This is a genomic window from Arthrobacter sp. UYCo732, assembly GCF_040547265.1.
GTDB lineage: Bacteria > Actinomycetota > Actinomycetes > Actinomycetales > Micrococcaceae > Arthrobacter.
Genome location: NZ_JBEPPJ010000001.1, coordinates 567,382 through 619,418, shown reverse-complemented (window position 1 = coordinate 619,418; position 52,037 = coordinate 567,382). Strand labels below are relative to the sequence as shown.

The following is a 52,037-nucleotide window of genomic DNA, read 5'->3' as shown; positions in this document are numbered from 1 at the left end:
ATCAGGAAGCCGATGCTCCACAGCATGGGGGTTTCGAAGGTCAACGACCCCCGCCACATGGTGCCGATCCAGTTGAAGAACTTCACACCGGTGGGAACCGCGATGAGCATGGTCATAAACGCGAAGAACGGCAGCAGCACCGAACCGGTCACGTACATGTGGTGCGCCCACACCGTCACGGACAGGGCGGCAATGGCAATGGTGGCGTAGACCAGACCCTTGTAGCCAAAGATCGGCTTGCGGCTGAAGACCGGGAAGATCTCCGAGACGATGCCGAAGAACGGCAGCGCGATAATGTACACCTCCGGGTGGCCAAAGAACCAGAACAGGTGCTGCCAGAGAACCGCGCCACCATTTTCCGGGTCAAATATATGTGCACCGAACCGGCGATCAGCACCCAGCGCGAACAGAGCTGCCGCCAAGGGTGGGAAAGCCATCAGGACCAGGATGGACGTGATCAGGGCGTTCCACGTGAAGATGGGCATCCGCCACATGGTCATGCCCGGGGCGCGCATGCAGATGATGGTGGTGATGAAGTTGACCGCACCCAGGATGGTTCCGAAACCGGACAGGGCCAGGCCGAAGACCCACAGGTCACCACCGATGCCGGGGCTGAACGTGGTGTTGGACAGCGGCGCATACGCGAACCAGCCGAACGAAGCAGCACCCTGCGGGGTGATGAAGCCCGACACGGCGATGGTGGAGCCGAAGAGGAAGAACCAGAACGCCAGCGCATTCAGCCGCGGAAAGGCGACGTCGGGAGCGCCGATCTGCAGGGGCATGATCACGTTGGTGAAGCCCGCGAACAGCGGGGTGGCGAACATCAGCAGCATGACGGTCCCGTGCATGGTGAACAGCTGGTTGTACTGCTCTTTGGTCTGCAGGATCTGCATGCCCGGTTCGAACAGTTCAGCCCGGATGAGCAGCGCCATCACGCCGCCCAGGCAGAAGAACACAAACGACGCGATCAGGTACATGTACCCGATGGTCTTGTGGTCAGTAGAGGTGATCCAGTTGACGACGACGCGTCCCTTGGACTTCGGAACTACGGGAGCCGCAGAGGTCTCCACAGGTGCGTATTGGGTGTAAGTAGCCACGTCGCTCCCCTTACTTAATTTCGTTCAGGTTCGGGTTGCGATTGTATTCTGTGCCGAGGAGCCCCGTGTTGCCTGCATCCTTGAGCTTGTCCATGTGGGCCTTGAACTCGGCTTCGGAGACAACCTTGACGCGGAAGAGCATTTCGGAGTGGTACTCGCCGCAGAGTTCTGCGCATTTACCGTCATAGGTTCCCTCTTTAGTGGGAGTGAACCGGATGTAGTTGGTCTTGCCCGGGATCATGTCGCGCTTCTGCAGGAAGGCGGGAACCCAGAAGGAGTGGATGACATCGCGGGAGTTGAGCTCTACGTCGACTGACTTGCCCACCGGCAGGTACAGCGTCGGGAGGGCTTCCTTGTTGATGGTGTTACCCGTCAGGTGGGCCTGTACACCGGCTTCGTAGACGTCCTGCTCGACGACTTGGCCGGACTTGTAGTTGAAGTCCCAGGCCCACTGCTTGGCACGGACGTCAACCACGACGTCGGCCGGCTGTGACCGGTCATCAATGGCTTGCTGGTCACGGTCCGTGAAGTAGAAGAACACCAGGACCATGAAAATCGGGATGGTCAGATAGAACACCTCGAGCGGGAGGTTAAAGCTGATCTGCTTCGGGAATCCCACGGTCCCCTTGCGGCGGCGATAGGCAACAAGGCACCAGACGATCAAACCCCACGTAATGACGCCCACTACAAGGGCCGCAATCCATGAGTTGACCCAGAGGTCCATGATCCGGTCAGTGTGATTGGTGGTTCCACGCTCGGTGGGCAGCCACCCCCTCGATACCTCTGGCGAACATCCAGTCAAAACCAACGCGCCGGCAACTGCCAATCCTGAGATCGAAGTGATCGTTTTGCGTCGGCTGCCGGTTCGGTTCTGCGAACTCACAGACGGCCCTTCCTACTTGTTGCTGTTGCCCGGCCGCCTCGATGGCCTTCCGGGCACACTAAAAGTTTTACTACTCGGTGTAGAGCTTACCGCTCCGCCGGGCGTTTCGCCCACATGTCGGCGCCGTGCCTCCGTGCCGTTTTTGGCTGATGAGAAGCAGGCGCCGACATCGGGCGAAAGAACCGGTCAGTGGAACGAATCACCACATGCGCACGAGCCTCCGGCGTTTGGGTTGTCGATGGTGAAGCCCTGCTTTGAGATGGTGTCTTCAAAATCGATGCTGGCTCCGCTGAGGTAAGGCACGCTCATCTTGTCCACCACAACTTCTACGCCGTCGTAGTCGCGGACGGCATCTCCGTCGAGCAGGCGTTCGTCGAAGTAGAGCTGGTAGATGAGGCCCGAGCAGCCGCCGGGCTGGACGGCAACGCGGAGGCGAAGGTCAGTGCGGCCTTCCTGCTCAAGGAGGCTGCGGACCTTGCCTGCAGCGACGTCGGTGAGCTTGACCTCATGCGCGGCCAGTTCATCGCTGGCAGCGGTTTCGGTGGTGTTCTCGTTGGTTGCGGTGCTCATTTGGCCTACCTTTGGACGGTCCTGGCGGCCCCGCTTCAGCGGTGCCTGCCCCTACGGATACGGTACGGGCTATAGCTACATGCTACTTCGGTCAGACGTGTAGCTCTAACTCCAGACGTAACTATCGCCGCCCTGCATTTTGTTCCCGTCCGGCGCTGTCAACGGCATGCAGTGACGGTGCAGTTCAGCCGAGCCGCTCGATGTTGAGCCGGGCCAGAAGCAGCGCCTCGGCGAGAATGGCGTTCCTAAAATCGCCGATGTGCAGTGACTCGTTTGCACTGTGGGCCCGGGAGTCGGGATCCTCGACTCCCGTCACGAGGATCTGGACATCGGGGTAGAGGTCCAACAAGTCAGATATGAACGGAATCGATCCCCCGATGCCCATTTCCACCGCGGGGACGCCCCAGGCCTCTTCCAACGCCCACATGGCAAACTTCGCCGCAGTGGAAGTCGTATCGGCGAGGAACGAATTGCCGCTCTCCCCCGGCGTAAAGACAACCTTGGCGCTAAAGGGTGTGTTGGCCTCGACGTGCCGCCGCACGGCATCCATCGCCTCTGCGGGTATCTGGCCGGGAGCCAGGCGCAGGCTGAACTTGGCGCGTGCCCGCGGCAGGAGGGTATTCGATGCCACGTCAACTGCCGGGGCGTCGAACCCGATGATCGACAGCGCGGGTTTGGTCCACAGGCGTCCGGCGATGCTGCCTGTGCCGGCCAGCCGGACGCCGTCGAGCACGGAGGCATCCGCACGGTACTCCGCTTCGGTGAGGTCCACACCGACGTTGTCATAGGACACCAGGCCTTCGATGGCCACATTGCCTTCGGCATCATGAAGTGTGGCAATCAGCCGGGACAAGAGGGTGGGGGCATCCAGCACCGGGCCGCCGAACATGCCCGAGTGGACAGCATGTTCGAGCACCTGGACTTCAATGGTGCCGTCCACCAGGCCGCGCAGGCTGGTGGTCAGTGCCGGTATCCCCACTTTCCAGTTGCTGGAGTCGGCCACAACAATGACGTCTGCGCTCAGCAGTTCACGGTGCGTTTCGAGGAAGGTGCGGAACGTGGGAGAACCAACTTCCTCCTCACCCTCGAAGAAGAAGGTGACGCCGAGGCCAAATGCGGTACCAAGAACCGCGGCCGCTGCTGTGTAGGCAGCCACGTGGGCCATGATTCCGGCCTTATCATCAGCGGCGCCCCGCCCGTACAGCCGGCCATTGCGTTCGACGGCGGTGAACGGCGCTGATTCCCACAGCGCCGGATCCCCGGGCGGCTGCACGTCGTGGTGGGCGTACAGGAGAATGGTCGGCTTGCCTTGGGCGGCCTGCCGACGTGCCACGACGGCGGGCCCGCCCGGGGTACCGTCCTCCTTCTGGCTGCGCAGTATCTGGACATCCCCGAGTCCTGCCGCCCGCAGGAGTTCAGCCACCGCCGCAGCGCTGGCGTCCAAAGGAGCAGGATCGAAACTCGACCAGGCGATGCCTGGGATGGCCACGAGATGGCTGAGCCGCTCAAGCGTGCCGTCGAAAGACCGGTCCACGGACAGCCGGAGAGCCTCGGCATCAATAGTTCCTGCTGAGCGGGGGGCGCCGGCGTTCTCTGGAGTGGCCGCTGAAGTAGGAGTCATGGCGAACACACTACCCGCGCCGGATCGCCCGGGCCGCAAGGTATTCTGTTCAAGTGTTCGGACGTAAAAAGGAAGCGCCAACGGCGCAGGAATCAATAGACCAGCAGGCCGCTGAAGTGGCAGCCCGGCAGGATGCCGCGTTGGGTAAGGGTGCGCCCACTCCCAAACGCAAAGCCCAGGAAGCGGCCCGCAAACGGCCCCTGGTGCCGGAAGACCGGAAGGCTTCGAAGACCGCTGAGCGGCAGGCGATCCAGGACCAGCGGACCAAGATGCGTCAGGCTTTGGACACTGGTGACGAAAAATTCCTGCCCGTGCGGGACAAGGGGCCGCAGAAACGTTATTCCCGCGACTTTGTTGACGCGCGCTTCAGCCTGGGCGAATACCTGATGTTCGGCGCCCTCGTTTTTGTCATTATTTCCCTCATCGTGCCGGCGTCCGGCGAGCAGATGGTGTACGTGCTGGGTGGCTTCTGGGTGATGTTCCTGGCCGTTTTTGTGGACGTGTTTATTCTGTCCCGGCAGCTCCGCAAGAAACTGACGGCGAAGTTCGGCGAAGTTGAGCGCGGCACGGTCTGGTACGGCTCGATGCGTTCGTTGCAGTTCCGCAAACTGCGGCTCCCCAAGCCGCTTGTGAAGCGCGGCCAGTACCCCTCCTGACGGACAGGTCCCGACATACCCACTCCTGACAGGCCGTCACGGCCCGCCCACGGATCGCTCCAATCTTGAAACAAAAATCCCCGGCGGTAGGACCGCCGGGGATTTTTTGCATCCGTGGTTGTCAGCGCCGGCGATTTTTGACCAGTTCCCGGTTAATACGGGCCGCCCAGAAGGGACCTTCATAGAGGAAAGCGGTGTAACCCTGGACCAGGGTTGCCCCCGCGTCCAGGCGATCCTGGACATCATTCGCCGTCTCGACGCCGCCAACGGCCACGAGGGTAATCGCGCCCCCGGTGGCTTCAGTCAGCCGGCGAAGGACCTCCAGCGACCGCTGCTTGAGCGGTGCCCCGGACAGGCCCCCGGCACCGCATTCCGCCACCTTCGCTGCCGGCGACCTAAGGCCGGAGCGTCCTATGGTGGTATTGGTTGCGATGATTCCGTCCAGCTTCAGGTCCAACGCCAGCCGCGCGACGTCGTCGATATCCTCATCGCTCAAGTCAGGGGCGATCTTTACGAGCAGTGGGATGTGCCGGCCGGCAGCCCTGTCCGCTTCCTCCCCCACCGCGGCCAGCAGCGGACGAAGCGTCTGGACATCCTGCAGAAGGCGAAGCCCGGGCGTGTTGGGTGAGCTGACATTGACTACCAGGTAATCGGCAGCCGGGGCGAGGCTCCGGGCGCTGTTGAGATAGTCCGCCACGGCGTCGGCCAGTTCCACCACTTTGCTCTTCCCGATGTTCACCCCGATCACCGGCCGCACGGCGGGGTGTTTGCGTTGGAGAGCGGCACGGGCAGCCTTAAGGCGGGGCTCGACGGCGGCCGCGCCGTCGTTGTTGAAGCCCATCCTGTTGATCACTGCGCGGTCCTCGATCAACCTGAAGAGGCGTGGTTTTTCGTTTCCGGGCTGCGCCTGGCCGGTAATGGTGCCAACTTCGACGTGGCCGAAACCGAGTTCCGTGAGGGCTTCGATGCCCAGCCCCTCCTTGTCGAACCCGGCGGCAAGGCCGAATGGGGACGGGAACGTCACGCCAAATGCCGTGGTCTGCAGGGACTGTGCCGGGGCTGTGAACCGCTGCAGCAGCCGCCCTGCACCGGAGGTGTGGGCGAGCTTGATCCCCCTGAATCCGATCTTGTGGGCGCGCTCGGCGTCCATCCATGAAAAGGCCAGCTTGAAGAAAGTCGGATATACGCGCATGGCTCTAGTTTTCCGCCTTGTACGGTCCAGACCAAACCGGGCCGACAAAGTTGGTGGCCCGGCTACCATAAACCCATGGAGTGGCAGCCAGACATCCTCGGTGCAGGCTTCGAGGCGTGCACATTCGAGGCCGCGGGTGCCGACGGCGTCCAACGGACAGCGACGCTGGTGCGGTTCCGCCCAGGGGTGCAAGACCGGGACTACCTCGGAAACGTGCCCGGGCCACGACGGACGGTGCTTTTCCTGCATGGCTGGAGCGATTACTTCTTCAATGTGGACCTTGCACAGTTCTGGACCGGCCACGGGTTTGAGTTCTATGCGCTGGACATGCACAACCACGGCCGCAGCCTCCGACCCGATGCCCCCGGCGGGTACGTCGCCAACCTTGGCGATTATGACGCCGAGATCGGCCAGGCCATTGAGATCATCCGCACCGATTCTGGGCTGCCCGAACAAGTACAACAGTCCGTTGCCGAAGAGCCCACGCCAGGCCAGTCTGAGCGCGAAGAACCTGAACCGGCCTGGGATGAGACCATGCTGCTTACCCTCATGGGCCATTCCACCGGAGGCCTGGTGGCGGCACTGTGGGTCAGCAGCCACCCTGGCACGGCCTCTCAACTTGTCCTGAACAGCCCCTGGCTCGAGATGCATGGCAGCTCACTGGTGCGCCGGGCAGCATCCACGATGGTGGGACCGGTGGCGCGCTTCCGGCCCGAGGCCGTACTGCGCCTTCCCGAGCGCGGATTCTATTGGCGGACCATCAGCAGTTCGGCCGATGGCGAATGGGCCGTTGACGACAAATTCCGGCCGCCGATGGCTTTCCCGCTCCGCGCCGGCTGGCTGAGCGCCGTCCTGTCCGGTCATGCCAAAGTGGCACGGGGGCTGGCAATCGATATCCCCATCCTGGTCCTGCTCTCGCGGGGCAGCGCCACTGGGCCTTTCTGGACTGAGGAAATGCGGCGGACCGACGCCGTGCTGGACGTGAACATTATTGCTCTCCGGGCGCTCACGCTGGGGCACACCGTCACAGTTGAACGGATTGAAGGCGCGCTCCACGACGTCTTTCTCTCCCCTGCCGCCGTGCGGACGGACGCCTATGCCCGGCTTTCCCGGTGGCTGTGCGGGTACGGCAATCCCACGCCCGGCCCCGCCGAATCTCTACCCGGCGCATGACCGGACCGAGGGCGGGCACCCAACCGGCTGCCGAGCCGGTTCCGGCCCCGGTGCCTTAGCTGCATGGCTGGGCGGACTACTTTCTTTAGGCGGAACTGGCGGATCAGCTGTCAGCGCGGGGGCTCCACTTTGATGCCCTGGATCTCAGGAAATTCGGGCGGCGCCTGCGGGAGGGGCAGACCCCCCGCTACGCGACGGACCTCCAGATCTACGACGAAGACCTGGCAGCGGCAATGGCGGCAATCAGGGCCGACCTCTCGCATTTGACCATTGACCGGGCCGGACCGGTCCCCACAGTGCACCTTTTAGGACATTCCTTCGGCGGTTTCGTCGCAGCGCTGTGGGCGGACCGCCATCCGGGCGCGCTGGGGACCCTGATCCTCAACGCCCCGTGGCTGGAACTCCAGGGCAGCAGACTGATCCGGAACCTCGCCATGCATTTGGTGGAGCCCGTCGCCAGAGCCGATCCGAGGCGCCCGTTCCGCATACCGGAGATGCACGGTTATTGGCAAGGCGTCAGCAGCGAGGCACATGGCGAGTGGCAGCTCCATCCCTTTTGGCGGCCGGCCGCCCCGTTCCCCATCCGGGCAGGCTGGGCGAAGGCGGTCCTGGCCGGGCACACCGCCGCTTCGAGGGGATTGCACATCACGGCGCCCGTGCTGGTGATGCCTTCAGACCGGACAAGCATCCAGGCTGAATGGACCGAGGAGCTGATACATGCTGCCTCCTGGGCGCAGTCCTACACCTACGGGGTGGCGGCGTCGACGGCGCCGCCGTAGCGCCGGTCCCGCTGGGCGTAGATTTCCACTGCTTCCCAGAGTGTCCGGCGGTCCACATCCGGCCACAGGGTGTCCATAAAAACAAATTCAGCGTAGGCCGACTGCCAGAGCAGGAAGTTGGAAAGCCGCTGCTCCCCCGAGCTCCGCAGGAACAGGTCGACATCCGGCAGGTCCGGTTCGTCCAGGAACTTCTGGATGGTCTTTTCGGTGATTGCCCCGGGCTTCAGGCGGCCCGCGGCTACCTCAGAGGCAATGGCCGATACGGCATCGGTAATTTCGGCACGTCCGCCGTAGTTAACACACATGGTCAACGTGCACGTGCTGTTGCCGGCGGTGAACTCCTCCGCCTCTTCCAGTTCGCGGATCACCGACCCCCACAGCCGGGGACGGCGTCCTGACCACCGGACCCGGACACCCCAGTCGTCCAGCTGGTTCCGCTGCCTGCGCAGCACATCCTTATTAAAACCCATCAGGAAGCGGACTTCCTCCGGTGAGCGGCGCCAGTTCTCAGTGGAGAATGCATAGACGCTTACATACTCAATGCCGAGTTCGATGGCTCCGGCCATCACATCGAGCAGGGCGGGCTCGCCGGCTTTGTGGCCCTCGATCCGCGGAAGTCCGCGCTGGTTCGCCCAGCGCCCGTTACCGTCCATCACAATGGCCACATGGCGGGGGATGAATTCTGCCGGGATCGCCGGTGCAACCGCCCCGGACGGATGCGGATAGGGTGCCACCACCGGAGTGGTCCGCTTCCGCATCGGGGGGTACTTTTTTCCCAAGGCCACTGTCAGGCACGCTCCACATGTTTGAGGGATTTCAGGACACGCTCAAGGTGCCATTGCAGGTATGCCGCCACCAAGCCGGCGGCTTCGCGCCGGTGCGGCACGCCGGACCCGTCCGCCGTCCTCCAATCCCCTGTCAGCAGGGCAGCCAACAGCGTGACGGTTTGCGCTGCAGGCGCAGGCGAGCCAGGCGGCCGGCAGTCAGCGCAGACCATGCCGCCCAGGGGAGCCGAAAACGCAGTATGGGGGCCGGGCCTCCCGCAGCGGGCGCAGTCCGTGAAGCTCGGCGCCCAGCCGCCCGTAGCGAGGGCCCGCAGCAGGTACGAATCCAGGATCAGCCCCGACGCGTGGTCACCCCTGCTGAGCGAGGCCAAGGCCCCCACCAGCAGGTTGTATTGGGCAGTGCCCGCTTCGCCGTCGACGTCGGTCAGCTTTTCGGCCGTTTCCGTCATGGCGGCAGCCACTGTGTAGCGCCCATAGTCTGCAGCTATGCTGCCCCCGTAGGCGCCTTTGGCGACAGCCTGCGTGACGATGTCCAGCGTTTTTCCGGAGACCAATTGCAAGTCCGCGACCATAAATGGCTCCAGTCGGGCCCCGAATTTACTGCTGGTACGCCGCACACCCTTGGCGACGGCCCGGATCTGGCCGTGATGTTTGGTCAGGAGCGTGATGATGCGGTCAGCTTCACCCAGTTTGTGTGTTCGCAGCACGACGGCGTCATCACGGTAAGAACGGGCGGCAAAGGATTGTTGGACCACGGTTAATCTTCGCACTGTGTTCCGGAAAGCCGGCTATGCCGGTGCGTTGCGCGCCGTGGCTTCCGGCGCGCACCGCTGTTCCGGATCAGGCTCGCGAATCCCGGATAGCACGGTTGACCGCGGAAATGACCGCCTTCAGCGAGGACGTGCTGGTGTTGGCATCCATGCCGACGCCCCACAGGACACGCTCCCCCACGGCACACTCGACGTACGCGGCGGCCGTGGCGTTTCCGCCTTCGGAAAGGGCATGCTCGCTGTAGTCCAGCACCCGGACATCCACGCCGTCGTCGTGCAGAATGCTCAGCAAAGCGGCGATGGGTCCGTTTCCGGTGCCGGTGCGGCGCGCCTGGACACCGTCCACGGTGAGGGAAGCGTGCAGGGTCAGCCCGCCGTCGTCATCGGTTTCGGTGCTGAAGGAACCCAATGAGTACCGGCCCCACTGGCCGTCAGACTGGCTGGAGGGAAGGTATTCGTCCTGGAAGATCTGCCAGAGCTGGGATCCGGTGACCTCACCGCCCACAGTGTCGGTGCGCTTCTGGATCACGCCGGAGAACTCGATCTGGGCGCGGCGCGGCAGGTCCAGGCTGTGCTCGTTCTTGAGCAGGTAGGCCACGCCTCCCTTGCCGGACTGCGAGTTCACCCGGATGACGGCTTCGTAGCTGCGGCCCAGATCCTTGGGGTCAATAGGCAGGTACGGGACCGCCCAGGTGAAGTCGGCAACGTCCTTGCCGGCAGCGGCAGCATCCCGTTCCAGGGCCTCAAAGCCCTTCTTGATGGCATCCTGGTGCGAGCCGGAGAAAGCGGTGAAAACGAGGTCGCCGCCGTACGGGGCACGTTCGGCGACCGGCAGCTGATTGCAGTACTCCACGGTGCGCCGGATTTCGTCGATATCGGAGAAATCGATCATGGGATCGATCCCCTGGACGAACATGTTCAGGCCCAGGGTGACAAGGTCCACGTTGCCGGTCCGCTCGCCGTTGCCGAACAGGCAGCCTTCGATCCGGTCAGCGCCGGCCAGGTAACCGAGTTCGGCGGCGGCAACACCGGTGCCGCGGTCGTTGTGCGGGTGCAGGGACAGAATGATGCCTTCGCGCGGGTGCAGGTGACGGTTCATCCACTCAATGGAATCGGCGTAGACGTTGGGGGTGGCCATCTCCACCGTGGCGGGCAGGTTGATGATGACCTGGCTGTCGGCGGAGGCTTCAAACACCTCAGCGATGGCGTTGCAGACCCTGACGGCATATTCCAGCTCTGTGCCGGTGAAGGACTCAGGGGAATATTCGTACGTGACGTGGGTATCGACGAGGGTTTCCTCGTACTTTTTGCACAGCCGGGCGCCCTGGAGCGCGATGTCCAGGATTCCGTCCTCGTCCTGGTTGAACACCACGCGGCGTTGCAGGACGGACGTTGAGTTGTACAGGTGGACGATGGCCTGCTTGGCGCCCACCAGCGACTCGTAGGTCCGCTCGATCAGCTGCTCGCGGGCCTGGGTCAGGACCTGGATGGTGACGTCATCCGGGATGTGGTTGCCCTCGATGAGCTGGCGGACGAAGTCGAAGTCGGTCTGCGACGCCGACGGGAAGCCGACCTCGATCTCCTTATAGCCCATGCGGACCAGCAGATCGAACATCTTCATCTTGCGGGCCGGGCTCATTGGGTCAATCAGTGCCTGGTTGCCGTCACGCAGATCCACGGCACACCAGCGCGGGGCTTTGGTGATGACCTTGTCTGGCCAGGTGCGGTCCGGCAGTTCAACGGTGATCTGATCCTGGAACGGCAGGTAACGGTGGGCGGGCATTCCAGAAGACTTCTGTGCGTTTTGCATGAGTATCGGGGCCTTTTCTGTGGTTCAGATCTGAAAGGTGGCCGGGCAACACAAACTCCGCAGCGAGGGTGGGCCTTGCGCTAGATCGCGTCTGAGGCCTCGCCGCGGCACATAAGAAGGAGCAGTTCTGCGCGCACCATTTGAGAGTAACACGGGTGCGTAAGATGAAAGTGCAACATCTCCCGCAACGTCCACCATGCAGACGCCGCACCGGTGCAGCGCCGGCGCGGCACGTCACACGAAGGAGCTTCTGTGCCCATTTCGGGGATCGATCTATCCAACATTGACCACGCCGTCAGGCCGCAGGATGACCTGTACCAGCACGTGAACGGGTCCTGGCTCAAGGCCACTGAAATTCCGGATGACCGGCCACTCGAGGGAACATTCACCGCGTTGCGCGACGGCGCGGAGATGGCGGTCCGCGACATCATCGAAGAAGCGGCTGCCAAAGGCCAGGCCGCCACGGGGATCGAACGGAAGGTGGGCGATCTATACAACAGCTTCATGGATGAGGCAACCGTTGAGGCCAAGGGCATGGAGCCCATCCGCCAACGGCTGGAGGCTGTCTCCGCCACCACGTCCATCGCCGACGTCGTTGCCCTCGCCGGGAGCCTGTTCAGGGCCGACGTTTCGGGATTGTTCTACATCTACCCCGCACCGGACGCCGGCAACCCGGACCGCGTCCTGCTCTATATAGGTCAGGGCGGCCTGGGCTTGCCCGACGAGTCGTATTACCGGGAGGAGAAGTTCGCTCCCATGGTCGCGGCCTACCGGGAGCATGTCCGGACCATGTTCACCCTGGGCGGGATTCCGGACGCCGGGTCAGCTGCCGGCCGGGTGGTGGCCCTCGAAACCAGCCTGGCGTCCCACCACTGGGACAATGTCACGCTGCGGGACCCACGGAAGACCTACAACCTCAAGTCCGCCGCGGAGGCTACCGCACTTTTCCCGCTCCTGGGCACCTGGTTCGAAGCTGCCGGGGTAGATGCCGGCAAACGGGCGGAAATTGTCGTCAGCACGCCGGACTTTTTCAGTGGAGCCGCGGCGTTGCTGGAATCCGAGCCACTGCAGGCCTGGCAGGAATGGCTGGCGTTGCGGATCATCAACGCCGCCGCGCCGTATCTTTCCGCCGGGTTCGTCGATGCCAGCTTCGCCTTCTACGGCACTACCCTCAGCGGAACGCCGCGCAACAAGGACCGTTGGAAGCGGGCTGTCGCCGTTGTTGAAGCTGGCCTGGGCGAAGCAGTGGGCGAGATTTACGTGTCCAAGCACTTCCCCGAGTCGCACAAGGCAGGTATGCAGACCCTGGTAGCCAACCTGATCGAGGCTTACCGGCGGAGCATCACCGGCCTGGACTGGATGGGCGAGGCGACCAAGGCTGAAGCACTGCGGAAACTGGACGCTTTCCGCGCCAAGATCGGTTACCCGGACAAGTGGATCGACTACTCAGCGGTGGAGATCGACCCCGCCGATCTTCTGGGCAACGTGGAGCGCGCCCATAACGCCGACGTCGAGCGCCACCTCGATGAGGTAGGTAAGCCGGTTGACCTGGACAAATGGCTCATGACTCCGCAGACGGTCAACGCCTATTACCACCCGATGCTCAACGAAATCGTGTTCCCGGCAGCCATCCTGCAGCCGCCTTTCTTCACGGCCGACGCCGACGACGCCGTGAACTACGGCGGAATCGGGGCTGTCATCGGTCACGAAATCGGCCACGGTTTTGATGATCAGGGTTCACAGTTCGACGGCGGCGGTGCGCTGCGGAACTGGTGGACCGAGGACGACCGCAAGGCGTTCGAGGAACTCACCGCCAAGTTGGTTGCCCAGTACGATGCCCTGTCGCCCTATGCCGCGCCGGGGCACAACGTCAACGGCAAACTGACCTTGGGGGAAAACATCGGCGATCTGGGCGGCCTGACCATCGCTTACAAGGCATACCTCCTGAGCCTCAACGGCAGGGAACCCGAGGTGCTGGACGGGCTGACGGGCCAGCAGCGCTTCTTCGCCTCCTGGGCAGCCGGCTGGCGCCAGGTGATCCGGGCCGAAGAAGCCATCCGGAGGCTCGCCACTGATCCCCACTCCCCCAACGAGTTCCGCACCAACGCCATCGCCAGGAACCTGGACGCGTTCCATGAGGCTTTTGGCGTGACTGACCAGGATGGCATGTGGATGCCGCAGGACTCGCGGGTCAGCATCTGGTAGTACCTTCAAACGCAGAGAGGCGGGGCCTGTTGGCCCCGCCTCTCCTGCACCTCGCTGAAGTCAGTTTTGAACGATCAGGAATGGATTCGCCTGCTGGCAAAGACTGTCACCGGCTGTCTGGTTGACGATGTCCGCCGGCAGTGCGACGGCACCGTAGGTGGCACCGGATGTGAAGTCGGTCCCCAGGTAGGCCTGAACGCCTACGACGCCGGGCGCCGGCTGCACCTGCGCGGCCGGGATTCCCAGCAGCGCGGCGACGTCGGCCGCGACGTCCGCGAAGTCCGTCCCGTAGTAAACCGCGCTTTGCGTCACCGGAGTGGCAGCGAACTGACCGGTCTGGGTGAAGCCACCGGTCACGAGTGCCTGCACGATTTCCTGGGCACGCCCCGGCACTCCGCTGCCGTTGGCCACTGTGACGGGCTGGACGGCCTTGTTGTATGGCGGCACGGGCGTTTCCGTGGGCTCCGCTGCGGGTGCGGCCGTTTCCGACGGCGTGGGTGTGGCCCGGGCCCTCGGATCCGTCAGGTCCACGTCATCGCGGAGGGCTGCAAACAGCTGGGATCCTGCCGGTTCGGCAATCTGGAGGCGGTTGGTGTCTGACAGTGCCGGGGTGGTGGGTACCGCCACAAAAGCCACCTTGCTGATGTTAATGTCCTTGAGCCGGTTGCCGATCGTCAGCAGCGACGGCACGGACGCGAGTCCCTCATCCACGGTGAGGTTCTGGGTGACGGTGTCAGCAATGTTCAGCAATTTTGCGGGGCTGGACAGCGTGCCGTCGTCCTTGATCTTCCGTGTGAGGGAGGACAGGAATCCCTGTTGCGCCTTGATTCGGCCCAGATCGCCGCCGTCGGCAAAAGCATGCCGGGTACGGAGGAAGGCGAGTGCCATTTCACCCTGCACCGAAGACGTGCCCTTGGGGAGCCGCAGGCGCGAATCAGGATCGTAGACGGCGTCACTGATGCAGACGTCCACACCACCAACAGTGTTCGAAAGTTCCTTGACTGCATTGAAATCCGCCATCATGAAATGATCGACCGTCAGGCCTGTCAGTTTATTGACGGTGTCCACGGCACAGCCGATGCCCGCCTGCGACATGGCCTCGTTGATCATCACCCCGCGGAGGGCAGGAAACGACTGTTTGGTTTTCTGGTCCTTGCACTGCGGAATATCCACCAGCAAGTCCCGGGGGAAGCTGATGACGCTGACGCGCTTGTTATCAGCCGAGATGTCCATCAGCATCATGACGTCGGACTTGCCGTATCCCAGGGAGTCTTGCACTGAGCCGTACTCGGCGTTTTTGCCCTCCCGGGTGTCCGATCCAAGGATGAGGATCTGCATCCGGCCCGTTGAGTCCGAGTTCGCGGCGCCATCTCCGGCGCTCAGCGGTGCCGTGGTGATGTTCGATTGCAGGCGGAAGTACCAGTAACCAGCGAAGCCGAGGCCTCCGAGCAGCACAACGGTCAGCACGGCCGTGGTCACTTTCAGCCATCCTGGCATCTGCCGCTGCCCCCCGAGGTGCCGGCCAACGCCGACGGCGCTGGCGTCCGCGTGCCGGGAGACCGGACCGGCTCCGGCTGATGCGTCAGCTCCGTACTCGCGATTGTCGCGGCTTCGCCCCATGTGGTGTACCTTCCTCGAAAATTGAATCCGGCCTATTTTAGTAGCCCATGCTGGGAACTTCCCGGTGACCGGCCGGGGCAACGGGTTCCGTTGCGTCAGAAACCGAGCTTGACCAGCTGCTTCGGGTCCCGCTGCCAGTCCTTGGCGACTTTTACGTGCAGGTCAAGGTAGATGCGGGCGCCCAGCAGTGCCTCGATGCCTTTGCGTGCATTGGTGCCGACTTCCCGAAGCCGGGCGCCGCCCTTGCCGATGATGATGGCCTTCTGGGAAGGACGTTCCACATAGAGATTAACCCGCACGTCCAGGAACGGCCGGTCCTCGGGCCGGCCTTCACGCGGAACGATCTCATCGACAACGACGGCCAGGGAGTGCGGCAATTCATCGCGGACGCCTTCGAGGGCAGCCTCCCGGATGAGCTCGGCGATCATCACTGCTTCCGGTTCGTCCGTCAGGTGCCCGTCCGGGTATAGCGGCGGCGACGGCGGCATATGGCTGATGAGGACATCAGCCAGGGTGCCCACCTGGAAGCCATCGGCGGCGGAGACGGGAACGATGTCTTTCCATCCGTCCTCTCCGAAGACTTCCCGGCCCAGGGCGGCGACAGCGAGAAGCTGCTCGGTCAACGCCTGCCGGTCCACCAGATCGGCCTTGGTCACGATGGCGATGACAGGCTTGCTCCCCACCTGGGCGAGCTGGGCGGCGATGAACTTGTCGCCGGGGCCGATCTTCTCGTTGGCAGGCAGGCAGAAGCCGATGGCGTCGACCTCGGCCAGAGTGTCCGCCACCAGATCGTTAAGCCGTTTGCCCAGCAGCGTACGGGGCCGGTGCAGGCCCGGAGTGTCCACCAGGATCAGCTGGGCGTCCTCACGGTGGACGATGCCCCGGATGGTGTGCCGCGTCGTCTGCGGTTTGGCAGAGGTAATGGCCACCTTTTGCCCTACCAAGGCATTGGTCAGGGTTGATTTGCCCGCGTTGGGGCGCCCCACCAGCACCGAAAACCCGGCCCGGTAGCCGCCGTAGTCCGGCGTGTCGGAACCCTGGTTGGCTGGGCGGTTATTTTTCTTGTTCACGTGGAACTCCCTGCTGGGTTGCTTCCGCCTCGTCGAAGAGGTCTTCAAGGTCAGTGTCTACTTTTGGTACGGCGGCCGCAATGATGTGGCTGACCCGGTTGCGCCGGCCCTCAAGCCTTTCAGCGCGCAGCGAGATGCCGTGCACGTCCACGTGGCTGCCAACGATGGGCACACGGCCGAGGGCCTTGGCCAGCAACCCGCCTACGGTGTCCACTTCGTCGTCGTCGAGTTCGATATCGAAAAGCTCACCCAAGTCATCAATGCTCATCCTTGCGCTGACGCGGAAAGAGCCACCGCCCAGGGGAACGGCTTCGGCGGTTTCGGTGTCGTACTCATCCACGATTTCCCCGACGATTTCCTCGATGAGGTCCTCCAGGGTCACGAGGCCCGCGGTACCACCGTATTCGTCGATGACAATGGCCACGTGGGTTGATTCCTTTTGGAGTTCACGCAGCAGGTCGCTGACCGGCTTGGACTCGGGAACATACCGTACTTCGCGGGCGAGGGCCTCGACGGGCGGCTGTTCGTCTTCGGGTCCCAGTTCGTGCAGCGTGGCTGCTACGTCTTTAAGGTAGACGATTCCGAGGATCTGGTCCGTGTTGTCCCGGATCACGGGGATCCGGGAATAGCCCGAGCGCAGGAACAGCGACATGGCCCGCCGGAGGCTTGAGCCGGCGTCGATACTGAGGATGTCCGTCCTGGGAACCATGACGGCCCGCACCAGCGTGTCGCCGAAATCAAAGACGGACTGGATCATTTCCGCTTCGGTGTCTTCAATCATGTCCGATTCGGAGGCGCGGTCCACGAGCTCACGGAATTCCTGTTCACTGAAGAACGCCTCATCGCCTGCCGGTGCGCCCGGTGCGGCGGCGCTGCCGAGCGCCACCAGCCATCGCGGGATGGGGCCCAGGATCCAGGTCAGGAACCGGATGAGGGGCGCCGTGTAGCGGACAACAGAGGCCGAATGGAGCCTGCCGATCTGGCGCGGGGAAACCCCTACTATCACGAACCCCAGCAGAGCCATGATGCCGGTGGCGGCCAGGCCGGCGAGCCATACGTTATCCAGTAGGCTGTGCAGCAGGACGGCCACGGCCACGGCCGAAGCCATCTCGAACCAGACCCGCCAGAAGCGCAAGGCCCGGATGTGCGCCACTGGCTGGGCAAGAATGCGGCTCATGGCGTTGCCCCGGCTTTTCAGGAGCGCGTCTTCGGCGTCGTGCCGGGGCAGGAAGGTAAATGCGGCGTCAGCAGCGGTCAGGAGTGCAGCGGTGCTAATGAATACCAGGGCCATGCCAACAAGGAGCAGGGGCGTCACTGCGTAGTCTCGGCGGGAGCGTCCTTACCGGTGAATCCGGAAAGCAGCTGGCGCTGGAGGCCAAACATTTCTTCCTTTTCTTCAGACTCAGCGTGGTCGTAGCCCAGCAGATGCAGGAGCCCGTGGGTAGTCAGGAGCAGCATCTCATCCTGCAGGGCGTGGCCGGCGTTAGCAGCCTGGACCTGCGCGACCTGAGGGCACACTGCGATGTCCCCCAGCATCCCTTGGGGCGTGGGCCGGTCCGGCGTGCCTGGGGTCAGTTCGTCCATGGGAACCGAGAGTACGTCGGTGGATCCGGGCTCGTCCATCAGTTCAATGTGGAGCTTTTCCATGGCGGGTTCGTCCACCAGCAGGATGGAAAGTTCAGCCTGGGGGTGGATATACAACTGCTCGAAAATGTACCGGGACAGCGCTACGAGGCCAGCTTCATCCACCTGGATGCCTGATTCGTTGTTTACTTCGATGCTCATGCGTGCTCCCCCCGTTTTTCGCGGCTGACCGAGTGTTTGACCTTGTTCCGCTGGACGTCATCCCAAAGGCTGTAGGCCCGGACGATGTCGCCCACCAGACGGTGGCGGACCACGTCCGTGGAATCCAGGACTGTGAAATTGACGTCTTTGATGCCCTGCAGGATCTCCTCCACAATCCGCAGCCCCGAACGGGTGCCGAACGGGAGGTCCACCTGCGTGACGTCTCCGGTGACCACCATCTTCGATCCAAAGCCAAGCCGGGTGAGGAACATCTTCATCTGTTCGGGCGTGGTGTTCTGCGCCTCGTCGAGGATGATAAACGCGTCGTTGAGGGTGCGCCCGCGCATGTAAGCCAGTGGTGCGACCTCGATGGTTCCGGCGGCCATCAGGCGCGGGATTGCTTCCGGATCCATCATGTCGTGGAGCGCGTCGTACAGCGGGCGCAGGTAGGGGTCGATTTTGTCGCTGAGTGTGCCTGGCAGGAACCCCAGCCGCTCGCCTGCCTCGACGGCCGGCCGGGTCAGGATAATCCGGCTGACTTCCTTCTGCTGCAGCGCCTGGACGGCCTTGGCCATGGCCAGATACGTCTTGCCGGTACCGGCCGGGCCAATCCCGAAGATTACGGTGTTGGCGTCGATCGCGTCAACGTAGTTCTTCTGGTTCAGCGTCTTGGGCCGGATGGTTTTCCCCCGGCTGGAGAGGATGTCGTGGGTGAGGACATCCACGGGATTCTGCAGGGACTGGCTGCGGAGCAATGCCACGATTTGCTGAAGGACCGAGGGGCTGATGACGGTGCCGCGGGCCACAAGGCCGCGCACTTCGTGCAGCAGCCGCATGATGCGGGGCACTTCGGTGGCGGGGCCGCTGATGGAAAGTTCGTTTCCGCGGACGTGGAAGTTGACGGCCGGAAACTGTTCTTCGATGTAGCGCAGGGCCTCATCATGGCTGCCGAGGGATTGGACCATCTGATCGGAGTTGTCAAAGAGAACCACCTCCGTCCGGACACCGGGAAGTGAGTGGGGGAATTCTCCGGCGGCGCGGTCGGTGTTCAGCCGGCGCTTTCCGTTGGTTGATTCAGTCATGGTGCTGGCCCGCAGGCCCGTGGTCTCCTCCAGTTCGAACTTAAAGACCGCCGGATGCTGCGTGGACGGTCTGTTGCCGAGTACGCGGGAGCCAGCGGATTACTTCTATCTTACGCCAGGACGCCCCTCGCTGCGGCGTCGGAAGGGGCCAGCCAACAGGCGCCCCCAAGTCGATGCTGTGCGGCTCCCGACGTCTTTAGGTATCAACTTCATATCGGGCTCATCTCGTTCCCGTTGCAGTTGGGCGCAACGGGCGGATTGGGCACTTTTGGTGTGCAGCTCTATGCGATGCTTGAAATCCAGGCCGTCCGGGGACCGGCTCACGGGGCCACGGCCTCATCATTCTCAGCCAGGAAGGGCAGGCCATCAGAGTGCCGGAAACACCCACCCCCCGCACTGCCGGACGCGCCTCACGGCATGTCCGCGCCCGGGGCGTCGTGGGTCTCCTGCCAGTGCTCCTCCTGCTGACCGGCTGCATTGCGGACGCCGGCCCCGAGCCCATCCTGACGGCCAACTCCACCGCTGCCGCCACCGGTTCTCCCGGCGTGCTGTCCACGAGCGCCCCGCTGGAGACTACCCAGTCATCAAACAAGGCGCCCGTGTACTGGATTGGCCGCAGTGACGGCAATGCCTTCCTGTACCGCGAGTTCCGGGATGTCCCGGAACAGGAGAACCCGGTAACACGCGCACTGCGCGCCATGATGTCGGAGAAGCCACTCGACCCTGATTTTTTCACGCCGTGGCAGAGCCCCGCAAAGCTGGCAACCTCGATCTCCGGTAAGAATGTCATCACCGTCGACGTCTCGGCGGATGCATTCAACAGCAACCTCGACGCCGACATGGCCGTCCGTGCCATTCAGCAGTTGGTCTTTACCGCCACCGCGGCGGCGGCAAGTAGCGGCCTGATCGACTCCGGCCAGCAGATCCAGGTCCGGGTCCTGGTGGACAGCCACACGGACTACGTCGCCTTCGACCACGTCCAGTTGGGTGCTCCCATGTCGCGGGCCCCCGGGATGGTGGCGCCCGTGTGGATTATCGATCCGCAGGAGGGTACGGATTTTGCCGGCGGCAGTGTCAAGATCACCGGCCGCAGCACCGTCCCCGGCGACAAGCTCCGCTGGCAGATCCTGCGGACCGCGGGGAACGGGGACAAGACGCCCTACCTGACTGGCGAGACCACAGCCGGCACGGACGCCACCCAGGCCGGCCTGTTCACTCTGGCCCTCAGCCTGTCCTCCGGAAGTTATGAGCTCCGCGTGTCCCAAACGGACGGCGGCGGCAGCAGAGCGGAGCAAAACGTAGATACGAGGAAGTTCAACGTCAGCTAGTTTTCAGGGGTACAGGGCGCTCCAGCGTCCCAACACATCGCTCGCCACCACAACTGCCGCAGGTCCGGCAGTGGACGACCGCAGGACATGGTGACCCAGGAGAGCCGTCACGGCACCTGCATCGCAGAGCCGGGTAACTTCGCGGGGACTGATCCCGCCCTCCGGGCCGACGATGAGCAGGACTTCCCGTGGGCCGGCCTGCGGCTCGCCGGCGTGCCAGGCTTCAAGCACAGACCGGAGCGGCCGTACTGCGTCTTCATGAAGAATCACCGCCAAGTCCGCGGCGGCCACGGCAACAGCCAACCCGGGGGTTTCGACGGCGGCACGTACCTCGGGAATCCAGGCGCGCCGCGCCTGTTTTGCGGCCGCTGTGACCGCTGACTGCCATTTAGCATGGGCCTTCGCGGCGCGCTCACCCTTCCAGCGCACAATAGAGCGTTCCGATTGCCAGGGCACAACGGCGTCGATCCCTAATTCGGTGGCTGTTTCCACGGCGAGTTCGTCGCGGTCGCCTTTGGCCAGGGCCTGGACCAGCACCAGCCGAATGTCTGGCTGGTCCTCCACCGCCATCACGGCGCATTCCACGGTGAGCTCGGCAGGTGACGCGGCAACCACCGTTCCGGTCAGCCGCTTCCCGGCGCCGTCCGCAATGTCCACGGATTCGCCCGGGGTCAGCCGCTTAACCGTTACGGCATGTCGCGCCTCCGGGCCCTGCAGGGAGTACCGGGCACCGGGCACCACGGCGTCCAGCGACCCGGCGCCGCTGAAAAAAACGGGGTTGCTCACCGCTACAGGTTACCGAACCGGTCCCGCAGCTTGGCGAAGACCCCGCCGCTGGCCGCCAGCTTGCCCTCCGTGAACTGCTCACCGCGCAACTTGGCCAGCTGCCGCAGGAGATCCTCCTGTGCGGCGTCCAGCTTTGCCGGTGTCTCCACCTGCAGGTGGACCATGAGGTCCCCTCGGCCGTAGCCGCGCAGATGCGTGACGCCCAGGCCGCGGAGCGTGATGACCTCGCCGGCCTGGGTCCCCGCCTTGACGTCGATCTCCTGAATCCCGTCAAACGTATCCAGGGACACCTCGGTGCCCAGCGCTGCGGCGGTCATCGGAATGTGCAGCGTCGCGTGCAGGTCGTCGCCGTCGCGGACGTACGTGGCGTCGTTGTTGACCCGGATCTCGACGTACAGATCACCGGCCGGACCTCCGGCCGGGCCAGCCTCGCCCTGCCCGGAGAGCTGGATGCGGGTACCCGTTGCCACGCCGGCCGGCACCTTGATGGTGAGCGACCGGCGGCTGCGGATGCGGCCCTGGCCGCTGCACTCGTTGCAGGGATCCTTGATCACAGTCCCGAAGCCTTCACAGCTGCCGCACGGGGCCGCCGTCATGACCTGGCCCAGGATGGAGCGCACCGCACGCTGGACCTGGCCGCTGCCGCCGCAGATATCGCAGCGTTCAGGGTGGCTCCCGTCGCGGCAGCAGGAGCCGTTGCAGGTGGGGCAGGTGACGGCGGTATCCACCTCAAGTTTGCGGTTGACGCCGAACACGGCATCGCGGAGTTCGATCCGGACGCTGATGAGGGCGTCCTGGCCGCGGCGGACCCGTGACGCCGGGCCCGAGGATCCGCCGGCGCCGAAGAACGTATCGAAAATGTCCTGGAACGCGAAGCCCTGGCCGGCGTATCCACCGCCGCCGAAACCATTGTCGGTACCGTTTTCGTTACCGGTGGTGTCATAGACGCGGCGCTTCTGGGGGTCCGAAAGTACCTCGTAGGCGTGGGTCACGGCCTTGAAGCGGTCCGACGCATCGTCCCCGGGATTAACGTCCGGGTGAAGGGTGCGGGCCAGCTTGCGGTAGGCCTTCTTGATCTCTTCTCCGGTGGCTTCCGGCGAGACTCCGAGGACGTCGTAGTGGCTGCTCAAAGTTCGTATCTCTTCCTTGTTGTACTGCCGGCAGCCGGGCTGCCGGCTCCGCTCTTCATGCCTGGACCGCGGCTGTTACGGACCCAGAATTCTTGACAGGTAACGGGCCACTGCCCTGACGGCGGCCATGGTGGTGGGATAGTCCATCCGGGTAGGGCCCAGCACACCGATCTTGGCCGTGCTGTCCGGTCCGTAGGCGGTGGCCACCACGGAGGCTTCGGCCAGGCCGTCATAAGGATTTTCGCGGCCGATGCTGACGGTGACTCCACGCGGGTCCTGGGCCATGTCACTGAGCAGGCGGAGCAAGACAACCTGCTCCTCCAGTGCTTCGAGCACCGGTCCGATGCTGAGGGGAAAATCCACGTTGGACCTGGCCAGGTTCGCCGTCCCGGCCATCACCATGCGGTCCTCGCGGCTGCTGTGCGCGAGCGTTTCCAGCCCCTGTGCCAGCGCCTGGGCAGCAGCACGCTGGCCGGGAGCGACAGAAAACACCACGCCCGGCAACGACTGGGCCAGCCGGCTCAGCGGTGTGCCAGCCAGCGATCCGAGGAAGTGTGTCCGCATGGCGGCGATACCGTCCTCGCCAAGGTCCTGGCCGACGTCGAGCACGCGCTGCTCCACCTTGCCGGTGGTGGCGATGAGCACCAGAAGTACCTGACGGGGCGCCAGCAGAACAAATTCGATGTGACGGATGGTGGCCCGGCTCAGATGGGGGTACTGCACCACGGCCACCTGGTTGGTCAGCTGGGAGAGCAGCCGGACAGTCCGGTCCAGGACGTCATCCAGGTCATCAGATCCCTCCAGCAATGACTGGATGGCCTTCTTTTCCGCCGGCGAGAGCGGCTTCACGGCGGAAATCTGGTCCACAAACAGCCGGTAGCCCTTGTCCGTGGGGATGCGGCCGGCGCTGGTGTGCGGCGCGGTGATCAGGCCCTCGTCTTCCAGGGCCGCCATGTCGTTGCGGATGGTTGCGCTGGACACACCGAGATGATGGCGTTCAACCAGGGCCTTCGAACCCACGGGCTCGCGGGAGTGCACATAGTCCTCCACGATGGCACGCAGTACTTCCAGTTTGCGCGGCTCGCTCACACTCCACCTCCATCCACGGTTGCGCCTCAATGGCCACGGCCTGTTAGCACTCGACGTGCCTAAGTGCTAACAGTCTAATATGACTCACCCCGTTGTTAGCATTGGTACCGCTCCGGGCGAACATTCCGGGGGCACGATCTAGCACAAGGCGGAATCAATCCATGCAATACCAGAACTGGGGTCCGCAGGAGATCAGCGCGCCCGTCCGGAACGAACTGCCCGAGGTTCCCGTCGAACGCGGCATGGTTCTCGAAGACGCCCAGTCCGGTTGGGTGGGAGCGGTGACCCGGGTGGAGAAGTCCGGCGGCATGCATGTGGTGGCCCTCGAGGACCGGCGCGGCAAGTCGCGTTCGTTCCGGCTTGGATTCGGTTTCCTTTTGGAAGGCCGGCCCATCCGGCTGGTGCCGCCCGTGCCCAGGCAGAACACCGCCGCTCCAGCTGGCCGGACAGCGTCCGGTTCGGTGCGCGTGGCCGGCCAGCGTGCCCAGGTGGCCAAAGCGAGCAGGATCTGGGTGGAGGGAAAGCACGACGCCGAACTCGTGGAAAAGGTCTGGGGTGACGATCTGCGCGTGGAGGGCATCGTCGTGGAGCCTTTGCACGGCATCGACGACCTCGCGGGGGCGGTGGCCGCCTTTGGTCCCGGTCCCGGACGGCGGCTTGGGGTCCTGGTGGACCACCTGGTCCCGGACTCAAAGGAGTGGCGCATCGCGGCCGGTGTGATGGCCTCTCCCGGTGCCGCCGGCAACGTTCTGATCGTTGGGCACCCTTACGTTGACGTGTGGCAGGCCATCCGGCCCGCGGTGCTGGGCATTGACCAGTGGCCCGTGGTGCCCCGGGGTCAGGACTGGAAGACCGGCATCCTGGCAGCGTTCGGCTGGCCGCACTCCACCAAGGAGGACATCGGCCTGGGCTGGCAGAAGCTGTTGGGTGCGGTCCGCACCTATGCAGATCTGGAAGCGTCGCTCCTGGGGCGGGTGGAGGAAGTCATCGACTTCCTCACGGCGCAGTAGCCCCGGCGGCGCCGGTCCTGCCCCATGCCCGCTATCGACGGCGGCATTTGGCAGCGGAACCAGTATTCTTGGTACTGCGGAGACTGTTGCTGCGATAGGCCGGCATTCGCGAAACCAGCACCATTGCACTTTCGAAGGAAGAAACCGTGGCACAAAACGCACGCGAGCACCGGGACGACCAAAGCCGTTCCGAGTACCAGGGCGTTCCCGCAAACGCGTTGCCCCTCACGGCCAGCGAAGACCGTCAATGGGCCACGCTGGCACACTTTGGCGGGATCCTCGGCTGCGTACCGTCCCTGCTGATTTACCTGATTTTCCGTGAACGCGGGCCGTTCACTGCGCAGGAGTCTAAGGAAGCACTGAACTTCAGCCTGCCGCCCACCATCGCGGCGCTGGTGGCCAACATCCTGGTGTTCATTCCGGTGGTGGGGAACATTTTCGCCGTCATCGCAACCCTGATCTGGATTGCCCTGACCTGCTTCTCGGTGGCCGCCGGCATCCATGTCAACAAGGGCCAGCCCCACCGTTACCAGTACAACCTGCGCTGGATCAAATAGCCGAAAAGCAACGCGGGGTCAGTCAGGCAGGATCCGTCGGACCACGGCGTCGGCCAGCAGGCGGCCCTTCAGCGTCAGGACCAGCGTGCCGCGGAAGGCGGCCGCCGGCTCCACGAGGCCATCGGCGATCAGCCCGGCAACAGCGTGGCGGCCGTCCTGTCCCAGCGACGGGACGTGGACTCCGGAAACGAGCCTGGCCTCCAGCATCACCCGCTCCATGTCCCGCGTTTCGGCGTCGAGCGTTTCCCGGCCGGCCGCCGGTGAGAGCCCTTGCGCGAGCCGCCCCGCGTAAGCGGTGGGATGCTTGACGTTCCACCAGCGCACACCGCCCACGTGGGAGTGTGCGCCGGGGCCAATGCCCCACCAGTCATCCCCGCGCCAGTAGGCGAGATTGTGCCGGCAGGCCTGCTCGGGCGTGCGGGACCAGTTGCTGACCTCATACCAGCTCAACCCGGCTTCGCCGATCAGCTGGTCCGCGAGCTCATACTTATCGGCGTGGTCATCGTCGTCGATCCCCGCAACTTCACCCCGGCGGATCTGCGCGGCGAGCTTGGTCCCGTCCTCGACGATCAGTGCGTAGGCGCTGATATGGTCCGGCTGATAGGACAGGGCGGTCTCCAGGGAATACCGCCAGTCATCGAGGGACTCGCCCGGTGTCCCGTAGATCAGGTCCAGGCTCACGGCCAGTCCGGCCTCGCGCGCCCACTGCACCACCTGCGGCACCCGGCTGGGTGTGTGCGTGCGGTCCAGGACTTTGAGCACGTGCGGAACTGCTGACTGCATGCCAAAGGAAACCCGGGTGAAGCCGGCATCCTTCAGCATTGCCAAAGATTCGGGAGTGACAGAATCCGGGTTCGCTTCGGTGGTGACTTCGGCGCCATCCTCAAGTCCCCATTCCCCGACGGCTGCGGCCAGGATCCGTGCAAGGTCTTCCGCCGGGAGCAGCGTGGGGGTCCCGCCGCCGAAGAACACGGTGCTCAGTGGCCGGGCGGGCAACCCGGAGTCCATGAGGACCCCTGCGGCCAGCCGGACCTCGGAAATAGCGGTGTCGGCATAGGCGTCCTGGGACGCGCCGCCACCGAGTTCGGTGGCCGTGTACGTGTTGAAATCGCAGTATCCGCACCGGACGGCGCAGAACGGGATGTGCACGTAGAGCCCGAAGGCCCGGCCCGCCGCACCGCCCGTTGCCTGGGCAGGCAGGAGACCGTCCGACGGCGCCGGGTCGCCAAGGGGAAGAACGCTAGGCATTGCGGCGGCCTCCCGTGGTCCGGGCCACTGTCATCACTACTTCTTAGCCTTGTCCTTGGACTCGTCCGTAGTCAGTGCAGCAATGAAGGCTTCCTGGGGAACCTCGACACGGCCCACCATCTTCATCCGCTTCTTGCCTTCCTTCTGCTTTTCCAGAAGTTTACGCTTTCGCGAAATGTCACCGCCGTAGCACTTGGCCAGAACGTCCTTGCGGATGGCCCTGATGCTTTCCCGGGCGATGATGCGCGAGCCGATCGCGGCCTGGATCGGCACTTCGAACTGCTGCCGAGGAATGAGTTCGCGCAGCTTGCTGGTCATCATCACGCCGTAGGCGTAGGCCTTGTCACGGTGGGTGATGGCCGAGAATGCATCCACCTGTTCGCCCTGGAGCATGATGTCCACCTTGACCAGATCGGCTACCTGCTCGCCGTCGGCCTTCCAGTCCAGCGAGCCGTAGCCACGGGTCTTGGACTTGAGGATGTCGAAGAAATCGAAAACGATTTCGGCCAGCGGGAGGCGGTACCTGATCTCCACGCGGTCCTCTGACAGGTAGTCCATGCCGCCCATGACACCTCGCCGGCTCTGGCAGAGTTCCATGATGGCCCCAACAAATTCGTTGGGCGCCAGGATGGTGGCGGACACCATGGGCTCGCGGACCTCGGCGATTTTGCCGGAGGGGTACTCGCTGGGGTTAGTCACATGGACCACCTTCTTGTCCTCCAGCGTTACCTCGTACTCCACGTTGGGGGCGGTGGAGATGAGATCAAGGTTGTATTCGCGTTCCAGTCGTTCGCGGGTGATTTCCAGGTGCAGCAGACCCAGGAAGCCAACGCGGAAGCCGAAGCCCAGCGCCGCCGACGTTTCGGGCTCGTACACCAGTGCGGCGTCGTTGAGCATCAGCTTTTCCAGCGCATCGCGGAGCACGGGGTAGTCCGTGCCGTCCAGCGGATACAGGCCGGAGAAGACCATGGGCTTGGCGTCGGCGTAGCCGGGGAGGGAGTCAGTTGCAGGCTTGGCAAGGTTGGTGACGGTGTCGCCAACCTTGGATAGGCGCACGTCCTTCACGCCGGTGATGAGGTAGCCCACTTCGCCGACGCCCAGGCCCTTGGAGGGGGTGGGTTCCGGGGAGCTCACACCAATTTCCAGGAGTTCGTGGGTGGCCCGGGTGGACATCATCTGGATGCGTTCACGGGGGTGCAGCATACCGTCGACCACACGGACGTAGGTGACCACGCCGCGGTACGTGTCGTAGACAGAGTCGAAAATCATGGCCCGCGCGGGAGCATTCGGGTCACCGACGGGCGCCGGAAGGTCGCGGATGATCTTGTCCAGCAGCACCTCGACGCCCATGCCCGTCTTGCCGGAGACGCGGAGGACGTCGTCGGGGTCGCCGCCGATCAGGCTGGCAAGCTCGGCAGCATACTTTTCGGGCTGCGCTGCGGGGAGGTCAATCTTGTTCAGGACCGGGATGATGGTGAGGTTGTTTTCCATCGCCAGGTAGAGGTTGGCGAGGGTCTGTGCCTCGATGCCCTGGGCCGCATCCACAAGCAGCACTGCGCCTTCGCATGCCGCCAGCGAGCGGGAGACCTCGTAGGTGAAGTCCACGTGGCCGGGGGTGTCGATCATGTTCAGGGCATAGCTGGTGCCATCGAGTTCCCACGGCATACGGACGGCCTGGGATTTGATGGTGATGCCGCGCTCGCGTTCGATGTCCATGCGATCCAGGTACTGGGCCTTCATGTCGCGGGACTGAACCACTCCGGTGAACTGCAGCATACGGTCGGCCAGGGTGGACTTGCCGTGGTCAATGTGCGCGATGATGCAGAAATTCCGAATGATGGCCGGATCTGTCGCGGCGGGCACCGGGGCGGTGCGGGCCATGGGAGACACGCAGGGTCCTTACTGTTGGCATTCACTGATGGCTTCGGGCAGCCGGGCAGGCCGCACTGAAGGCACCCTGCGGACGGGCCGCACATTTCGAACCTCCAGTGTCCCACGTCCGGGCGCAACGCACTGCATCCGGCGGCAATTATGCGCTGCTGATCGGCGATATTGTTTGCCCATGCCTATCAACTTCCGCTCATTGGCCAACGCCGTCCGGACATCAGTCAGGGTCCTGCAAAAATTGCGCGCCAGCACCGTCCGCCCGGCGGAACGGAAAGCCGCGGCAGCGGCACGCCAGGCGCCGCCGGTCCGGCCGGCACCGCTGAGTGGCTATCCCGGCGACTACCGCGGCGTCTCCGCCATCAGGTATGCCCCTCAGCCTGACGGCAGTCCTGATCCCGGTGAGATCGTGTGGACGTGGGTGCCCTATGAAGAGGACTACAGCCGGGGCAAGGACCGTCCGGTCCTGCTGGTCGGCAAAAACGGCCGGTACCTGCTTGCCCTGATGCTGACCAGCAAGGACCACGACCAGGACGATCGCCGTTCCGGCGACTACGTGGACATCGGCACCGGAACCTGGGACCGCCGGCAGCGGCCCAGTGAAGCGAACCTCGGACGGATACTGCGGATCGCCCCGGACAGCATCCGGCGGGAAGGTGCTGTGCTCGAGCGGAAACGCTTTGACCTGGTGGCGGCCGGGCTTCGCCAACGACACGGCTGGAAATAACCAGCCGAAATGGCCAGCCCACACAGGGTCTGCTATTCTTGACAGCTGTGTGTCCGTGCAGGTCGACGGCCACTGATGGTTGGCCGCCATAGGTATCCCCACGCCGCTCAGTCAATGGCCAATCTGAAAGCCCTCTAGACCATTTCCGCATTAAAAAGAGAGTTCACACGTGGCTAATATCAAGTCCCAGAAGAAGCGCATCCTCACCAACGAGAAGGCACGCCTGCGCAACAACGCAGTCAAGTCTGAGCTGAAGACGGCCATCCGCGCCGTCAACACCGCCGTTGAGTCCACCGACAAGGATGCAGCTGCTGTTGCCCTGGTTGCCGCCAGCCGCAAGCTGGACAAGGCTGTCAGCAAGGGTGTTCTGCACAAGAACAACGCAGCGAACCGCAAGTCGGCGATCTCCAAGAAGGTCAACGCACTGTAAGGTTTCCAGTTCACCAGAACTGATGATTGAGGTCGGCACCCTTGGGTGCCGGCCTCAACTCTTTAAGCGTTCCTGCTGGCGGGGCCAGCCACGGCTCTTCAGGCCGCAGGATCTTTCGGTGAGCCTCCAGGACCAGTGTCAGTGCCGCTGCACGGAGGTGGCGATGACGGTCACCACATGTTCTACGGCGTAGACCGGATCACGTGAGAGTCCCTTCACCTGGGCGTCTGCTTCGGCCGTGGCCTGAATGGCGCGCACCAGGCCATCCGGTGTCCAGCGGCGAACATCACGCTGCGCCTGCTCCACCAGCCACGGCTGCATGCCCAGTTCCCTCGCTATTTGCCCGGAGGAGCCCTGGGCGCCGGCCACTTTGGCAACCGTCCGCAGTTTGGCGGCCAGCGCCGCAACCAGGGGAACCGGATCAGCTCCTGTGGCCAAGGCGTGCCGGAGCGTGGACAGCGCCACCGGACCGTTGCCGGCCATGGCCGCATCGGCAACTTTAAAGGCCGTGGCTTCAATCCTGCCGCCGTAATAACGGTCCACCAACTCCGGGGTCACCGCGCCCGTGGCATCGGCGATCAACTGGCTGCAGGCCGCTGCGAGTTCCGAAAGGTTGGCGCCTACAGCGTTGACCAGCGACTGCACCCCGTCCGAAGTGATCTTCCGACCGGCTGCCCTGAACTCAGCCGCCACGAAAGCTGCCTTCTCCGCGTCCTTTTTCAGGGGCTGGCAGTCCACCACCGGCCAACCGCCGGCCTTGACCGCATCGAGGAGTTTCTTACCGCGGACTCCCCCGGCGTGTCGCAGGACCAGGACCGCCTCAGGCTCAGGGTGTGCCAAATATGCGAGGGCGTCGGCGAGGAAGGCGTCGTTCATGGTTTCAACGCCCTCGACTTCGATCAGTTTGCGTTCGCCGAAGAGTGAAGGGCTGACGTTCATGGCCAGGGTGCCCGCCTCGTAGCTGCCGGCCGCCAGGCGGCTCACTTCAACGTCCGGGAACGATGCCCGTACCTGTGAGCGGACCTGGTCCATGGCGCGGATGCCGATGTACTCCTCGGGTCCGCCCACCAGGACGATTGCTGCCGGCGTCACGTCCCGCCAGGGGGCAACATTCGACGACGGCGCCCGGGTTCGGGTGGTTTGGGCAGCAGCCATGGTGGATTCCTCCCGGAAGTTTTGGTGCAGTATCTAAGCCTGCCATGGCGGACACCCCGCTCCAAGCCGCGGACCGCGCCGCCCCGCCCGTGGCGCTTGGGCAAGGCCTGCAGATTCCTGTCCAAGAGGTCCAGCAGGGATACCGTCCGTGCATGCAGCGCGAAGACACGCCGCACCAGGCGGCGGGGACTGGCGGCTGCCCAGACGCCGCCAAGGGTCAGCAGCGACAGCAGCACCATGGTCAGGGAACCAAACGGGCCCTCGGGCCAGGGCAGGGCGGCCCCTGGCAGGCCTGCGGCGGTCCGGGCAGTGCCCGCTACACCGGCACTGAAGGTGCCTGCGACGGCGATCAGGGCAGTTGCCAGCCAGGGCACCCACGAAACCAGCGGCACAGCGGCCGTGCCCAGGAGTGTCACGGGTGCCACGAGCGGCGCCGCCACGATGTTCGCCAGCAGGGAGTAGGTGGAGAACTGCGGCTGCAGCAGCACGATGACTGGGCCGCACAGGAGCTGCGCGGACAATGGTACGGCCCAGGCTGCCGCTGCCCATCGTGGAACGAGCGCGGGCGTCCATTCCATCATCCGGGGACCCAGGACGATGATCCCCAACGTGGCCAGTACCGAGAGCAGAAACCCGAAGCTGGTTGCCAGGCCGGGGTCAATAAGCAGCAGGCCCATCACGGCGAGGCAGAGGAAGCTGAGCCCGCGTCCCGCCCGGCCGCCTGCCAGTGAGGCGATGGCGGTTGAACCCATCAGCGCAGCACGCAGGACACTGGCGTCTGCGCCTACGAGTACCACAAACATCCCCAGCCCGGTCAGGGCCAGCCCGGCAGCAGGGAGCCTGGGGAGCCGGAGGCTGCGCGCCGCAACCAGCAGGGCGCCGAGGACCAGGCTGCAGTTGGCCCCGCTGACCGCAGTGAGATGGGTCAGGCCCACGGTTTTCATGGCCGCATGGAGCCCTTCATCCAGCGCCGACGTGTCGCCGGTGACCATTCCCGGCAGGAGGCCGCGGGGATCGGATGCAAGGAACGAGGCGGCGGCTACGTACCTGCCCCTCAGCTCCCTGGCCATCGCCTGCCCGGCGGGAGCGGCGTCGGCGCCCGCATCCGCACCGGGTGCCGTGGATGCCGAGAGGATGGCTGCTTCCTGTTGTCCCGCATCGGGTGGCTTCAGCTTGCCGGCGGTCCGGACCGTCTGCCCCGGGAGGACGTTGTCCCAGCCCCGGCCGCCCATGACCACGAGCTCGGCCCGGGTGCGGATGACGTTGCCGCTGACGGTGACTTCCACTGTCCGGGCCGCGGCCGACCACCGTTCGGGCATTCCTGCCTGTCCCGGGAGCGTCAGCGCTCGCGGGGATCCGGTAATCTCCAGGACAGCAACCACCGACTTTCCGGCTGCGGCTCCTTCCGCGAGAGGGCCATCGTGGCTCTGCGAGGAGGCGACAGCAGAGTGCGCTGCCGCGGCGGCGGCCAGCATCAAAGCGACTGCCGTGGTGGTCAGGAAGCTCCTGCGCCGGGCCAGCAGGCTACTCGCGCGGGCAGCCCGGCCCAGCAAGAAGACGGCCGAGACCAGCAAGAGGCCGCACAGCACCGCCAGCAATACTGGGGAGAGCCAAACTCCGGCCACGGCGGCACCCCAGACCAGCAGTGCAGGCAGCCCCAGCCGGACGTCGGTGCGCCGCTGAGGCGCATCCGCAGGCGTGGCCGCCTGCTCCTGGCCGCGCATCTTCTTCCTGACATGGTCCGCCAGCCTCAGAGTCTCCCGGCGCACCGCCGGGCGCAGGGTTGCGGTGGCGTGCGGAGCCGGCCGTCTGGCAGCTAAGGGAGCTGCCCTCGGTTCCGGCGATTGCACAGCGGACCGTTGCACCGCGGACCGTTGCACCCCGGATCCGTTCACTGCCGAGTCGACAAAGCGGCTCCACGGACTGCGTCGGGCCATCTCAAATACCCACTAACGGAAGCAGTGTTTCGAGCATCTTGGGTCCTACGCCGTCAACGGCATCGAGTTCCTCAACGGATTTGAAGGGGCCGTGTTCCTTGCGCCAGTCCACGATCCGCTGGGCGAGCACAGGGCCGACCTTCGGCAGGGCGTCGAGTTCTTGGACGCCAGCGGTATTGAGGTTGACCTTTCCTGCAGCTGCCGCCGCACCACCGCCAGGCTCCTCCGCCGCCGCGGCCGGCGGAACGGAGGAATCTGCCGGGAGATATTCACCCGGGAGGGGAACGTAGACCTTCTGTCCGTCCACCAGCACAGCGGCCAGGTTGAGTCGGTTCAGGTCTGCTGCCAGTGTGCCGCCGCCAGCCTGGGCGATGGCCTGATGTACCCGGCTGCCGGCGGGCAGCTGCACAACACCGGGCAACGCAACGGCGCCGGCGACATGGATGATGACTGTACCGGCCTGCGGAACGCCTGATGGCGGGTCAGACGGCGCCGCAGGTTCCGTTCCGTGCCCGGGACCGCCCCTGTCATCGGCGGGCCCGCTGTCCTGGGCCGAAACGTCGTTCAGCGGCAGCACGTGGGGCTGCCCGGCAGCCACCTGCGACCAGAACCAGGCGCCTCCCACCAGCGCGAGGGCAGCAATGAGCAGTGCCACGGGAAGGCCCACCCGCCATCTCAGTGCCGGTCCCGCTCTGCCGCTGCCCGGTGGGTCCTGGCCATCGGATCGGGGACCAGAATCCGGGCCTCCAAGGTTCGCAGCGCCGTCGAATTCGAAGGCTTTCCCATCGTCGCCCGTCAGCAGAAGGCCGTCTTCGTCGCCCAGCATGGACTGCAGCCGCTCCCGGGCATGCCGGGCCCCTCGACCTGCACTAGAGTCCCGGCGTGACATGAACCCAACGTTAGGGATCCAACGCCGACCGAGACAGACCCGACCGCCTCTATGTGGACAGCGCTTCCGGAGTCACGGGAGGCGGGATGTCCTCCCCCACAATCACGGCGAGCACGCCCAGACCGGCGTGTGCGGCCAATACGGCGGGCAGCGAACTGATCTGGGCCGGCGGACAGCCGGGCAACGCGGCGGCCAACCTGGCCGCGAGCCCTTCCGCCTCCGCCGGATTCCCGAAATGGTGGACGGCAAAGCGGGCCAGTCCCGCAGGACGGGATGCGGCGTCCGCGGCGGCGATCTCCTCGAGCCGGGCAATGGCTTTGGCTGCCGACCTGACCTTTTCCAGCGGCACGATCTTGCCGCCGTCGACCGCCAGGATGGGTTTGATGGCGAACATTGTCCCCAGCAGCGACGCGGCGGCCCCGATCCGTCCGCCCCGGCGCAACTGCTCGAGGCTGGGAACATAGAAATAGACCTTGGTGCGCGCCAGCCGGTCAGTCGCCGCCGCACTGACCGCAGCGGCCTCGAGCCCCGCAGCAGCGGCGGCCACGGCACTCTGGACGGCCATCCCCAACGCCATGCCCACCGTGCCGGAGTCGAGGACCTCCACCGGGATGTGCGCGCGCCCCGCAGCCAGCCGGGCGGCGTCAGCAGTGCCGGACAACCCCCCGGAGATGTGGATACAGACAACGGCCTCATATCCCCGGCGCCCGGCGGCGAGGAAGGCCTGCTCAAACTGGCCCGGTGACGGCCGGGACGTCTTGACTGATTTACCGCCGGCAAGGGCCAATGCGATGGTTTCGGTGATGTCGTCTTCGCCCTCGCCGTAAATTTCCTCGCCCACCATCACGGGCATCGGAATCACGGTCAGCAGACCGTCGTTGGCACACCCGGCCACCCAGTCTCCCGGCAGCGCAGACGCGGAATCGGTCACCACGGCGGTACGGACCACGACGGCGGACGCCTCCGTGGTCAAGCCCGGGCGGGCCGCGGGACGGAGGGCGGCGAGGCGCTCCCGGAGCCAAAGCCAGGCGCCGGCATCACGGTCGGGCAAGAGGCCTCCTGGTTTAAGGCCGGCCGCCGGAGGCCCCGGCGGCCGGCGCCCGGCTAGGCCGGGACGATGTTGACCAGTTTAGGCGCCCGCACGATCACCGTGCGGATGCCACGGCCGTCCATTGCTCGTTGCACGTTGTCGCTGGCCAGCGCCAGCTCGCGCAGCTTGTCCTCGCTGATGTCCGGGGACACCTCAAGCCGGTCGCGGACCTTCCCCTGGACCTGGACCACAGCGGTAACGGTCTCCTGGACCAGCAGCGCTTCGTCGTGGGCAGGCCAGCCGGCGTTCGCCACCGAGGCCGGGTGGCCCAGGACGTTCCACATATCCTCCGCGGTGTACGGCGCGAAGAGGCTCAGGATAACCGCTACGGCTTCCGCGGCCTCGCGGACGGCCGGATCGGCTCCGCCGGCACCGCCCGCTGCGTCAATGTTTTTGCGGGTCGCGTTGACCAGCTCCATCAGCTTGGCCACCACGACGTTGAACTTGTTGTTGTCCAGGAGGGCGGCGGCGTCGGCGATGGTGCGGTGCGTGACCGACCGGAGTGCGCGGTCCCCGGACTCTGGGTCAGCCCCGGCCTCGCTGGTGACGTCCTGCGCCAGCCGCCAGGCGCGTGCCAGGAACTTCGCGGATCCCGACGGCGAAACGTCGGCCCAGTCGACGTCGTCCTCCGGCGGCGAGGCGAAGATCATGGTCAGGCGCACGGCATCCACACCATACTTGTCCAGCTGCTCGCCAAGGTCCACGCCGTTGCCCAGCGACTTGCTCATGGCCTTGCCCCCGTTGAGGACCTGGCCCTGGTTCAGCAGCGCGCTGAAGGGTTCATCGGCGTCGAGCATTCCGAGGTCATGGATGACCTTGGTGAAGAAGCGGGCGTACAGCAGGTGCAGGATGGCGTGCTCCACGCCGCCCACATACTGGCCTACCGGCATCCACTCGTTGATCTTCGCCGGGTCGAAGGGACCCTCGGTGTACTGCGGGGAAACGAACCGCAGGAAGTACCAGGACGAATCCACGAAGGTGTCCATGGTGTCGGTATCGCGCTTCGCCGGGCCGTGGCAGTTGGGGCAGTCCACGTTGACCCAGGCTTCGGCGGCAGCCAGCGGTGACGTGCCCTTCGGGGACAGGTCCTCGCCGCGCAGGTCCGCCGGCAGGGTCACGGGCAGCTGCTCATCAGGGACGGGAACCTCACCACAGGCGGGGCAGTGGATGATCGGGATGGGGGTGCCCCAGAAACGCTGGCGGCTCAGGAGCCAGTCACGGAGGCGGAAGTTCACGAATTTTTCGCCCGTGCCCTGCTTTTCCAGCATGGCGATGGCGGCAGGAATGGCCGCTGACTTGGGCATCCCGTCCAGCACGCCGGAGTTGATCAGCGTTCCCTCCCCTGCCGTGGCTTTGCCGGAAACGGCGGGATCGTCTTCGCCGGTGTCCAGCACGGCGCGGACGGGCAGATCGAACGTCTTGGCGAAGTCGAGGTCACGCTGGTCGTGCGCCGGAACGGCCATGATGGCGCCCGTGCCGTAGTCGGCCAGAACATAGTCCGCTGCCCAGACCGGCAGCTTCTCACCGTTCAGGGGGTTGACCGCGTACCGGCCGGTGAAGACACCGGTCTTTTCACGTTCAGTGGATTGGCGTTCGATTTCGGACAGCGCCTTGACCTGTTCGCGGTACGCGTCCAGGGCCCCAACGTGCTCGTCCGTGACGAGCTCGACGGCGATCGGCGCATCGGCTGCGACGACGAAGAACGTGGCGCCGTACAGGGTGTCCGGGCGGGTGGTGAAGACGGTGACGTCCTTGGCTGGCTTGCCGGCGACAGCCTCGATCACGAAGTTGACGTGGGCACCTTCGGAGCGGCCGATCCAGTTTTTCTGCATGGCCAGCACGCGCTCGGGCCAGTGCCCGCGCAGTTCGTCCATGTCCTCGAGCAGCCGGTCGGCGTACTCGGTGATCTTGAAGTACCACTGGTTCAGGGACTTCTTGGTGACGGGAGTACCGCAGCGTTCACAGGCACCGTTGACAACCTGTTCGTTGGCCAGCACCGTCTGGTCCTTGGGGCACCAGTTGACCGGGGAGTCCTTGCGGTAGGCAAGGCCGCGCTCGTAGAAGCGCTTGAACAACCACTGGGTCCAGCGGTAGTACTCGGGGTCCGAGGTGTGTACCCGCCGGGACCAGTCCGCGGAGATGGCGTAGCGTTTGAAGGACGCGGCCTGGGTATCGATGTTGGCGTACGTCCACTCGCTGGGGTGGGCGTTGCGCTTGATGGCTGCGTTCTCCGCGGGCAGGCCGAAGGAGTCCCAGCCGATCGGGTGCAGGACATCGAAACCCTGCTGCCGCAGGTAGCGCGCCACAACGTCGCCCATCGCAAAAGCCTCGGCGTGGCCCATGTGGAGGTCGCCCGAGGGGTAAGGGAACATGTCCAGGACGTAACGGCGCTCGCGGGAGCCGTCATCCACGGGGGTGAAGACCTTGAGGTCTTCCCACACCTGCGGCCATTTGGCCTCCATCGCCGCGAAGCTGTAGGCACCCTCTTCGGGTGTTTCCGCCGCCACTGCTGTTCCGGTCTCGGTCTCCGGCTGAACGCTCACTGCTGCCCTCTTCTGTTCTGTTGTGGCATCTGTGCTGCCCCAACGGTCTGATCCCTTCTGATGCCGGCCCGGCAAACTTGCCCGGACACACAAAAGCCCCTCTCCATGGAGGGGCGGCCGCCCGGCAGTCCGGTAGTCTCCGGATTCCGGGCGGCTAGCTAAGCAGAAGGATCGCACGCATAGGTCTACTTTAGCGCACCAGGGAAGGGCATTGCCGTGCGGATGACCTATCCCGCACAGTCCCGGCGCGAATAGACTGAAGCCCGCAAATGCAACAGGTTGCATCGGAGCAACAGACCGGACCGGTGACAGTGGTGGGTGATGACATCCTCCTTCCCCCTCTCGGCTCCCCTGCGGCACTGCGCCGGGAGTCTGCCGGCAGCAAGGCGGCGGCGCTGTCCAGCCTTTTGGCTGCGGGTTTCCCGGTTCCCGCTGGGTTCGTGGTGACACAAGCTGCCTTTGCGGCGTTGTCCGCCCAGTCCTCCGCTGTGGCGGCGAAAAGACTGCAGGGCGCGGCACTGGCCGCCGGGCCCGGCCCATATGCGGTCCGGTCATCAGCCGCTGCCGAGGACCTGCCAGGTGCCTCGTTTGCCGGTATGTATGAGAGTTACCTCAGCGTGGCCCCACCCGATCTCCCCGCGGCCGTGCAGCGCTGCTTTGACTCGGCCAACGCCGGCCGTATTCGGGCCTACGAATCGTCCATCATGCCCGGATCCGGAGGCCACCCGGCGGGTGATGAGGGTGCGGTCATGGCGGTCCTGGTACAGCAGATGGTCGATCCCGCGGCTGCCGGCGTAGCCTTCTCCGCCAACCCCCTGACCGGTGACCGGGCTGAAACCGTGATCTCGGCGGTACCGGGACTTGCTGAGGGCCTGGTTTCAGGCGTGGCGACCGGCGAGGAATGGATTGCCGGTGCTGGAGGTCCCATTCTGGCCGGTGGCGCCGCAGGCGTCCTCTCAGTGGAAAGCGCGACGGCGGTGGCCACCGGCGCGGCCCGGGTTGCCCGGCATTTCGGTTGCCCCCAGGACATCGAGTGGGCCGTGGACCGCGCGGGCAACCTCCAAATACTGCAGGCCCGGCCCATGACCGCGGTCCCCGACCCCGTGAGCTGGCAGCCGCCCGGAAAGGGTGCGTGGCTCAGGAACTTCCGTCTGGGCGAATGGTTGCCCGAACCGGTGACTCCGTTGTTTATGGATTGGGTGATTCCGCGGATAGACGCTGCCTACAACGAGGCGGTCCGCAGATCTGTGGGGATTGATGTGCCGATGGAGAACACTGCAGTCAACGGCTGGTACTACGTCTCTCCGCCCACCCCGCGGCAACTCCCCCGCTTGCTGCTCAGCGGGCACCGGCAGTCGCTGCCCTATTTCTTCAACGCCGTGGTGCGGCCCATGTTTGACCCCGCAGGCGCAGACAGGACCGTGCTGCGAAGCCTCGAACACGAGTGGCGCACCGAGTGTCTGCCCGCCTACCGGCAGCTTGTTGACACTCCGCCCCTTGCCGCCGCAACGGCCACAGTGCCGGAGCTGATGGACGTCGTGGACAAGGTAGCCGGGAAAGCCGGGGAGTATCTCTGGTTCTTCGCGGCCACAGGCGGCGCCGCGTGGAAGCTGGAGCTGGCCCTGGCCAGGTTTTGGCGCCGGCACGTGGCCGGTCCGCTCGCGGCTGAGTCAACACCGGGTTCCCACGAAGCCATGGGCTACCAGGCCCTCCTGGGCGGCCTGTCCCCCACCCTGCCTGTCCAAGTTGCCCATGCCGTGTACAGCATTGACTGGTACCACGCGACGGCGGGCGAACAGTTTCCATCGCACGTCCAGGGTGCCGGATCCCAAGTACGGCAAGCGCCCGAATTGGTTGCCGCTGAACGGCGAAGGGCTGCCGAGGTTGCGTGCCGTACCGTACTGAAGGGAACCCGCAGGCTGGCGAGGTTTGAGGTCCTCCTGGGCCTGGCCCAGCGCTACGCCTTGCTCCGCGAAGAGCAGGTCCGGGACTTCACCCTGGGCTGGCCACTGCTGCGCCGCTGTGCAGCCGAGCTTGGCGCCCGCCTCCAGGACCGCGGCATCGTCGCGGCGCCCGGCGACGTCTACTTCCTCACGCTGGAAGCCCTCCGCGAAGACGCGCAATCGCAGCAGGCCAACGTCGAAAGGCGGCGCCGGGATTGGCTCCGGCAACGGAAGCTGGCCGCGCCGCTCACGCTGGGGAAAATGCCGCCGCTGCTGGGCAATGCCTTTGATCGCCTGGCAAACTCGGCCCGCAGCACCAGAAGATTGCCTCCCGGCGCCCTGGTGGGGCATCCGGCCAGTCCGGGCCGGGCACAAGGCCGCGTTCGGGTGGTGGACGGCCCCGAGGACTTCGCCCGCTTCCTCCCGGGCGAAGTCCTGGTGGCTAAAGCCACGGCGCCGGCATGGACCCCGCTTTTTGCCGGCGCCGCAGCAGTAGTCACGGACGGCGGCAACCTTGCCGCGCACGCATCCCTCGTAGCCCGCGAATACGGCATCCCCGCCGTTGTAGGCACAGGCAACGCCACCAAAGTCCTCCACACCGGCCAAAGAGTCACAGTCGACGGCAACGCAGGAATAGTACTAGCCAACGAAGACTGAGGCGTCTGGACCAAAGGACAGGCCAACATCTCCCGCCAGACCGTCCCCAGCTGCTCCCCACGAATGCCCACAACGTACGAAAAAGGGACCGGTGACGCCCTCGCCGCTGGGGACGGGCGGGCGGGAGTCACCGGCCCCTTTTTCGACTACGGGCTGAGTTACCTCACGTCCTCGTCCACCCAATCCATGGACTTCGTGACGGCCTTCTTCCACAGGCGCATCTGGCGGTCCTGTTCCGTCTGGTCCATCTGCGGTTCCCAGCGCTTGTCTTCTGACCAGTTGGCGGACAGCTCCCCGAGGTCCTTCCAGAATCCGACGGCGAGACCCGCAGCGTAGGCCGCACCCAGTGCCGTGGTTTCCACCACCTTGGGCCGGATCACCGCAACGCCCAGGATGTCTGCCTGGAACTGCATGAGCGCATCGTTGGCTACCATGCCGCCGTCGACCTTCAATTCGGTGAGGGGAACACCGGAGTCCGCGTTGACGGCGTCCAGCACCTCGCGGGTCTGGAATGCCGTGGCCTCGAGCGCGGCGCGGGCAATGTGGTTCTTGTTGACGAACCGGGTGAGGCCAACGATTGCGCCGCGGGCATCCGAACGCCAGTACGGGGCGAAGAGCCCGGAGAACGCCGGCACGATGTAAACACCGCCGTTGTCCTCGACAGAGGCCGCCAGGGTCTCCACCTCCGGCGCGCTGCTGATCATGCCCAGGTTGTCCCGCAGCCATTGGATCAGGGATCCGGTGACGGCGATGGAGCCCTCCAGCGCGTAATGCGTTGGGGCGTCACCCAGCTTGTATCCCACAGTGGTCAGCAGGCCGTTCTTCGAATGGACGATCTCTTCGCCCGTGTTGAAGATCAGGAAGCAGCCGGTGCCGTAGGTGTTTTTCGCTTCGCCGGTCTGGAAGGCCGCCTGGCCGAAGGTCGCTGCCTGCTGGTCGCCCAGGATGCCGGCGACAGGGACTTCGCGCAGCAGTTGGGAAGTATGCACCGTGCCGTAGACCTCCGACGAGGACTTAATGGCCGGCATCATGCTCAGCGGGACGCCAAAAATACCCAGGATTTCCTCATCCCAGGCCAGGGTGTCAAGGTCCATAAACAGCGTGCGGGAGGCGTTGGTGACGTCGGTGGCGTGCACGCCGCCATCTACCCCGCCGGTCAGGTTCCAGAGGACCCATGAGTCCGTATTGCCGAAGACCAGGTCTCCCGCCTCTGCCTTGGCCCGGGCACCGTCGACATTGTCCAGGATCCATTTGATCTTGGTGCCGGAAAAGTAGGTGGCCAGCGGAAGGCCCACCTTCTGCTTGAACCGTTCCGGGCCGCCGTCCTTCGCCAGCTCATCCACGATGTTCTGCGTGCGGGTATCCTGCCAGACGATGGCGTTGTACACGGCTTCGCCGGTGGTCTTGTCCCATACCACTGCCGTTTCGCGCTGGTTAGTGATCCCGACGGCGGCGATGTCGTGGCGGGTGAGGTTCGCCTTGGAGAGTGCGGAACCGATGACCTCCCGGGTGTTGTTCCAGATCTCGGCGGGGTTGTGCTCCACCCAGCCTGCCTGCGGGAAGATCTGTTCGTGCTCCAACTGGCCGGATGAAACAATGCTGCCGCTGTGGTCAAAGATGATAGCTCGGGAGCTGGTGGTGCCCTGGTCGATGGCGATTACGTACTGGTTCATGTTGACGTCCTTGTCTATATGCAGGGTTGGTTATTGTACGGTCAGGAGGCGGCTGTGATGATGATGGGAGCGAGCTTGGCGACGATCCCGCCCAAGGCACCACCAACCAAGGGTCCGACGACCGGAATCCACGAGTAGCCCCAGTCGCTGGTTCCCTTGCCCTTGATGGGCAGTAACGCATGGGCAATGCGGGGGCCAAGGTCGCGGGCAGGGTTAATGGCGTAGCCCGTGGGACCGCCCAGTGAAACACCGATGCCCACAACAAGGAGGGCCACAGCCAACGGGCCCAGTCCGGAGGGCGTTCCGCCGAGGGTGAGGATCACGAAAACCAGCACGAAAGTGCCGATGATCTCGGTGACCAGGTTCCACGGGGTGGAGCGGATGGCGGGACCGGTGGAGAAGGTTCCGAGCTTGCTGGCGGCCTCCGTTTCGGCGTCGAAGTGCTGCTTGTAGGCGGCCCAGCACACTACCGCGCCAAGGAACGCGCCCAGCAGTTCTGCGCCAAAGTAGGTAAATGTCGACGCCACATCCACGCGGACTCCGGGCGCATACTCCGCCTTACCGTTGACCAGCAGGCCGAGGGTCACGGCGGGATTGAGATGGGCGCCGGACTTGGCGGCAACAAATACACCACAAAACACGGCGATGCCCCACCCCCAAGCGACCATCAGGAACCCGCCGCTGTTACCTTTGGTCCCTTTTAGGGCCACGTTGGCCACGACGCCGCAACCCAGCAGGGTGAGCATCCCAGTTCCGAAGACTTCGGAAAGAAAAACAATTCCAAGAGACATCATTGACTCCTCTATTTTTTGTTTTCGGTCCCTCGCGGGTTGAAGGACCGTTGAGCCGGAGCGCGATAACGCTCCGGCTCAGCCTGGGCTGCCTAGGCGACCAGGCTGTGGATCTGTACGCGGTGTAACCGCTCCAACACCTCCCTGGCGTGGCGGATCTCACCGGTCTGTGCTGCGGCGTCCCAGCCCAACGGACCGGCGAGCACCTCGCACACTTCGTTCAACAACTCCCCCGTAACCAGCCCCCGGAAGGCCAGGGACGTACGGCGGATGAGGACATCAGCGAGGTGCCCGATCTGCTCCATTCCGGCCATGTATTCCAGTTCGCGGACACTGAGTTCGCGGGTGGAACTCAGCAGGCGGTCAGGACCGCCGTCGAGGTAGCTGATGACTTCCGCGGCCCGGGTGCCGTAGCGGGTCAGCAGGACCGCGGTACGGTCGGCATCACGCGTGTGTGAGACGTGGGCTTTGATCCATTTCTGGATGCCCTCATCGTCGGCCGGGAAACCTGCACCGCCCCCAATGGCGAGCTTGCCCGTCGACACCTTCCGTTCCAGGCCAAGTTCGGAAAGCACAGTGTCAGACATGTGTTCGGCCAAGGCACGGAACGTTGTCCATTTACCGCCCACCAGGCTGAAGACGACGGCACCGGCCGCACTCGCCTGCCGTTCGATCCGGTAATCCCTGGAAACGAATCCGGGCTGGGTCGAGTCATGCCGCGGCAGCGGGCGCACGCCGGAGAACGTGTAGACGATCTGCCCGCGATCAACCGGAATACCAGGGAAGACATGGCCGATGAGTTCAAGGAAGTACTCAATCTCACTGTCCGTGCACACGGCGTCCTGGGTCATGTCGGCGTCCACATCGGTTGTTCCGACCAGAACCCTGTCCCCCATGGGGTAAATCAGGACAATCCGGCCGTCCGTGTGTTCAAAGAAGATCTCCCGGCCTTTGCACGCGTCAAGAAGCTCCGGATGGTCCAGCACAATGTGGGATCCTTTGGTGCCGCCCATAAAGGCCGATGCTGCACCCATGGCCTGGTTGGTCAGGTCAACCCAGGCGCCGGTGGTGTTGACGATGACATCGGCGGTGAAGTAAAAGAGCTCGCCGGTCAGTTCATCGCGGAGCTGGACGGTGCTGCCCGCTGCCGGGCTGCCGTCCCGGGATGGCACACCAGCCGTCATCGACTGCAGCGAGACATAGTTTGTGGCGCGCACCGTCCTGCCTGACAGGCCCGCATTGCCCATTCCGGCCTTTTCGCCGTCCTGAAGAACGTCGAGAGTCAGCCGCTCCGGGTTGTGGACGGAAGCGTCGAAGTACGTCGCCGTGTATTTTGTAGCGGGATGCAGTGCCGGCAGCTCGGCGAGTGCTCGCTTGCGCCCGAGGAACTTGTGGCGCGGCACCGAGCCGCCGTCCCTGGAGAACGAGTCATACAGGCTCAGGCCCACCTTGATCAAGAAGGCGCCGCGTTCCTTCGGCTTGCCCTGCTTGTGCGTGAGGAACCGCAGCGGTGCGGCCAGGATCCCGGAGAATGTGCTGAAGATGGGGATCGTGGTCTGGAGCGGCTTTACGTAGTGGGGTGCGATCCGTAGGAGGCGGTTGCGCTCCACCACCGATTCCTTGACCAGCCGAAACTCCCCATTCTCCAGGTAGCGGATGCCGCCGTGGATCATGTGCGAGGATGCGCCGCTGGCACCCTGGCAGTAGTCGCCGCGTTCCACGAGGGCAACGTCAACACCCTGCAGGGCAAGGTCGCGGAAAGTGCCCACGCCGTTAATTCCGCCACCGATAATGAGTACCTTGACGTTCGGACGCTGCCTTAACCCCTGCACCGCAGCGCGCGGCACCGCCGCCGTCGAGGGCGTGGTGTCAGCATGGCCAAATGTGTCCTTGGGTCCCAAAATCTACTCCCTGGGTTTTGTCCTCTGGGGCTACCATCGCAGGTCAGCCGCCCTTCTTCAACTATTCTTTGAACTGATGGAAAATGTAGTCAAGCTCTATGCACAAACGTGCAGATTGGAAGTGGAATGACGCTCTCACGGCACTCGGACGCGCTGCGGGCTGCACAGATGTATTACCTCCAGGACCTGACCATGGACGCAATCGCCCGGGAACTCCGGACGTCCCGGTCCACAGTGTCCAGGCTTCTTTCCGCTGCCCGCGATTCCGGCCTGGTCCAGATCCAGATTCGCAATCCACTGGACACCGGCCCGGAACTGGAGAGCCTGATCCGGCGGGAGTGCAACGTGGACGTCCACGTTGTACCGGTGCTTGAATCCCTCAACGAGGCCGAAACCCTGGACAGAGTGGCCCTACAGGCAGCGCGCACCATCGGTCCCCTGGTGGATTCCAACGCGACCATCGGCGTCGCGTGGGGGTCCACACTCAGCGCCGTCAGCAGGCACCTGACGCGAAAGATCACCCACGACACCGTGGTGGTCCAGCTGAACGGTGCCGGAAACATGCACACCACCGGCATCACTTACTCCAGTGACATCATGCGCCGCTTTGGCAGTGCCTACGGGGCCCGGGTGGAGCAATTCCCCGTGCCGGCCTTCTTTGACCACGCCGCCACCAAGACCGCCATGTGGAATGAGCGCAGCGTCCAACGCATTCTGGCCCTGCAGGCCCGCATGAGCATCGCCATTTTCGGCGTGGGATCCGTCGAAGCCGACTACCCGAGCCACGTCTACGCCGGGGGCTACCTGGACGAAAATGACCTCAGGATGCTCGCCAATTCCGACGTGGTGGGCGATGTTGCCACCGTGTTCTTCCGGCGCGACGGATCGTCCAACGGGATTGTGCTCAATGAGCGCTCAACCGGTCCGGCACTCTCACAACTGCGGCAGGTCCGGCGTCGGATCTGCGTTGTGTCCGGGGCATCAAAGATCAACGGCCTGCGGGGCGCCCTTAACGCAGGCCTCGCCACGGACCTGATCCTGGACGAAGCCACCGCGCGCCGGCTGGTGGGCTTTGGCGGGGTCTCGTAGCCGAATGGGTAGAGTCAGTCCTATGAAATCTTCGCCCCGCCTCAGTCTGAACAATGGCGTGCTAATCGACCAGTTGGGATTTGGGCTCTACAAGGTTCCGGCGGCGGACGCCTCGTCGCTGGTGGCGACGGCTCTGGGCACCGGCTACCGCCATTTCGATACTGCTGCCATGTACGGCAATGAGGCGGGCGTTGCGCGGGGCCTGGGTGCCGCCGTTAATTCCGACGGCGGGAGCGGAGGTTCAGGGGAATCGTCGCCGGGACTCCGCCGTGAGGATGTCTTTATCACCACGAAGGTCTGGAACGAGGACCACGGGTATGACGCTACGCTTCGGGCGTTTGATACTTCCATGGTCAACCTGGGCCTGGACTACGTGGATATGTACCTGATCCATTGGCCGTGTGCCCGGCGGGGCCTCTTCGCCGATACGTACAAGGCGCTGGAAACGCTCTACCGCGAGGGGAAGGTCCGGGCCATTGGTGTCTGCAACTTCCAGCCGGTGCACCTGGACCGCCTGCTCCAGACTGCTGAAGTAGTGCCGGCGGTCAACCAGATTGAGCTGCACCCCTGGCTTCAGCAGGCCGAACTCCGGGAGAAGCACCAGGGCCTGGGGATCCGGACGGAAGCCTGGAGCCCGCTGGGCCGCGGGCACGTACTGGCAGATCCCGTGGTGCTCGCCCTGGCCGCCGAACATGGCAGGGCCGCCGCCCAGATTATCCTCCGGTGGCACATCCAACTGGGAAACATCGCCATCCCCAAGGCCAGCTCGGAGGCCCGGATCCGGGAAAACCTGGAGGTCTTCGGCTTTGACTTGTCGGACCGCGACATGGCGGCCCTGGCGGAGCTTGACCGCGGGGAGCGCACCGGCTCCCACCCCGACAACGTCAACTAGGACCGAGTGTCATGAAGACAACTGCCCACCAGCCATCCGACGCGCCGTCCTACTTCAGCGCCGGGCTGGCAGCCCGCACGCAGGCCGCCGAAATCGAACTCAACGGCAGCACCGTGGCGTACTGGACCTACGAACCGGTCCAGGCCACCGCCGAAACCCGCACCATCCTGGTCATCCATGGGTTCCGTGGCGACCACCACGGCCTGCTGCGGGTGGCGGACCAGCTGCCGGAAATGCGCATCGTCATGCCGGACCTCCCCGGGTTCGGCAGCTCCGCAGCGTTCGCGGCCGGCGAGCATTCGGTAGCACAATACGGCACTTTCATCAGCGCGTTCATGGCGGCGGTGGGCCTCGGAGCGGACACCGTCCTGCTGGGGCACTCCTTCGGCTCGATCGTCGCGGCCCACTTTGTGGCCGACCACCCCGGGGAAGTCACGCCGCTGATCCTTATCAATCCCATCGCCGCGCCCGCCCTGGCAGGCCCCAAGGGCATCATGACCAAGCTCGCCGTCCTGTACTACCGGCTGGCCGCCCGTCTTCCCCATGCCCTCGGGCTGGCGCTGTTGCGGAGCCCCCTGATTATCCGGGTCATGAGCGAGGCCATGGCCAAAACCGGCAGCAAGGACCTGCGCCGTTTCATCCACGGCCAGCACCACTCCTACTTCAGTGCATTTGCCAACCGGGAAAGCCTGCTCGAGTCCTTCACGGCGTCCGTGGGCGGCCACGTGGCAGAGGTCGCGGGAAAGCTGACCCTGCCGGTCCTGCTGGTGGCCGGCGAAAAAGACGAGATTGCTACCCTCCCTGACCAGCACCACCTTGCCACACTCCTTCCGGACGGGGTCCTCAAAGTCATTCCCGGCGTCGGCCACCTCATTCATTACGAGACGCCCGGACCGGCCGCCGGTTTCATCCGCAGCTTCCTTAAGGACCACCCCGCGTGAAGATTGTCATCGATGCACGATTCACCAGGACCGACCACCATGACGGCATCAGCCGGTACGGTGCCAGCCTGATCGCCGCGACGGCGAAGGTAGCCGACGTTTCCATGCTCATCAGTGACATCCGGCAGCTTGCCCTGCTCCCGGATGTTCCGTACACGCTGATCAACAGTCCGCTGTCGCCGATGGAGCTTTTCGTGGCCCGCAAAATCAACCCCCTCGGCGCGGACGTGGTGGTCTGCCCGATGCAGACCATGGGCAGCTGGGGCCGCGATTATGGCCTGGTCCTGACCCTGCACGACCTCATTTACTACGAGCACCCTGCTCCCCCGGGCTTCCTGCCAATGCCGGTGCGTATCCTGTGGCGCCTTTACCACAAGGCATTCTGGCCGCAGCGCCTGCTCCTGAACCGGGCGGACATCGTGGCCACCATCAGCAGGACCACTGAAGCACTGATGGCCAAGTACCGGCTGACCAGGCGGCCAGTGCGAATCATCAGCAATGCCCCGCAGCCGGCGCAGGAACCGCGGGATCCTGCCGCCGGAGCCGAGCATTCGCTGGTTTACATGGGTTCGTTCATGCCCTACAAGAACGTGGAGACCATGGTGGCCGCCATGTCTGAACTGCCGGACTTCACCCTGCATCTGCTGAGCAGGATCACCCCTGAACGCCGGGCTGAACTGGAAATCAAGATCCCCGCTGGTGCCAAGGTGGTCTTCCACAACGGTGTCACCGATGACGAATATGCTGTCCTGCTCAAGCGCGCCACCGCCTTGGCGAGCCTTTCCCGCGCTGAAGGGTACGGGCTGCCGCTGGTGGAGGCCATGGCGCTGGGCACACCCGTGATCGCCAGCGACATTCCCATTTTCCGGGAAGTGGGGGGCGACTGCGCGTTGTATGTTGAACCTGAGTCCGCCACGGAATTTGCCGCGGCCGTCAAGAAGCTGCGGGATGGCGAACACTGGCAGGAGGTGTCGCGCCGTTCCGTGGCCCGTGCAGCGGAATTCAGCTGGGACGAGTCGGCCCGGCAGCTCGTTGACGTGGCCCACGACATTGTGGCCGCGCGCTCAGGCCGCAAGCGCCCGCTCAAGGGCACGTCCGCGTAGGGGACCTCCAGTTACAGGACGTCCACCCCGTCGAGCCTGACCTGCACCGGTTCCTCGCTCCGCTTGGCGGCAGCTGCAGCCTTGGTTGCGCGCAGTACGCGCGTGACGGTGCCCGCCTGGCCGTAGGGGAAGAACAGAAGGCTCCGGACATCCTCCCCCGCGCGCTGCGCGGCCGCAGGGCCCGTGAACACCAGCGGCGCAGGACCGGCAGTCCGCAGCGTCACTCCGGACGTGGCCAGCTGGTGCTCCACCGCCGCGGTGAAACTCACGACGGCGGTCCGGGGGCCGGTCACCGACGCAATCCGGACAGCCGGGGGCAGCTGGAGTTCCCTCCGGAGCTCCAGCTCGCGCCTGGCGTACCCTGCCGGGTCCCACCGCAACAGCGCACCAACGGCAACACTCTCTGTTGCCGTGATGACCACCAGCCCGCCGTCGGACGCGGGACGCACCAGCGCTGCGGCGTTGAACCAGCGGCGGACGGTGTCCTCGCCGGCGCGAAGGTTTTCCCGGCGCAGCAGCGAATCGCCGTCGAGCAGCAGCGCAGCGGCGTAGCCGCCGTCGGCGACGGGTTCGGCCCCGACAGTGGCCACCACCAGGGCGTGGGCGCTGCCCACGCGGGCCTTGACGTGGTCGCCGGAAGACGTGATCACCGCCTTTCCGGGGAACGCGCGGCCCAGTTCCTCAGCAGTCCGCAGGACTCCGGTGGCGCCTTTGCGGAGCTTTCGCCCTGAGCAGTGGATGCATTGCCAGTCCGGGGCCGGCGTTGAGCACCAGCGGCATTGTGGGACGGCAGAGCTGCCGCTGGCTCCAGCCAAAGCCAGCGGACCCTGGCAGGACTGGCACCGCGACGGCTCGCGGCAGGTCCCGCACACCAGCGACGGCGCGTACCCGGCCCTTGCCACCTGCACCAGCACCGGCCCGCGCTCCAGCCCGTCCTTGGCAGCCCGCCATGCGGCGCCGGGAAGCCGCGCCACCAGGGCCAGGGGGTCACGCTCCTGTTCAAAACTGTCCGCGGTGTTCAAGACGCGGGGAACATGCCGGCGAACAAATGCCCGCTCCGCCTCGACGGGCATGGCCCAACCCGCCTCCACCAGCCGTTGCAACTCCGTGCTCCGCGCATGACCGGCCATCAGGCAGGCTGTGCCGTCCTGGTCCGCACGCAGCAGCAGCACGTCGCGGGCATGGGCGTACGGGGCACGCTGTTCGATGTGGAGGTCATCGCCGTCATCCCAGCAGGCAACAAGGCCCAGGTCCCGGACCGGAGCGAACGCCGCGGACCGCGTCCCGATGGCCACCTGCGCTGACCCGGCCAGGAGGCGCAGGAAATTCAGGTAGCGGGGCGTCGGTCCGTCATCAGCCGTCAGACGGGCAATGTCATCGGCGGGAAGCAGCTTCAGCAAAGCCTGTTCCAACTGGTTGAGGTCGCGGTAGTCAGGCACTACCACTATCGCGCCACGGCCGGAGGCGCGGACGGCGGCCACGGCCTCCGCCATGAGCTGCGGCCACGCCCGCGGGCCGAACCCCTGGAGGGGACTGAAGACTGCCCGCGGGGACCCGCCGTCGTGCAGGTGGCGGACAAAGGCCGGCCCGTTTCGGTAACCCGCCCAGCCGGTAGTGGAAACGTCCTCGACGGCGGGGGCCGCGGATTCTGCCGGCGTGTCCGGCTCAGCTTCTTGGGGCGCAGCTTCTTGGGGCACAGCCGCGTCCGAGACCGCCTCCTCCGGCACAGCCCCGGCGAGGAAGCCTTTCTCCAGCCGCGCCATCCGTGGCGGCACCGCAACGCGGAGGACGTCGCTCACGGTGCCGGCGTACCTCGCGGCGACGGCGGACACCAGGTCCCGCACGGCGGGCGTGAGGACGGCGACCGGGGAGATCACTTTCTGCAGCGGCACCAAGGTGTGGCCGGCGTCGGACTCTGCAGTGCGTTCAATGATGAACCCGGTGAGTTCCTGGCCGTTGAACCGGACTTTGACGCGGACGCCTGACTGCGCAGCCGCATCCAGTTCGGCGGGCACGCTGTAATCAAACGGCCTGTCCAGATGCGGCAGGGACGTCTCCACGATGACCCGGGCAACCGGGAGGTCCCCGGCCAATGGCGGTCCCGCCGGCTTGGCAGTGGCCGGGAACCCCTGCAGCAGTGACGGCTGGACAGCGCCGGGAAACGCAGTTTCATGCGAGGCCATGGCGGGCGGCCTACGCGTTGAAGAAGGCCTTCAGGTCGTCCACGCGGTCAAGCCGTTCCCAGGTGAAGTCGGGATCGTCCCGGCCGAAATGCCCGTGCGCGGCGGTCTTGGCGTAGATGGGACGCTTGAGGTCCAGGGCGTCGATGATGGCGCGCGGGCGGAGGTCGAAGATCTCGGCGATGGCGGCGCTGATCTGCGCCGGGTCCACCGTTTCCGTGCCGAACGTTTCCACGTAAGTGCCTACCGGGCGGGCCTGGCCAATAGCATAGGCGATCTGGATCTCGGCGCGCTTGGCAAGCCCTGCGGCCACCACGTTTTTGGCTACCCACCGCATGGCGTAGGCAGCAGACCGGTCCACCTTTGACGGGTCCTTGCCCGAGAAGGCTCCGCCGCCGTGGCGGGCCATTCCACCGTAGGTGTCCACGATGATCTTGCGGCCGGTCAGGCCCGCGTCGCCCACGGGCCCGCCGATGACGAACTCGCCGGCGGGGTTGAGGATATTGGCGGCACGGGAGATGTCCAGGTTAGCTGCAGCCAACACGGGCTCAATCACAAAGGAGGCGAGGTCCGCGCGCAGGCGGTCCAGGCTGGTTCCTTCCGCGTGCTGGCTGGAGATGACAACGGTTTCGACCGAAACAGGCAGGTCCTTGTCGTAGCCGACAGTGACCTGGGTCTTGCCGTCGGGGCGGAGATAGGAGAGCTCGCCGGACTTACGCACCTGCGTAAGCCGTTCGGACAGGCGGTGCGCGAGCCAGATCGGCGTCGGCATGTAGGACGGGGTTTCGTCGCTCGCGTACCCGAACATCAGGCCCTGGTCCCCGGCGCCCTGGAGGTCGTAGTCGTCTTCCTGGCGGCCTTCGCGGGCTTCGAGGGAGTTGAAGACCCCGCCGGCGATGTCTTTGGACTGCTGGCCGATGGAAACGGACACACCGCAACGGGCGCCGTCGAACCCGTTGGCTGAGGAGTCGTAGCCGATGCCCAGGATGGTCTCCCGGACGATCTGCGGGATTTCGACGTACGCGTCAGTGGTGACCTCACCGGCAACAAGGACCAGGCCCGTGGTGGCCATGGTCTCCACGGCGACGCGGGACTCGGGATCAGCGGCGAGCAGTGCATCCAGGATCGCGTCACTGATTTGGTCACAGATCTTGTCCGGGTGGCCTTCAGTGACCGACTCGGACGTGAAGAGCCGGAGGGCGGAGGGCGTGGCCCCGTGGATGTGGGGAATGTGCAGCGGTAAAGTCACTCAACTACCTTACTGGTTGGGAATTGGTCGTCCGGCGGCGTGTGTCCCCGTGCTAAGGAAACGATGCTTCGCTTTCGGTCAGGCGCGGGGTGAAAGGTGGCTCAGCTCATGGCCGACCCGCGTTATGAGGGCGGCCGAGACCTCGGCCTTGGAGCCGGCCACCAGTTGGGGTTCGGCACCGGAGCGGGCCAGGATGACTACCGAGTTGGTGTCCTGCCCAAAGACCTTGTCTGTTCCCACATGGTTGACCACCAAAAGGTCGCAGCCTTTGCGCTTGAGCTTCGCCTCCGCGTACGCCAGGACGTCCCCCTGGCCATCACCGGTTTCCGCCGCGAAGCCGACAATCAGCTGGTTGCGGCGGGCTGACTGGATGTCCGGAGCGTTGCGCGCCTCCACCAGCTCGTGCAGGATGTCCGGGTTGCGGACCAGGGTGATGACCGGGTCCGCCGTGTCGTCGCGTTTTTTGATCTTTGTGCCGGAGATCTCCGCAGGGCGGAAGTCGGCCACCGCGGCCGCCATGATCACGACGTCGGAGTCAGCAGCCGCTGCCAGCGCGGCTTCGCGCAGCTGAAGGGCAGTTTCGACGGTCACCACTTCGACGCCGGCGGGGGCCGGGACGTCCATGTGGGCCGCAATCAGCCGCACGGTGGCCCCAGCATTGCGGGCCGCCACGGCCAGCGAGACGCCCTGCTTTCCGGAGGATCGGTTGCCGAGGAA

General features: G+C 64.9%; 43 protein-coding genes (1 of these 43 running past the window's edge). 14 read left to right on the top strand and 29 right to left on the bottom strand.

Annotation, left to right across the window (positions count from 1 at the left end):
* The 4 genes from ABIB45_RS02960 to ABIB45_RS02945 form a co-directional block, all read right to left on the bottom strand.
* On the bottom strand, positions 1-1,097 hold a 1,097-nt coding region (locus ABIB45_RS02960; RefSeq protein ID WP_354214396.1), incomplete at its 3' end, for a cbb3-type cytochrome c oxidase subunit I.
* Between the two features lie 10 nt (positions 1,098-1,107).
* The gene (gene ctaC, locus ABIB45_RS02955) at positions 1,108-1,980 is read right to left on the bottom strand and encodes an aa3-type cytochrome oxidase subunit II (protein ID WP_354214395.1); all 873 of its coding nucleotides are present in this window, start codon (positions 1,978-1,980) and stop codon (positions 1,108-1,110) included.
* Positions 1,981-2,166: 186 nt separating this feature from the next.
* The gene (locus ABIB45_RS02950) at positions 2,167-2,550 is read right to left on the bottom strand and encodes a HesB/IscA family protein (RefSeq protein WP_354214394.1); all 384 of its coding nucleotides are present in this window, start codon (positions 2,548-2,550) and stop codon (positions 2,167-2,169) included.
* A gap of 184 nt (positions 2,551-2,734) precedes the next feature.
* Positions 2,735-4,171, bottom strand: coding sequence for a dipeptidase (locus ABIB45_RS02945; protein ID WP_354214393.1), 1,437 nt, complete (start codon positions 4,169-4,171; stop codon positions 2,735-2,737).
* A 53-nt stretch (positions 4,172-4,224) separates the two neighbouring features.
* Here ABIB45_RS02945 and ABIB45_RS02940 point away from each other — a divergent pair, with 53 nt between their 5' ends.
* The gene (locus tag ABIB45_RS02940; protein ID WP_354214392.1) at positions 4,225-4,827 is read left to right on the top strand and encodes a DUF3043 domain-containing protein; all 603 of its coding nucleotides are present in this window, start codon (positions 4,225-4,227) and stop codon (positions 4,825-4,827) included.
* A gap of 121 nt (positions 4,828-4,948) precedes the next feature.
* On the opposite strand, the gene ABIB45_RS02935 is transcribed toward ABIB45_RS02940, so the two are convergent.
* On the bottom strand, positions 4,949-6,019 hold the full coding sequence (locus tag ABIB45_RS02935; protein ID WP_354214391.1) for a quinone-dependent dihydroorotate dehydrogenase: 1,071 nt from the start codon (positions 6,017-6,019) through the stop codon (positions 4,949-4,951).
* Between the two features lie 75 nt (positions 6,020-6,094).
* Here ABIB45_RS02935 and ABIB45_RS02930 point away from each other — a divergent pair, with 75 nt between their 5' ends.
* Together ABIB45_RS02930 and ABIB45_RS02925 are read left to right on the top strand one after the other, a co-directional pair.
* Complete coding sequence (locus tag ABIB45_RS02930) at positions 6,095-7,192, top strand: alpha/beta hydrolase (protein ID WP_354214390.1); 1,098 nt, start codon at positions 6,095-6,097, stop codon at positions 7,190-7,192.
* A gap of 95 nt (positions 7,193-7,287) precedes the next feature.
* The gene (locus tag ABIB45_RS02925; RefSeq protein WP_354214435.1) at positions 7,288-7,971 is read left to right on the top strand and encodes an alpha/beta hydrolase; all 684 of its coding nucleotides are present in this window, start codon (positions 7,288-7,290) and stop codon (positions 7,969-7,971) included.
* On the opposite strand, the gene ABIB45_RS02920 is transcribed toward ABIB45_RS02925, so the two are convergent.
* The 3 genes from ABIB45_RS02920 to leuA form a co-directional block, all read right to left on the bottom strand.
* Positions 7,938-8,756 (bottom strand): isoprenyl transferase, encoded by an 819-nt coding sequence (locus ABIB45_RS02920; RefSeq protein ID WP_354214389.1) that lies wholly within the window; start codon positions 8,754-8,756, stop codon positions 7,938-7,940. The two genes, ABIB45_RS02925 and ABIB45_RS02920, sit on opposite strands and share 34 nt — an antisense overlap.
* A gap of 2 nt (positions 8,757-8,758) precedes the next feature.
* Positions 8,759-9,511, bottom strand: coding sequence for a DNA repair protein RecO (recO, locus tag ABIB45_RS02915; protein ID WP_354214388.1), 753 nt, complete (start codon positions 9,509-9,511; stop codon positions 8,759-8,761).
* An 85-nt stretch (positions 9,512-9,596) separates the two neighbouring features.
* On the bottom strand, positions 9,597-11,336 hold the full coding sequence (leuA, locus tag ABIB45_RS02910) for a 2-isopropylmalate synthase (RefSeq protein ID WP_354214387.1): 1,740 nt from the start codon (positions 11,334-11,336) through the stop codon (positions 9,597-9,599).
* Between the two features lie 252 nt (positions 11,337-11,588).
* Between leuA and ABIB45_RS02905 the strand changes: the two genes are divergently transcribed.
* Entirely contained in the window at positions 11,589-13,541 is a 1,953-nt protein-coding gene (locus ABIB45_RS02905; protein WP_354214386.1) for a M13 family metallopeptidase, read from the top strand.
* Positions 13,542-13,601: 60 nt separating this feature from the next.
* Here ABIB45_RS02905 and ABIB45_RS02900 read toward each other — a convergent pair whose 3' ends face one another.
* The 5 genes from ABIB45_RS02900 to ABIB45_RS02880 form a co-directional block, all read right to left on the bottom strand.
* Complete coding sequence (locus ABIB45_RS02900; protein WP_354214385.1) at positions 13,602-15,161, bottom strand: LCP family protein; 1,560 nt, start codon at positions 15,159-15,161, stop codon at positions 13,602-13,604.
* Positions 15,162-15,256: 95 nt separating this feature from the next.
* Positions 15,257-16,231 carry a GTPase Era gene (era, locus tag ABIB45_RS02895; RefSeq protein ID WP_354214384.1) on the bottom strand — a complete coding sequence of 325 codons (975 nt, stop codon included), beginning with the start codon at positions 16,229-16,231 and terminating at the stop codon, positions 15,257-15,259.
* Positions 16,215-17,546 carry a hemolysin family protein gene (locus tag ABIB45_RS02890; RefSeq protein WP_354214383.1) on the bottom strand — a complete coding sequence of 444 codons (1,332 nt, stop codon included), beginning with the start codon at positions 17,544-17,546 and terminating at the stop codon, positions 16,215-16,217. The genes era and ABIB45_RS02890 overlap by 17 nt, the downstream gene beginning before the upstream one ends.
* Positions 17,543-18,016: an rRNA maturation RNase YbeY gene (gene ybeY, locus ABIB45_RS02885; protein ID WP_354214382.1), complete on the bottom strand. Its 474-nt coding sequence runs from the start codon at positions 18,014-18,016 to the stop codon at positions 17,543-17,545. Before ybeY ends, ABIB45_RS02890 begins: the two co-directional genes overlap by 4 nt.
* The gene (locus tag ABIB45_RS02880) at positions 18,013-19,098 is read right to left on the bottom strand and encodes a PhoH family protein (RefSeq protein ID WP_354214381.1); all 1,086 of its coding nucleotides are present in this window, start codon (positions 19,096-19,098) and stop codon (positions 18,013-18,015) included. The genes ybeY and ABIB45_RS02880 overlap by 4 nt, the downstream gene beginning before the upstream one ends.
* A 371-nt stretch (positions 19,099-19,469) precedes the next feature.
* Here ABIB45_RS02880 and ABIB45_RS02875 point away from each other — a divergent pair, with 371 nt between their 5' ends.
* Positions 19,470-20,426: a GerMN domain-containing protein gene (locus ABIB45_RS02875; protein ID WP_354214380.1), complete on the top strand. Its 957-nt coding sequence runs from the start codon at positions 19,470-19,472 to the stop codon at positions 20,424-20,426.
* A 3-nt stretch (positions 20,427-20,429) separates the two neighbouring features.
* Here ABIB45_RS02875 and ABIB45_RS02870 read toward each other — a convergent pair whose 3' ends face one another.
* The 3 genes from ABIB45_RS02870 to hrcA all read right to left on the bottom strand — a co-directional run bounded on the left by ABIB45_RS02870 (position 20,430) and on the right by hrcA (position 23,431).
* Entirely contained in the window at positions 20,430-21,212 is a 783-nt protein-coding gene (locus tag ABIB45_RS02870) for a 16S rRNA (uracil(1498)-N(3))-methyltransferase (RefSeq protein WP_354214379.1), read from the bottom strand.
* Between the two features lie 2 nt (positions 21,213-21,214).
* The gene (gene dnaJ, locus ABIB45_RS02865) at positions 21,215-22,342 is read right to left on the bottom strand and encodes a molecular chaperone DnaJ (RefSeq protein ID WP_354214378.1); all 1,128 of its coding nucleotides are present in this window, start codon (positions 22,340-22,342) and stop codon (positions 21,215-21,217) included.
* A gap of 75 nt (positions 22,343-22,417) precedes the next feature.
* On the bottom strand, positions 22,418-23,431 hold the full coding sequence (gene hrcA / locus ABIB45_RS02860) for a heat-inducible transcriptional repressor HrcA (RefSeq protein WP_354214377.1): 1,014 nt from the start codon (positions 23,429-23,431) through the stop codon (positions 22,418-22,420).
* A 161-nt stretch (positions 23,432-23,592) separates the two neighbouring features.
* Here hrcA and ABIB45_RS02855 point away from each other — a divergent pair, with 161 nt between their 5' ends.
* Together ABIB45_RS02855 and ABIB45_RS02850 are read left to right on the top strand one after the other, a co-directional pair.
* Positions 23,593-24,441: a DUF3097 domain-containing protein gene (locus tag ABIB45_RS02855; RefSeq protein ID WP_354214376.1), complete on the top strand. Its 849-nt coding sequence runs from the start codon at positions 23,593-23,595 to the stop codon at positions 24,439-24,441.
* Between the two features lie 146 nt (positions 24,442-24,587).
* On the top strand, positions 24,588-24,998 hold the full coding sequence (locus ABIB45_RS02850) for a DUF4870 domain-containing protein (RefSeq protein ID WP_354214375.1): 411 nt from the start codon (positions 24,588-24,590) through the stop codon (positions 24,996-24,998).
* An 18-nt stretch (positions 24,999-25,016) separates the two neighbouring features.
* Here the strand turns inward: ABIB45_RS02850 and hemW are convergent, their stop codons facing one another.
* A complete protein-coding gene (hemW, locus tag ABIB45_RS02845; RefSeq protein WP_354214374.1) occupies positions 25,017-26,246 on the bottom strand; it encodes a radical SAM family heme chaperone HemW in 1,230 nt (409 codons plus the stop codon).
* A gap of 36 nt (positions 26,247-26,282) precedes the next feature.
* Complete coding sequence (gene lepA, locus ABIB45_RS02840; RefSeq protein ID WP_354214373.1) at positions 26,283-28,136, bottom strand: translation elongation factor 4; 1,854 nt, start codon at positions 28,134-28,136, stop codon at positions 26,283-26,285.
* A gap of 172 nt (positions 28,137-28,308) precedes the next feature.
* Here lepA and ABIB45_RS02835 point away from each other — a divergent pair, with 172 nt between their 5' ends.
* Positions 28,309-28,857 carry a type II toxin-antitoxin system PemK/MazF family toxin gene (locus ABIB45_RS02835; protein WP_354214372.1) on the top strand — a complete coding sequence of 183 codons (549 nt, stop codon included), beginning with the start codon at positions 28,309-28,311 and terminating at the stop codon, positions 28,855-28,857.
* Between the two features lie 169 nt (positions 28,858-29,026).
* The gene (rpsT, locus tag ABIB45_RS02830; protein WP_066291556.1) at positions 29,027-29,287 is read left to right on the top strand and encodes a 30S ribosomal protein S20; all 261 of its coding nucleotides are present in this window, start codon (positions 29,027-29,029) and stop codon (positions 29,285-29,287) included.
* A gap of 138 nt (positions 29,288-29,425) precedes the next feature.
* On the opposite strand, the gene holA is transcribed toward rpsT, so the two are convergent.
* From holA to leuS, 5 genes are all read right to left on the bottom strand, one after another.
* A complete protein-coding gene (gene holA, locus ABIB45_RS02825) occupies positions 29,426-30,442 on the bottom strand; it encodes a DNA polymerase III subunit delta (protein ID WP_354214371.1) in 1,017 nt (338 codons plus the stop codon).
* Entirely contained in the window at positions 30,376-32,166 is a 1,791-nt protein-coding gene (locus tag ABIB45_RS02820) for a ComEC/Rec2 family competence protein (protein ID WP_354214370.1), read from the bottom strand. The genes holA and ABIB45_RS02820 overlap by 67 nt, the downstream gene beginning before the upstream one ends.
* A gap of 214 nt (positions 32,167-32,380) precedes the next feature.
* Positions 32,381-33,268, bottom strand: coding sequence for a helix-hairpin-helix domain-containing protein (locus tag ABIB45_RS02815; protein ID WP_354214369.1), 888 nt, complete (start codon positions 33,266-33,268; stop codon positions 32,381-32,383).
* A 49-nt stretch (positions 33,269-33,317) separates the two neighbouring features.
* Positions 33,318-34,319 (bottom strand): DegV family protein, encoded by a 1,002-nt coding sequence (locus ABIB45_RS02810; RefSeq protein WP_354214368.1) that lies wholly within the window; start codon positions 34,317-34,319, stop codon positions 33,318-33,320.
* A gap of 53 nt (positions 34,320-34,372) precedes the next feature.
* Complete coding sequence (leuS, locus tag ABIB45_RS02805; protein WP_354214367.1) at positions 34,373-36,901, bottom strand: leucine--tRNA ligase; 2,529 nt, start codon at positions 36,899-36,901, stop codon at positions 34,373-34,375.
* A 269-nt stretch (positions 36,902-37,170) separates the two neighbouring features.
* Between leuS and ABIB45_RS02800 the strand changes: the two genes are divergently transcribed.
* Positions 37,171-39,501, top strand: a complete 2,331-nt coding sequence (locus ABIB45_RS02800) for a PEP/pyruvate-binding domain-containing protein (RefSeq protein WP_354214366.1) — start codon at positions 37,171-37,173, stop codon at positions 39,499-39,501.
* 158 nt (positions 39,502-39,659) lie between these two features.
* Here ABIB45_RS02800 and glpK read toward each other — a convergent pair whose 3' ends face one another.
* From glpK to ABIB45_RS02785, 3 genes are all read right to left on the bottom strand, one after another.
* Entirely contained in the window at positions 39,660-41,174 is a 1,515-nt protein-coding gene (gene glpK / locus ABIB45_RS02795; RefSeq protein ID WP_354214365.1) for a glycerol kinase GlpK, read from the bottom strand.
* Between the two features lie 41 nt (positions 41,175-41,215).
* Positions 41,216-41,965, bottom strand: coding sequence for an MIP/aquaporin family protein (locus tag ABIB45_RS02790; protein WP_354214434.1), 750 nt, complete (start codon positions 41,963-41,965; stop codon positions 41,216-41,218).
* A 92-nt stretch (positions 41,966-42,057) separates the two neighbouring features.
* Positions 42,058-43,812 (bottom strand): glycerol-3-phosphate dehydrogenase/oxidase, encoded by a 1,755-nt coding sequence (locus ABIB45_RS02785; protein ID WP_354214433.1) that lies wholly within the window; start codon positions 43,810-43,812, stop codon positions 42,058-42,060.
* 180 nt (positions 43,813-43,992) lie between these two features.
* Between ABIB45_RS02785 and ABIB45_RS02780 the strand changes: the two genes are divergently transcribed.
* Genes ABIB45_RS02780 through ABIB45_RS02765 form a run of 4 tightly spaced genes read left to right on the top strand, consistent with a single transcriptional unit; the run spans position 43,993 to position 47,891 of the window.
* Complete coding sequence (locus ABIB45_RS02780) at positions 43,993-44,955, top strand: sugar-binding transcriptional regulator (RefSeq protein WP_354214364.1); 963 nt, start codon at positions 43,993-43,995, stop codon at positions 44,953-44,955.
* A 22-nt stretch (positions 44,956-44,977) separates the two neighbouring features.
* Positions 44,978-45,847, top strand: a complete 870-nt coding sequence (locus ABIB45_RS02775; protein ID WP_354214363.1) for an aldo/keto reductase — start codon at positions 44,978-44,980, stop codon at positions 45,845-45,847.
* 11 nt (positions 45,848-45,858) lie between these two features.
* The gene (locus tag ABIB45_RS02770) at positions 45,859-46,788 is read left to right on the top strand and encodes an alpha/beta fold hydrolase (RefSeq protein WP_354214362.1); all 930 of its coding nucleotides are present in this window, start codon (positions 45,859-45,861) and stop codon (positions 46,786-46,788) included.
* Positions 46,785-47,891, top strand: a complete 1,107-nt coding sequence (locus ABIB45_RS02765; protein WP_354214361.1) for a glycosyltransferase family 4 protein — start codon at positions 46,785-46,787, stop codon at positions 47,889-47,891. The genes ABIB45_RS02770 and ABIB45_RS02765 overlap by 4 nt, the downstream gene beginning before the upstream one ends.
* Before the next feature lie 11 nt (positions 47,892-47,902).
* On the opposite strand, the gene ABIB45_RS02760 is transcribed toward ABIB45_RS02765, so the two are convergent.
* From ABIB45_RS02760 to coaBC, 3 genes are all read right to left on the bottom strand, one after another.
* On the bottom strand, positions 47,903-50,074 hold the full coding sequence (locus ABIB45_RS02760; RefSeq protein ID WP_354214360.1) for a primosomal protein N': 2,172 nt from the start codon (positions 50,072-50,074) through the stop codon (positions 47,903-47,905).
* A 10-nt stretch (positions 50,075-50,084) separates the two neighbouring features.
* Positions 50,085-51,320: a methionine adenosyltransferase gene (metK, locus tag ABIB45_RS02755; protein ID WP_354214359.1), complete on the bottom strand. Its 1,236-nt coding sequence runs from the start codon at positions 51,318-51,320 to the stop codon at positions 50,085-50,087.
* Between the two features lie 78 nt (positions 51,321-51,398).
* Positions 51,399-52,037, bottom strand: the 3' portion of a protein-coding gene (coaBC, locus tag ABIB45_RS02750) for a bifunctional phosphopantothenoylcysteine decarboxylase/phosphopantothenate--cysteine ligase CoaBC (RefSeq protein ID WP_354214358.1). The gene runs 609 nt beyond the window's last position; the window shows 639 of its 1,248 coding nt (coding positions 610-1,248); its start codon lies off the right edge, out of view; the stop codon is at positions 51,399-51,401.

Bases quoted from the DNA above. Each gene is read 5' to 3' on its own strand.
- ABIB45_RS02950 (WP_354214394.1), bottom strand. From the start codon at position 2,550: ATGAGCACCGCAACCAACGAGAACACCACCGAAACCGCTGCCAGCGAT.
- ABIB45_RS02945 (WP_354214393.1), bottom strand. From the start codon at position 4,171: ATGACTCCTACTTCAGCGGCCACTCCAGAGAACGCCGGCGCCCCCCGC.
- ABIB45_RS02935 (WP_354214391.1), bottom strand. From the start codon at position 6,019: ATGCGCGTATATCCGACTTTCTTCAAGCTGGCCTTTTCATGGATGGAC.
- ABIB45_RS02930 (WP_354214390.1), top strand. From the start codon at position 6,095: ATGGAGTGGCAGCCAGACATCCTCGGTGCAGGCTTCGAGGCGTGCACA.
- leuA (WP_354214387.1), bottom strand. From the start codon at position 11,336: ATGCAAAACGCACAGAAGTCTTCTGGAATGCCCGCCCACCGTTACCTG.
- ABIB45_RS02900 (WP_354214385.1), bottom strand. From the start codon at position 15,161: ATGGGGCGAAGCCGCGACAATCGCGAGTACGGAGCTGACGCATCAGCC.
- ybeY (WP_354214382.1), bottom strand. From the start codon at position 18,016: ATGAGCATCGAAGTAAACAACGAATCAGGCATCCAGGTGGATGAAGCT.
- ABIB45_RS02880 (WP_354214381.1), bottom strand. From the start codon at position 19,098: ATGACTGAATCAACCAACGGAAAGCGCCGGCTGAACACCGACCGCGCC.
- ABIB45_RS02855 (WP_354214376.1), top strand. From the start codon at position 23,593: ATGCAATACCAGAACTGGGGTCCGCAGGAGATCAGCGCGCCCGTCCGG.
- hemW (WP_354214374.1), bottom strand. From the start codon at position 26,246: ATGCCTAGCGTTCTTCCCCTTGGCGACCCGGCGCCGTCGGACGGTCTC.
- ABIB45_RS02835 (WP_354214372.1), top strand. From the start codon at position 28,309: ATGCCTATCAACTTCCGCTCATTGGCCAACGCCGTCCGGACATCAGTC.
- holA (WP_354214371.1), bottom strand. From the start codon at position 30,442: ATGGCTGCTGCCCAAACCACCCGAACCCGGGCGCCGTCGTCGAATGTT.
- ABIB45_RS02820 (WP_354214370.1), bottom strand. From the start codon at position 32,166: ATGCGCGGCCAGGAGCAGGCGGCCACGCCTGCGGATGCGCCTCAGCGG.
- ABIB45_RS02815 (WP_354214369.1), bottom strand. From the start codon at position 33,268: ATGTCACGCCGGGACTCTAGTGCAGGTCGAGGGGCCCGGCATGCCCGG.
- ABIB45_RS02800 (WP_354214366.1), top strand. From the start codon at position 37,171: ATGCAACAGGTTGCATCGGAGCAACAGACCGGACCGGTGACAGTGGTG.
- glpK (WP_354214365.1), bottom strand. From the start codon at position 41,174: ATGAACCAGTACGTAATCGCCATCGACCAGGGCACCACCAGCTCCCGA.
- ABIB45_RS02790 (WP_354214434.1), bottom strand. From the start codon at position 41,965: ATGTCTCTTGGAATTGTTTTTCTTTCCGAAGTCTTCGGAACTGGGATG.
- ABIB45_RS02780 (WP_354214364.1), top strand. From the start codon at position 43,993: ATGACGCTCTCACGGCACTCGGACGCGCTGCGGGCTGCACAGATGTAT.
- ABIB45_RS02775 (WP_354214363.1), top strand. From the start codon at position 44,978: ATGAAATCTTCGCCCCGCCTCAGTCTGAACAATGGCGTGCTAATCGAC.
- ABIB45_RS02770 (WP_354214362.1), top strand. From the start codon at position 45,859: ATGAAGACAACTGCCCACCAGCCATCCGACGCGCCGTCCTACTTCAGC.
- ABIB45_RS02760 (WP_354214360.1), bottom strand. From the start codon at position 50,074: ATGGCCTCGCATGAAACTGCGTTTCCCGGCGCTGTCCAGCCGTCACTG.